We start from the raw sequence: 55,194 nt of genomic DNA, 5'->3' as shown, positions 1-55,194 counted from the left end.
CGGCGCCCCCTGCTCCTCCTGCGCCCCCGGTTGAAAAGGCCGTCGGCGGGATCGGCACCGCGGTGACCGCTCTCGGGACAAGCGCCGCAGCCGACGGCAAGAATGCACAGTCTGGCGCTAAAAAAAAGACCCGGACGATCTATTTGCCGCCTGGTTTCATGAAAGCGCGGCTGCTGACCGGGATCGACGCGCTCGCGAGCCGCGATGCTACCTCGAACCCCGAACCGCTGATTGCGCGCGTCCAGGCGCCCGCCGTGCTGCCGAATGACGTCAAGGCCAATCTCTCGGGCTGCTTCGTCATCGGCAATGCAACGGGCAGCCTCGCCAAGGAGCGGGTCGAGGTCCAGCTCGTGTCGCTGTCCTGCGTCGATTTCGACGAACGCTCGGTGGTCGACCAGCCGATCAAGGGTTTCTTCGTCGACACCGACGGCAAGAAGGGGCTGTCGGGCAAGGTGGTAACGCGCGCCGGCGCGAGTCTCGCGCGCGCCTTCATCGCCGGCACGATCAGCGGGATCAGCCAGACGGTCGAGAACACGGTCGGTGACGTGTCGACATCGGCCTTGGGTTCGGTGCGGACGCTCGATGTCGGCGACGCCGCCAAGGTGGGGATCGCCGGCGGCCTCTCGAAGTCGTCCGACAAGCTCACCGACTTCTATCTCGATCTCGCGCGGCAGGCGGGACCTATCGTCGAAGTGGGCGCCGCCAAGGACGTCGTCGTCGTCATCCAGGAAGGCGTCACGCTCGAGATCAAGCCGACCGCCGGGAGCAAGTTCTGATGCCCCCGCCCATCCTCGGAGGAATATCGATGACCGATATGTCAAACCGGCGCCGCGCGCGCCTCTGCTCAGCCGCACTCTTGCTTGCCGGCGTCTTGCCACTCTCAGGGTGCGCAACGCTCGGCTCAGCGATGTCGCCGTACAGCGAAAAGTTCAGCTGCAAGAACGACGATCACGGCCAGTGCATCCATCCCGAGAAAGCCTATGAGGATGCGGCGGAGGGCCGGGCTTCGCGTTCGGACCCGGCGGTGACACGCGACAAGATATTGCTCAAGGCGAACCAGCGCGGCACCGCGCGCCGAGGACGCAGCGATGCTGATGCCTATGGTGATTACCGCGACAGCGTCTACCGGGAGCTTCAGGGGCTGATCGAGGCGCCCGAGACGCCGATGCTGCGGCCGGCGCAGGCGGTGCGAACACTGATCCTGCCCTATGCCGATCGGAACCGGCCCGACCGGCTCTACATGTCGCGCTTCGTCTATTCGGTGCTCGAGACCCCCTCCTGGGTCGTCGGCGGCTATCTCGTGCCGCTGGTCTCAGCCGCGGCGCGCGTGCCGGTGCTCGAGCAGATCCGCGAGGTGCCCGGAAGCGAACTGACGCCGCCGGTTGTGCCCGCGCGCGCGGAGCCGCGGCCATGAAGGCGCCCGGAACCGGCGGTGGTCTTACCTTCTCCGACCTGCACCGCGCCGTTGCGCGCGACCGCTATTCGGATTTCCTCCCGCTCGTCGCCTGGGTCGAGGAAGAGGAAGCCTTTCTCTGCATCGATGATGGCTGGGGCTATGCTTGGGAGTTGACCCCTGCCGCCTATATGTTCGCGCATGTTCACCAGGCGCTGCTCGGCCTGTTCAACGTCCAGTTTCCCGAGAACAGCGTCGTCCAGCTTATCAGCTTCGCCGACCCGCTGATTGCGCCAGCGCTCGACGCCTATCTCGACCTCAAGACCCGGCCAGATCCGCTGATCCAGGCATCGGCGCGCCGGACGCACGCTTATCTGAACGAAGGCCGGGACGGGCTTGGCGCGCTCCACGGCATTCCGGTGCGTGATTTCCGGACCTTCCTCGCTGTCAAAACGCGCGCCCCCATGCACAGCGACCTGCGCCGCCAGATCGAAGAGCAGCTTGCCAAGCTCGGCATTCGCCGCGTCGAGCCGCACGAAATGATCTCCTTCTATCGCCGTATCTTCAACGGCGTCTTCGAGGACGCTCCTGGCGTATTCGCCAGCGGTGCAGCCGGGCACCCCGCCCCGCCGATCCGCAAGCAGATCGTCGATGCCGGACCCGATCTCGCTTTCGACGGACCCGAAGTGTTCCTCGGGGGCCAGGTCGCACGCTGCCTGACGCCGAAAGCGCCGGCGAGGCGGGTTACCGCGGAACGCATGAACCGGCTGATGGGCGGGATGCGCGGGAGCGCCGAGGACAGCGACCAGATTGGCGGCCCCTTCCTCTATTGCCTCAACATCCTCTTCGACCATTCGCAGTTCGAAATTCACAAGCGCGCCCAGATATTGTCGGCGCAGAAAGCGGCGGGCAGCTTTGCGGTCGAGGTCGGCAAACAGATCGAGGAAATCGGCTGGGTGCTCGACGAGGCCGGCAACAGCCGTTTCGTCTCGGTCATGCCGACCGTCTGGGTGTTCGGCCGCGATTCCCATCACGCCCGCGAGATGGCCGCGCGCGCCAAGCGCCTCTGGGAAAGTGAACCGCTGCCCTGGATGGTGCAGGAAGAATCCTACCTCAATCCGATCTTGCTGACCGCGAGCCTGCCGTTCGGCCTTTATCCCGAGCGCCGAACGATCAAGATGCTCGAGCGCGATTTCCGGATGCCGGTGAAGGCGGCAGCGCTGATGGTGCCGATCCAGACCGACTTTCGCGGAGGCGGCCGCCCTGCCCTGCTCTATGTGGGCCGCAAGGGTCAGCTCGTCACACTCGACCTCTTCGATCCGCGCATCAACAATTATAATTTTGTGGTCGCGGCCGAAAGCGGCGCGGGCAAGAGTTTCCTCCTCAACGATCTCTGCCGGCAATATTATGCCCAGAACGCCCTCATCCGCATCATCGACATTGGCGGTTCCTACCGCAAGCTCTGCACCCTCTGCTCGGGTCGTTATATCGACGTCGGCGAGGAACGGCTGGTTCTGAACCCGTTCGACCTCGGGCTCGCGCTCGACGGCGAGGACAAGCATTCGGCGATCGCGATGGCGGTCGCGATCGTTGCCGAGATGGCGAACGCGGCGACGCGCAAAGGCGTTTCGACCTCAGAATGGAATCTCATCAAGTCGGCCGTCCAGTGGACGATCGATGGGGGCTATGCCGATGAAGGCATCGACTGGGTCCGCGCCTGGCTCGGTGCCTATCCGCAATTTGCCGCAGCCGATCTCGACCGTGTCGAGCATCTGAAGCCGGTCGCGCGCGAGCTCGCGTTCAATCTCAGGGATTTCGGCTCGGATGGCGCTTACGGGCACTTCTTCAACGGGCCGTCGACCTTCGACATCTCCGCCGACGAGTTCGTCGTCCTCGAGCTCGAGCGGCTGAAAGCCATGCCTGACCTGTTCAACGTCATCGTCATGGTGGTGGTAAATGCGGTGACGCAGGAGCTCTACCTCTCGGCGCGCGACCGGCCCCGCTTCGTGCTTTGTGACGAAGCAGCGCAGTTCATGACGAAAAGCGATGGTCAGGATCTGTCGCGGCTGGCTGAAGCCTTCGCACAAGGCTACCGCCGTGCCCGCAAATATCAGGGCAGCTTCGGCATCGTCCTCCAGTCTATGAACGACCTCACGCTGTTCGGCGGCACAGGCCAAGTCATCCTCGAGAATGCGGCGACGCGGTTCCTCCTGCAAGGCTCCACCTATGATCGTGCTGTCGAGAGCAAAATTCTTGACTATTCCGGGTTCGTCCTCGACCTCCTGAAATCGGTCCGCAACAACAAGCCGAACTATAGCGAGGTCTTCATCGACTCTCCGCTCGGGCTCGGGGTCGCGCGGCTTGTCGTCGATCCCTTCAGCTACTGGATCAACACCAGCGCGCCCGGCGAAGTCGCGGCGTTCGAAGCACTGATCCGGGCCGGGCGATCGCCGCTCGAGGCTGTGTGCGAGCTCGCCGACGTCGATCCCCGCGAGATATTGGGCGATCGCCGCGACTTGCCGCGAGCATCGGAGCCAGCGGCATGAAGCGGCCTTCGCTCCATCCCGACGAGCTAGCGATGCAGCTCGACGCCATGTTGCCCGCCGATCGGGCGCTGTTCGACGCGGCCGTTGCGGCAGTGGCCGAGCGGCAGGCACTGGGTTGGCGGTTCCGGCTCGTCATGATCGAATCCGTCATGATGGCTGGCCTCGTTCTCATCGCCGGACTGCTGGTTGACCAGCCGACGTCGCTGTTTACGCAGGCGTCGGTGACGGTCGGAATCGCTTGCTTCGCAAGCGGGCTGCTCCTGATCTGGCTCTCGTCCGTGACGAGCGGTCTGATGCTCCGGTGGCGCGGTCATCGGCGGACACGATGAACGGCCTCCTCTCCCACGCTCCTTCGCCCATCGCGGTCAGGTTGGCCGTCGGTGGCCTGATGCTCGGCCAGGCGCAAGCCCTCATCCTCTTCGCCGCGCCCGGCCCAATCGCGAACTCGCCGCGATCGCTCATCGTCGTGCTGAGCCTTCTCTCGTTGGTTTCACTTGTCGGTGCGATCATCGGTGTTGGCAGCTCCGATCCGCGAGAAAGATGGAGGAGATATCGTCGTGGAACATGATCGCGGTAGCATTCGAGTGGCCGCCTGGCAGTTTGGCACCTCGTTGATGCTCGTGTTTGGGGCATTCGTCATCGCCGCCACGGCGCGTGGACAGACCGCGGCGGTCGGGCGCACCTGGGCGATCGCTGAACCCGATGCCCTTTCTGAAATCGAGGCGCGCGTTGCGCAGCAGCCGAAAAGCATCGCGGGTCGTTTCGGTCCGCGTGAGAAGTGGAGCGCAATGCAGTCAGCCGCACTCGGCGTTGCGCGCGCGAACAGGAAACGAAGCGTCGTGCCGTTCCACACGCTCGATTTTGAGGTCCGGTTGGACGACGGCAAACTGCTCTATCCCAAAGGCTACACCTTCAACCCCCTCACCTATGTGTCGATGCCGCAGCGCCTGATCGTGGTTCATTCGCGCGACCTGAACTGGGCGCTTGGCCACGCGCGGGCGAGCGACTGGATATTGCTCGCCGGGGGCGGCCCGGAGGTGACCGACCCGATCGCACTCGGAGAGAAGGTTGCGCGCCCGCTGTTCATTCTCGAAGAGCGCGTGAAGGAGCGGCTCGATCTTCGCGTTGCGCCGGTCATAGTCGCGCAGGTCGGACAAAAGCTCGAGGTCAGCGAGTTCGCGCTTGAACGAAAAGGCCCGGCTCCCGCGAGCCAAATCCTACGCTCGGCGAGCACGCCGTAATTTCGCCAGCTCTTTTTTGGCGCCTTCATCCAATCGCAAATCCGGTCATCCGCCTATTCGGACGCCGCGACCCAGGGGAGCTCTACTCGGAAACGAAGACAGAGTTCTTCATCTTGACGCCCGCCTGGCTTCGGCTGGACGGGCGTCTTTTTTTACTTCGATGAAGTTCGCAAGATTCCGCAGGGTCCCATTTGGCCCGATCGTCGACTTCGTTGATGCCTGGAGGAACTCGCTTCGCAAGAAGCGAGCTTTGGTGCCTTCCCTTCGCCATGGTCTGGTCCGCAAGGACGCGACGGGACCGCGAGCAGACATCTGATCGGCAAATCCAACCTCAGCGTCACGGAAGCCGGCCCCGCACCGCTGATAGCGGCAACGATGTGCCCATCCGCGGCATATCCTTTCCCATCTGGTTGCGACGAGCATGTCGGCGGGTCCATCTCCGCTTCGGGCAGGCCAATCGCCCATACAGAGCGCCGAAGCCTCATCCAACCTTTTCAGCGCCCTACCTGGCGGAACGGAGAAGTCATGCCAGCTTGCCGACACTTGCGCGCGACTTCCGCATCGGGGAGCAGCGGCGCCAGGCGCCAAGTCGAGCCGAAGAAGACGCGCCGGTCCTTTCGCTGGGCGGTACCCGTCGGGCTCGGCGCAGTTCTCGCTTTCATCCCCGCTCCAGCGCAAGCATCCAAATGTCCGAGCGACACGATCTTCAACCCGATCACCAAGGTGCGTTGGAACTGCATCTTCCCCATCACCATCGGCGGCGTGCGCGCCGGCAGCTACGACAAGCTCGACAAGGCGCTCGACGCACAATCGGCGTCGAAACCGCTGTGTGCGTGCCGCAAAGGTGCAACCTTCTGGTTCGGTGTCAAGGTCAGTTTCTGGACTCCGAACCGGATGATCGACGTGGTGACCGAACCCGGCTGCATGATGGCGCTCGGCACGGACATCATGGCGACCGGCGGCAAGCTCCAGGGCAGCCAGTCGTCGATTTCGGACGGCACGAACACGACGAAGTTGTTCGCGCAGATGCACTATTATGTCGCGCCGGTCTGGAAGATGCTCGACATGTTCAGCGATCTTCCGTGCCTCGAGGATGACGGTTTCGACGTCGCGCTGATGACCGAGGTGATGCCGACCTGGCAGTCGGGGACGCTGGGAGCGATCATCCAGCCCGAAGGCATCCTGTTCGGCAATCCCGCGGCCGGCCTTGCCTGCATGTCCGACAGCGCCGCGGCGGCAGCGGGCAAGGTCATCGACCCGCTCTTCTGGTGCATGGGCAGTTGGGGAAGCACCTATCCTGTCGCCGGCGACATTCACATGGGCGACCGCGTCGAAGCCTGGGCGGGGCTGGCAGCGCGCGGCACGTTCATGATGGGCCGGCTCGGCGCGCTGACCATCCATTCGGCGGACGGCTGCTCGTTCAAGCCGCAGCCGATCTGGACCAAGAGCCGATACAAACTCCAGCTCATGGAGCCGGTGAAGGGCGGCAAGTGCGTCAACATCGGCCGTCCCGGCGCGCTCTGGACCTCCGGCAAACACGCGCCGGGCAAGGACAACGCCCAGTTCATGCTCTTCGAGAAAGCGATCTGCTGTGCCGGCATTTCGACGCCCTGACCCGGCACTCCCCGATCGTCTCGTGCGCAGCCCGGAATCGGCCCGGTCTGCCCGCCACAGCCCCGGTGGCTGCCGGCAGGCGCGCGAGGCGGGAGCGGCGCCCTGCCCCCTCTCGGGCGCCGCTCCACCTGCAGACGATACGGGTAAATTGCCATCGCCACAAGCGAGACCGGCCCTGATCCCGCCGTGTCCTCGGGTAAAAGCGGTGCTCACGGTGTTCGACGGCCAGGCCGTCTATCGGCACCTCTCGCCCGGATCCGATGACTTCCGGGCGGGAGACCTGTTTCGGCTCGCGCATGGATCGCGCACTGTGGACGGTGATCGTTCGTGAAGCGCTCGGTTTCTCTCCTGTTGCTGCCGATGGCGGCAATGGCTTCCGCCAGCACACTGGCGCAGTCAGTCGAGGACCGCGCGCGCGCAGCCGCGGAAGCTTCTCGCGCGAAGTCCTCGACCAGCAAGGCGATCCAGGAGAATTACCTCACCCCCGGCCTCAGCGGACAGCCGATCGCGACGGTCGATCGCAGCCAGAGCTTTACGCCGAGTCTCGCCTGCCAGAAAACATCGAGCCTCCTCGAAATCCTGATCCAGCCTGACGGCACGGGCGACATCAACACCGTCCGCATCGCCCGCGACACCGATCTCGACGGCAGCTTCGACCGCGTGTCCACCTTGCCCGTGCCCGTCTCGGGCATCTGCGCCAACGGCGTCATCGCTTGCCAGCCCGGAAGCTGGAACGCGTGCAACTATCATCGTTGGAACGTCGATGTCTCGGGCGACCTGGGGCTCGCCGCCGCCGAAATGGCCGAACTCGCGGGCTGCTATTGCATCAACAATAGCTGCGGCGCGAATCTCGTGATGGACAATCTGCCGTCGGTGCTCAAGGATCTCGGCGGCGGCGCGATCGGCGCACTCACGAGCCACGATCCCCGCGTCGGCGTGGCCGAGGCGCGCATCAACGGCCCGCTGATCCAGTATGTCGGAGCGCAATCAACCGCCTGCACGGCTTTGCCGGACCTTCCGCAAACAGCCTATCGCGGCCGTCCGACTTCGATCCTCGGCGACGCCGCGGCGACCGCAGCCGGAAGCTCGCTGTTCCAGAGCCTCAAGGGATCGCCCGCCGGCATCGGCAAGGCCGAACAGGTCCGCGCCTGCACGATCGAACGCGACGTCACACTGCGGCCGCTCGCGTATGAGGATATCGTCTCCGCGACGGGCGTCATCTATTCGGTTCAGGGCTGCGGCGAAGGCTGCCGACGCTTTCGCATCATCGGAGATGGCAATTGCAGTAGCGCGCCGCCGATCTTCACCGCGCGCTTCGAAGTCAGCGACCCCGCGAAGCTCCTGTCGGCGCGGATCGTCGAGATGGGCGCCGACGACTGGGTCCAGGGCCGCATCAACGGCCGCGTCGTCGGCTCCGCGGGGCCGCGTCCGTGGCTGACGACAGGATTGCCTTCAGGCGACTGCCGCACCGATGGCGGCGCGGCGCGCAATTACACCTCCTATGATTTTACCACCGACCTGCGGGCGGGGCCGACGACGGTGTCGGCACGCGTGCGCGGCGGCGGCGGCGGTGCGCCTCTCACGACCGAATGGGGACTGGTCGACGTCGAGATTCGCGTTTCGGACGCATGCGAACCGAGCGACCGGCTCGTCGACCAGTGCGCAGATATTGGCGCCAATCAAAAGTGCCGCCTCGACAGCGAGAGCGTCGATGGCGTCCAGACGTTTCTGAACGGCGTCGGCACCGGCCTTCGCCCCCTCCCGCGGTCGCGCCAGTTCGGCACGGGCAGTTGCACCGCTACCCTTACCCGCGACTTTTTCCTGCGCCAGCGGACCTATAAATGCGCGATCGACACCGGCGCGATGCCCGAACCCGACCTGTCGCGCGGCGCCTATATCATCGATCGTTCGACCGAGACGCTGCTCGCCGACCGCGTTCGGACGGCCGACGGCGGCAGCGCCGCGTCTACGCGCGCCTTCGCGCTTCCCGATCGCGGCTCGGTTCCAGCTTGCGAGGCGGTCTGCAAGACGCGCTCTGCGAAAGCCAATACCGACGCGGCGCCTGCGGGCGTCGTCGGCGCGCAGCAGACCAGCCCGACCGGCTTCGACACCTTCTATCACGCCTGCTCACCGGGCAATGTCTGTCCCGCCGGTCCCGGCGAGACCATCGTCACGCCCTGCGGCTGCCTTGATACCTTTCCCGAGGCGGTGGTCATGATGCAAACGGTTAGGCTCGCTGGCGCCGATCTCGCCTGCACGGCGACAGCGCGATGATGGGCCGCTTTCTCTTCTGGCCGTCGCGCCTCGCGCTGATCCTGTTCGGCATCGTCGCCTTCGCGCTCGCCGTTTACGCGTCGGCAGCGCAGGCGCAGCAGATTTGCGCGGTCGACCTCAATGGCAATGGTGACGCCGACGACGCGGGCGAGACCGCTAGCTGCGTCGGGATGCAAGGTGGTAGCTGGCAGTGCCCGATCGAACGGGCATCGTGCGCGCCCGAGCCCGGCGGCGCGTCGTCCTGCCCGCTTGGTTCGCAATATGCGTGCGAGACGCTGGCGAGCGGCGGCGTGCCGAGTTGCTCGCCGAACGCCTGCATCGATACCGCGGCAAACCCGATCGAGGATGAACCCGTCGTCGACGATCCGGGCGCGCCCGCCGACGGCGAAGTCGACACCGACGGCAATTGTCTCGGGAACATCGAGATATTCGGCGGCCGCGCGCTGCGCTGCCGCCCAGCGGGCCTCAAGACAACCTTTTCCAACTGCTGCAAGGACAAGGGTAAGATCGTCAAGGACGGAATGGGCTCGTCGATCGCGTCGACGCAGACGAAGATCGCGATCGCCAAGGGCGTGTTCACCGGAGCCCAAGCCGCCTATGCCGCCTTCCAGGCGGGCGCGACGGCAAGCCAGGCGGCGAGCGCGGGCGCCAATGCGATCATTGTCGGCATCGATCCGACCTCGATCGCGATCAGCCTCGCGGTCAACGTCATGATCGAGTTCCTCCTCTCCTCCTGCGACCAGCAGGACATGGAGACGGGCATGCTACGCGGCTCGGGCATGTGCGTCGAGGTCGGCTCCTATTGCTCGTCGAAGATCCTCGGCATCTGCGTCCAGAAGTCGCGCAGCCATTGCTGCTTCAATACCAAGCTCGGCCGCATCATCCAGGAACAGGGCCGCCCGCAGCTGAAGTCGTTCGCGGATGGCTGGGGACCGGTGAAGACGCCGAACTGCCGCGGGTTCACGCCCGAAGAGTTCCAAGCGCTCGACTTCAGCCGAATGGACCTCTCCGAATATTATTCGGAAGTTCAGGCCCGCGCGCAGGCCGACATCCAGTCAGACATGAAGGATCGTATCGATGCCTATATGCAGGCCATCGGCCGCTAGGCGCCGCGCCGTACTCGCGGTGGCGCTCGCCGACGTAGCCGGCATCGCCGGCCTTGCCGCAGCGCAAATATCGCCGGGCATCGACGACAACCCGTCGGCGCGCGAGAAGGTAGAACGCGAGGGCGAAGCGGCGATGGACCGGCTGAAGGGCGCGGTGTCGCGCCGCAAAGCCCAACAGCAAAACGGCCCATCTGACCTGCCGAAGCCGAGCGAGGTCGAACGCCGGCGCGCCTTCGAGGCGATGCGCGACCGTGCCAAGTCGCCAGCGATGGAAGCCCGCGCCCGCGATGCGCTTGAGACCGGCAAAGACCGCTTCGCCGCAGAGCGCGAGGCGATGGCGAAGCGGCTCGGCCAGGCACTCGGGCTCGAAGCGCCCGAGATCAAGGCCGTCGCCGATGCCGGTCCGGCGCCGGCGGCGAAAGGCTGGGTGCCTGTGCTGTTCGTCTCCTCGTCGATGCCGACGTCAACGCTGCGCACCTATGCAGCGCAGCTCGAGAAGGCACGCGGTGTCCTCGCGTTCCGCGGCATGCCGGGCGGGATGGCCAAGGTCGCGCCGATGGCGAAGCTCACCGCCGAGATTCTCCGCCTCGATCCCGGCTGCGAGGGACCGGCATGCGTGATGCGCGACGTGCAGGTGATCGTCGACCCGCTGGTCTTTCGCCAGCACGGCGTCACCCGCGTGCCCGCGCTCGCCATGATCCCGGGCGATCCGGTGCTCCCCTATTGCGAGCGCGAAGACGAAAGCCCGCGCGCTGCGCACGTCGCCTATGGCGATGCCGCGCTTTCTGGCTTGCTCGAGGAAATTGCCCGCCTCGGCGGAAAAGAGGAGGTGCGCGATGCTCAGTCTCGCCTGGAAGGCCGGTAAGCATCTGGCGATCGGTTTGAAGGGACTGCCGCGGCGCGCAGCCGTTGCGCTCGGCAGTCCGGGGCTCGGCGAACCCGCACGCCCCGACCGGCTCTGGAAGGCGACGGCGCTCCTCGTGCCCCTCGCGCTGCTGACCTGGTGGGCGATCCCGCAAGCCATTCTCGTCATGTCACCGTCGATCGACGCCTTGGCGGTGCGCGCGGCGCCGGGGCCGATCGCCAAGGGCGACCTCGTCCTGTTCATGCTCTCACATCCGCTGGCCGGCTCCGAGCCCGTCAAGGTGACCAAGCGCGCGCTCTGCATGCCGGGCGAACGGATATCGCTGATCGAAAAGCCATCTTCGATGGAGCCCGATGCCATGGATGGCTGGTATTATTGCGACGGCGTGCTGCTCGGCGTGACCAAGCCTTATGGCCGGGGTGGCCAGCGGCTCGACTATTGGCGGCCCGATCACGGGCTGATCCCGCCGGGATTGATCTATGTCGGCTCGCTGCACCCGAGCGGGTTCGACAGCCGCTATTACGGACCGGTGCCGATCGCGCGCCTCACCCGCATGGAGAAGCTGCTGTGATCCGCCCTGCCCTCCTCGCGGCGCTCATCACGGCCTTCCCCGCCGCCGCGCAGCCGACCTCACCCACCCGCGAACCGAAGCAGGGCTATTGGTGGTATCAGGCACCGCCGCCGGTCGAAGATGCGGATGCCGAGCCCGACGCGCTGATGAAGCCGGCGATACCGCCGATGGCGGAACTGGCGACATGGACGCCGCCCAAAATCCGCAAGCTGATCGAGCAGCAACGCGACTATGCCGCGACCGTGCTCACCGTCGACGCGGTCGCGGACTTCTGGCGGCTGCAGGACTTCGCGCGGCGCAAGGCACGTGCGTTCGCAGGCGTGACTCAGATCGCCTTGCTCCAGAACCCCGAACTCAATGCCAAGTCCGCCAACCCGATCGTCGGCGACGCGCGCGCGGCGATGGGTGCCGAGAAGGAAGCGGTTCGCCGCCGGTATCTCCGCGCCCACGCAGGCCAGTTCGCGCTCGTCATGTTCTCGCGGAATTCCTGTGGCTATTGCCGGGTGCAATGGCCGATCCTCGAACGGTTCCGCGAGGAGACGGGCTGGCAGGTCACACAGATGGATCTCGAGCGCCGTCCCGAACTCGGCCAGCGCTTCGGCGTCGAGATCACGCCGACGACGATGGTGATCCGCCGCGACAGCTCGGCAAGGATGGTGATCGCGTCGGGTGTCGAATCCTATCCCAATCTCGCGCAGACCACATACCAGGCCGTGCGGCTGATGCTCGGCGACATCCGCCCCGAGCAGTTCCTGACCGGCGCGGGCGAGGAAGATGGTTTCTTCGATGCGCTCGGCAACGGGCCGGTATCGGCGACCGATCCGCGCGCACTCGGCGGCGATTTGGTGGGCGCAAGCATGGAGCCGCGTCGATGACAGCGTCTATTGCCGCGCAGCGCCGCGCAGTCGGATCAAGCTTTCGATTGATCGGGGTTCATCGCAGCTTGCCCATGCTTTGCCAGAAGGCCAACAGCGCCTCGATCGAAGCTCACGAAGGTCTCGCCTCCCAGCCATTGGCCATCGTGGGCGATGACCCCATCAGCGAAGTCTCCACCTTGCTCCAGTATTGCAAGCCCCGCTTCAACAGCCTGTCGGTCCGCTGCGACATTGCCGGCGTCGATAAGCAATCTGACCGATGCAGCGACCCTTGCCGCCTCATAGCGATACACTTTCCTGAGCACCCAGCAGAACTCGCACAAGGCCGGAAGCGTCACAGCAATAAGTTCTGCTTCCTTCAGGAGCTTTTTTGCCAAGGGGCTTTGAACGGGATCGTCCAGCGTTGCGGATCGGACGAGGATATTGGTGTCGGCAGTAATTTTCACAGCTGTCCGGCCCAGCCCTTTTCAATGGCCTCATTCATCTCCTCGATCGAGATGGGCCGCTGGCCTTCCCGCTTGAGTGACCCGAAGAAATCCTCAATCTTTCCGGAAGGCCTGATGGCCCGAATCTTGATTTCACCGCCGGGGAGTTTGTCAAAGCTGATCTTGTCGCCTGGATGGACGCCGAGATGCCTGAGCAATTCCTTCCGCAGCGTGACCTGCCCTTTCGCGGTAATGGTAACAGCGTTCATGTGGCGAGTCCTTTCAATAGCACAAGGTAAGAGCAAATCCCCTTACCTGCAAGGCGAGTTCAGTATGTTGGCGCGATGTGCAAGCGCGCTGAGCATGAGCATCCTAGTCATTTCGCCCGGCATGGCGCAGACTGTCAGCCGCGAGGATGCAGCGCGCGCCGCGATCCATCCGGTCGGAACAACTGCGGCGATGAACCACTGGCTCTCGCGCGTTCCGGTGACGCGCGCTTTCCCGCCGGACTTTACCGAGGAACTGCGCGGACGCAGTTCGGCCTTCGTCGTCGAGATGAGCACCGCGCCCGGCTGCGTTCCCTGCGCCGATCTCTGGACCAAGCTCGGAAGTCTGGGAAGGCGATATGGCTGGCAGGTCCGCGCCATTTCCGCGCAGGAAGCGATGCTGCGATCGGGCCGGCTCGGCTTGCCCTGGATCGGGCATCCGGTCGCATGGGTGCGTCCGATGAACGATACGAACCGGATCATTCCAATCGCCGTCGGGACCGATCATGCGCCCAATTTAGCGCGCAACCTCTATCTCGCCGCGAAGATGCTGACGGGCGTTCGCCCAGCGGTAGGCGTCCGCGCACTCTCGAAATTCACTGGAATCGTTGGGGGCCCGTCGCGATAAGCCGGACGGAACTTTCTTAGCTCTGGCGCGGAATCTGCTTGAAACATCAAAGCCATGATGCATGCTTCATAAGCTGAATCTGGTCTTGTCATTATTGCCTCGCGTCGGGCGTAGGACGCGACCTGAGCGAGATTCTTGTTTTGATAACCGCTCGCGACTATATGAAAACAACGATCCAAACAGGATCGTGTTATGAGTGGAATGATGGCAAACGCTGTAACTCAAGTGCTGACGACGGTGAACGCCCCTTATGGGGCGGCCGTTTCCGCACATCAGCTTGCTGCCATGATCGTCGACTTGAAGAGCGCGATTGACTGCAACGCGCCGGTTTTCGCTTTCTTCTCCGAAGTGCCGCTGAACGTCCAGGAACAGTTCATGGCAGCGATGGGCGTAGACGCAAGTCAAGCGAGCCAAGTCGCCGATAAAATCTCCGAACTTTCGGGCTACACGCTACCGCTGGCGGCCTGACGCCGTGTCTGCAAAGCGGCCGAGCGAATGGCCGGTCCTTTTCAATCTCGCCGTAGATATTCTTGACCATTTCAGGAAGGCGAACGGCTTCGCGCCTCAGTGGAGCTTCGGCGGCGGAACCGCACTGATGCTGCAGATCGATCATCGTGAAAGTCACGACATCGACCTGTTTCTGGACGATCCACAAATCCTCCCATTTCTCAATCCGGAAACGCAAGGCATCAAACTCGATCACGCTCCTGACAGCTATCAGGCAGGCACCGATATGCTGAAGCTTGCTTATCACGATCTGGGCGAAATTGATTTCATCTGCTGCGACAGCATCATTCCAGATCCAACACGAGCGCACGACGTTCAAGGTCACGCCATCGCGCTTGAAACGCCAGCGGAAATCATCGCTAAAAAGGTCTTCTATCGCGGTTGGAGTTTCCAGCCGCGCGATATGTTCGACCTTGCAGCGGTCGCCGAGCATTTTGGACCCGACTATGTAGTCGGGGCTATTGAGCATTGCGGCCGCGCGAGGTGCGAAACGGCTCTGGCAGTCATCAACAAAACGAATCCCGCCTATGTTGAAGGGATTATTGGCCAGCTCATGCTTCGCGAAAAGACGCGCAATCTCGTTGCCCACTCCCGAGAAATCAGTCGAGACCTGATCGGACGAGCTTCAGCGAAACAGCCTATCCTGAATCCGGATACCCGGCCGCATGAGTCCGACCGGTGAACGATACGAACCGGATCATTCCGATTGCCGTTGGCACCGAATCATGCGCCCAATATCGCGCGCAATTTATATCTCGCCGTAAAGATACTGACCGGCATGCGCCCTGCAAGCCGGGGTCCGGGCGTTTTCGAAATTCACGGGAATTGTTGCTCAGGGGCCGGGCATCTCATTGCAGCGCCGAACGAAGCCATAATTTCGATCGAATGCCGGTTCGAGACTCCCTTCAAGGCGACGAGGCCAAGTTGGCCGATCACTTATCCTTGCAAATCTGGAGCCACGGTCCAGATTTGCAAGGATAAGTGATCACACATCAACGTGCGCTCGACATGGCCGACGCCAGTCCGAGATGCTCCACAAAGGGTTCAAAATCGCGATCACTATAGAGCAGTGACAATCCATCCTCGATGCATCGCGTGGCGATCAGCGTATCGATTGTCTTGCGAACGGTAATCCTCTTTCCGCGCAGGGTCTGAAAGTTTCGGGCCGCCTGGATTGCGACGTCACGACCTCCGATATCGATCTGGTCGAGAGACCCCATCAATCTTAGCGCGACGTTGAAGGCGCGATCGCTGGTAAAACCTTGCAGAACCTCGGCCAGAATGATGTCGCCGGTCAGCAGCGGTTCCGCGCCAAGCAACGCGTCCAACCTCTCCGTCTGCGGTGTGGCATCGCCCCGGAAGTAATTGATCCAGACGCTGGAATCGACGAGGATCACCCGTCGGTTCTCATGGCGTCAAGATCGCCCGCCCAGGTGAGCTTGCCCCGGAACCTTCGAATCTCGTCCTGTTTGCGAAGCCGAAGCAACGTCCGCAAGCCGAGTTCAACGGCCTCGCGCTTCGTCTTGAGACCCGTCGCGCGAAGAGCTTCGTTCATAAGATTATCATCGATGACGATGTTGGTCCGCATGATGTGTATCCTTTTCTTAGATCATACACATACGATCCTTTGAAAGCGTTTGCAATCCATCACGGCATCTTGCCGACCCTGAAACATGGGACGAGGCGATGATCGACATGGCAGTGGCCCATTTCGCGTGGGACATATTAGCGGAAGGACCTTGCCTCTGAGAGGCGCGTACGTGCCTCTGTCCTTGTCGCGAGAGGTCAACACAAGCGACCATGAGTGGGTTCAGCCTGCCACATCCCGCCCCTGAGAAAGAACGCTGATGTCCTCGCTTGGCGGCCGCCGCGCCATTATGATCGCCCTCATCATGTCAACCTGCGGAGCCGGCGCGCCGGGAGCCTATGCCCAAAGCTGGGCCGAACACTGGTTCGACAATGTGACCTACACGTCGCCCGGTAGTTTCGAGGACCAGGCGCGCGGTTATGTGACCGCGGGCGGCTTCTCGGGCCGCGTCGACGTCCACCACGACTATCTGACGAGCGTGACGCTGCCCAAGGTGCGCGCGGGCTGCGGTGGCATCGACATGTTCCTCGGCGGCATGTCGTTTCTCGATCCCGACTATCTCGTCCAGAAGCTCGAGAGCATCCTGCAGGCCGCGCCCGCCGTCGCCTTCCAGTATCTCCTCGAAACCCTTGACGAGAAGATGGGCAACATCATCTCGAAAATGGAAGCCGCGACCAACTTCCTGAACTCGATCCAGGTCAACGACTGCCGTCTCGCGAACCGCATGGTGCAGATTGCGAAGGGCGACGACAATATGTCGGGGATCATCGAGGAGATGACCGGCTACCGCTCGATCAAGCAGGGCTATGCCAAAAGCTATCAGCAGAGCCGCGAGAAGATCGAGGCGAACAACAACAACCCGACCGAGGATCTGAAGGAGGCGCTCGCCAACTGCCCGCGCGAGGTCACCGACATCTTCCGCACCGGCTCACTGCTCGCGCATGCCGCGGCGCGCGTCGGTGCAGGCGAATGGACCAACGTCATGCGCGCGCGGGTCGGCGATGTTTACATGCGCTGGGATCAGGCCGACAAGGTGCCGCTCTTCTCGGCCATCCCTGCCTGCCCGCGCCAGGATACCGAGGCCGTCGAGGATTTCCTGACCGGGCGGGTACCGGCCCGATCGCTCAACCTGCCGCCGACGGGCGCGGACTGCAGGGTCGACGGGCCGGGCCGCGGCGCGCTCGTCCTCGCGCGCGAACGGATGCAGGCGATCGCCACCAAGATCCGCACCCGCACCGCACTGACGGCCGAAGAACGGCAGTTCGTTGCCAATGTGAAGACCCTCCCCATCTACCGCATGCTCGAATGGGGCGTGCGCGAAGGCGTCGAGGACGCGGTGATTGGCGATACCGACGAGCTGGTCGCGCTGACCCTCGCCTACCAGATGCTCAACGACCTCACCCGCAGCATCGACTTCGCGCTGTCCAATGCCGAACGCGGAACGTCGGTCGCCGGTGCCGCCGACGCCGGCAACGCAAATATCTGTCAGACGCGCATCCTTACCAAAGGCATCGAGCAGCTCCGCGATCTCCGCGAAGAAGTGCTGCGGCAGCGCGCGCAGATGCGCCAGTCCTATATGGCGTCGCTGAACCAGGCGAACCTATCGGCAAATTACGCCGGGCTCGTTCGCCAGCGCGACCGCGACGCGCGCGACGCCGCCGGCGCCGCCGCCAACCGCAATCGCTGACGGCCATGCGTGTCAGTTCGCTTTCCGCGCTCGCCGCCGCCTTGGTCGCGCTGCTGCCCGCTCCCGCGCTCGCACTCGAGACCAGCTTCCACACCTATGACGGGTTCAACGAGACCGTCGATGCGTTCCGGCTCGTCTCGATGATCTTTGCCGATCCGCGCTACGAAACGCTGGTGCTCATCGTCGCGGTCGCCGGGATCGCGCTCGGCGCGCTACTCGCGAGCGTGCGCGGCAACGGCATGGGGATCGTCGCTTTCGGCTTTCAGACGCTCGTCGGCATCGGGCTCTTCGTCGGCATGGTCGCGACCACGGGCACCGTCCATGTCTACGACCGGGTCCGCAACGCCTATCAGCCCGTTGGCGACGTCCCGAACCTGATCGTGCTGGTCGCGGGCGTCACCAACATGATGGAGCGCGCGATCGCTGAGACGATTGACGACAATACCATCGATCCCAATGCCAAGCTCGAGTTCGGCGCCGGCGGCCACAGCTTCGACCTGTTCCTGAACGCTGTTAGCCCGCGAGGGCCGATGACTGACAGCTTCCTCGATGCAACGATCAAGGATTATGTCCGGCAATGCTATCCCGTCGCGCGCGTCTCTCCCGCCTATGGCATCGACGACGATCAGCTCTTCCGCACCAGCAACGATCTTCCAGCGGCTTTCGCCGCGATGGCGGGCCCTGCAACCTTCAGCACCGTCTTTACCGCGACCGACAAGGGCGGAACGACGGTGAGCTGTACCGAGGCCTGGACGCATATCTCGGGCCGGCTTTCGGATCCGGCGCTGTTCGACGATTACAGCCGTCAGGTCTGCGAGCGTACCGGCTATGATGTCTCGAACGCCGCCCAGCTTCAACGCTGCAGGTCCAATCTTGGCGCGCTCGGCGACAAGATGCTGGCGACGCCGCTGACGCTCCAGCAGCTGATGACCAACATCAACCTCGGCAATGCTGTCGGCGACGTGCTGTTCGAAGACAGCCCCGCGACCGCCGCGCGCGTCATGGCCAACCGCGCCGTCGTCTCGAGCGGTCTCGCGACCATGTCGACCGCGAACGAATGGATGCCGACGATCCGAGCCACCGTCTTCGGGATCATGCTGTTCATGATGCCGATCGCGCTGCTCTTCATCCTGACCCCGATCAACCTGCGCGTCGCGAGCTTCGCGCTCGGCCTCTTCGTCTTCGTCGCCATGTGGGGCGTGATCGATGCCGGCATCTACCAGCTCACGCTCGGCCGCGCGATGGATGTGCTTGCCGAGATGCGCTCGAACCATGTCGCCGCCAATGCCTGGATGCTCGCACCGGGGTCGGCGATGAAGGCGCTGGCCATCTTCGGGAGTTTTCGCACCGCCGCCGCCGGGCTCGCCGGCGCCTTCGTATTCACCGTGTTCCGCTTCTCGGGCAACGTGTTCACCTCCTTCACCAGCGGCGCGCTCGGCGTGCAGGGCCAGGGCACCGCGGCCGCGACGCCGATCATGACGCACGAAGGCCGCGCTCAGGCGCTCGAGGCGCAGGCCTCGGCGACCGGCACGACGGCGCGCCGCAGCGCGGCATCGAGCTTCGGGGATTTTGGGGTGCGGTCCGCCATGGGCGCCAATCGTGCTTTCGGCGCGGCCGGCGGATATCTCGCCGACCGGACGCCGGGCATCGCGGGAACGACGGGTTTTGCGCTCGGAGCGACCGATGCCGCGCGCGAACTTGGCGGCCTCGCTCCTGCTCTTGTCGGCCGCGACTTAACCCATCCCGCGACGGCCGCGGCCGTGCGCGCCAATGCGACGACGTCAGCGATCCACAATTTCGCCGAGAAGGACGCGCTGCGGAACTTGGGGACGAACTATTTCGGGCCGGGTCAGGCGGGCGAGCGGGCTTTCGCCGGTTTCGCGCAGAACATGGTGCAGTGGAAAGCGTTCGGTGACACGCGGGCCTACGACATGATGATGCAGGGCGCGCAGCGGCATTTCGAGCGCAATGGCTATGACCAGAAGGATGCCGCGCTCAAGGCCTCGACCGTGATCGCACAGGCTTCGGCCGACCCGACCTTCGCCAAGCTGATCGCCAACACCTACGACCAGGAGGCGATGCTGCGGAACGATCTCACCACCGCGCAGGTCAATGTCGGCGCGATGGAAGGCCGGCGCGACTATGCGGGCGACAATGTCGCCGGGATCGAACGGCGCAACGTCGCAACCGAGCAGGCGTGGCGCACCGGGAATAACGAGGGCCAGCGCAACGCCGCGTCGATGCTCGGCCTGTCCGTCGACGAAACCTCGCGCCGCATGGGCTTCATCAACACCCTCTCGGGCGAGGCCCGCTCGTCGGCGATCACCTCGCTCTCCCGCGCGACGGGCCGCAACGAGGCGCAGGTCATGCGCGCGCTGGAAACCTATAACGCCTCGGTCCAGCTCGGCACCGCCGACGGCGCGACAGCCGAGGCCGGGCGTGAGGGAAAGAGCGTCTATGGCCGCACCCGCGAGGTGGCTGGCTATGACTTTGCCGAACGCTCGGGCAAGCTCGATGCCCAGCGCGAGGTCGGGCATGACGGCGTGCGTGGCGCCGCGCGCATCGGCGAGCAGCGGCGGCAGAGCGACAATTTCGGGTTCGCGGAAGGCGCAGCCGCCGCCGGCGTCTCCACGCGCGAGGCGGCGCGGCTCGACAGCTTCATCCAGGCACTCAGCCGCACGGCGGGCAACCAGGTCGACATGGCCGAGGGCGGCGCGGCCGGGATTGCCGATCGCGCGCGCAATGAGCGGCTGACGCGCATCGTCGACAACGAGCGGCTCACACGCATGCAGGGTCTGCTGCGCAGCGAGGGCATCAACATGACCAAGCGCGAGCTCGCCATGGCGCAGAATGGCGATCTCAATCTCAATGTCTCGCCCGATGTCGCGCGACAGCTCCGCGCCGCCGGCCTCATCAACGACAGCCAATATGGCGCGATCGCCGAGGGGGGCCGCGCGCGCTTCAGTTTCGCGGACAATGATCTGCTCGTATCGAGCAGCACCGGGTTCACGCAGTCCGCGCGCAGCGATACCAGCACCAAATATGAAGCCGGCAAGCAGGCCGGCCCCGACACTGTCGAGCATATGCTGAGCAGCGGCCCCGAGGGTCAGGCGATGATGGCCAACTGGCTCCGTGGAGGGTTCGAAATGGACCGCAACGGCGAGTGGCGGCTCAATCCGCAGGTCGCCGATACGCTTCAGCGCGACGTGTCCGCGATCATGGCCCAGACCGGGTGGCAGCGGGCTATATCTCGCTCGGCGCAAGACCAAATCTCAATGGGAACGACGGTTGGCGGCAATGTCGGCGCAAGTGCCCAAAGCGGTGATTATGCGTCGCGTGGTGGTTCGGTCAAGGGTAAGGAACGATCACAGACAGCAACGTCAGGGAGCGTCGGCGGCAGCTTGGGATATAGCAGCAGCGACATGGGCACGAGTAACGAGACCGCTCGGGCTTCGCTCGATATCGTAAACTATGATGTACGCGAGGCGATATCCGCCGCAGAGCGGGCGGCTGCGCGCTCTGTAAACCCTGAAACGACATTTACGAGCGAGTTGAACCGTCAGGTGCTTGGCCCCGAGGGGCTGCGAAATCGCTACCTTGGGCAAGCCGATTCCGCACGTGGAACCGCCGATATTACTGGGCCGATGACGTCGCTTGAACAATCCTCGATCTTGAGCAGTGGCCGATTTTCTACCGACCTAGCAAATGGTCCATTCGACGGAGATAGCAGCTACAAGAAGCGCTAATCTCGACGTCCAGGGTGCTGAGGGCTGAGTGGGTTGCCTATATAGAGTCCGCCGGAGCGCGGATCATAGATGTCGACCGACCAATGAGGTCGCCCAAGACGCTCCCAGTGCTCGTCCTCCATCCTCATCTGTTCGAGTTCGTCGATTTCCTCGTCCGAGAGAGGTTCGCCAGACAGCGGCCTGTTCAACCAAGCTCGGATGAATCCAAAACCAAGCACCAGCAGCGTCGTCAGCGGGAAGAAGAGCATGTTGAGATAGCCCGCCAGAGCGCTGGTATAAAACTCCGCCAGAGCCGGGAGTTTCAGCGAGGCCGCCGCGCCTGCCCAGTAGACCGGAATCGCTGCCCACCAAAGCTTCGCGTACCACGGCTTCCAGAGCCAATCGCGCGCGACGGGCTCCCGAACGGTATCGGCTGTTGATGCGTCGGAAAGGTGGCTCGCCTGCATGTGTTTTCTCGGTCGGCAGCCTATCAGAAGATGCCGATTGAAGGAATCAAAAGAGCTTCCGGAAATGGACATTTTGCTTTCCCTGATCCGATGATTTTCCAATTTCCTTTTGTAGTTACATCAACTTCGGCTTCCCTCTTTCTCCCTTGAACCTTGAAGCCAGATTCTTCGTCTCTCGTTTAGGCATGACAGATTTCGTTCTGGACGATCGAGGAAGCGGCAGCCATCAGGCATTCGCCCGGGACTTCGCATAGTCGTCTAGAATGCACCTGAGGATGGCTCGACCGCGAGCGGTCAGGGCGATGTTCGTTCGACGCCCGTCGTGAGGATCGCGCTCGCGAACCACAAATTTGCAGGATTCCATTTCAATGGTCTGCCGCGTCGCAGTCGGAATCGAAACGCCACTCGCATATCCCAGGCTCGAAACCGGCAGCCTTTTATCGACCGTATCCGCGACATAGAGTTCCAGTAGCATGATCCAGCCCGCATGGCTCCAGTCTTGCTTCTTGAGGTACCGCGCAATGATCTGCCGTTCGACAAGCAGCTCACGGCATAGGCGAAGCCGTCGAGCTTCGACATCGAACGGTGGATCATCTTGTTCGATCCGCGTCGCCATGCGTCCGTTTGCGCCTCGCGTCAGTTTGACGTGGAGAGCCGGAACATCCGGCGCCGAGGTGGATGCTGCGATCTATTGTGTTCCGTGCAGAGGCTCGAAAATCGGGGTAAGCTAAATCGAGCCCCCCTGTGGCAAGTCGATCCAGCGCATATGTCGCAATTGAAGATTGGCGTAAAAGATGATAAGCGCTTATCCGCTTAAACGTCCATGAGGAGTCTAGATTATGGGAGATGCGACGCGTTGGACCGTCAATGTCGCGACCGAAACCGACATTGATGTCCGCACATATCTAGCTCAGCGCGGAATGAAAAAGGGCGATCTATCGCGCTTCATTGAAGAGTCCGTGAAATGGCGCCTGCTCGATCTTACGCTCGCCGAGGCCCGTGCCGGTTTCGATGACGTCTCGCCGGAAGAAATGAGCGAGTTGATCGACGAAGCGATTGCGGATGCGCGTCGGAACTGATCAATGCGCGTTGTCATCGACACCAATGTGCTTGTCAGCGCACTCCTGCACGGGCGGTCGCTTCCCTTTCAGCTGATTGCCTTGTGGCGCCAAGGCAAGGTCACCTTAATCACCTCTGCGGAGCAGCTAGAGGAAATTCGGCGCGTTACACGCTATCCCAAACTGCGAGCCCGCTTGAATCCAGCCGTTGCCGGCAGACTCGTCAATGAACTCAAGGGCAGCGCCATTGTCATAGAGAATCTGCCCGACGTGTCCGTCAGCCCGGATCCCTGGGACAACTATCTTCTGGCGACGATCGAGGCCGGGATGGCCGAACTTTTGATCACCGGCGATAAGGCCGACTTGTTAAGTCTCGGGCGCCATGGCGGGGCGCGCATTATCACCGTTCGAGAATGCCTGAGGCTGATTATGGGAACCGAGCCTGATATTTAGCGCCTCATCGGCACCAGAACCGGCGCCCCTTCAGCCGAGACGGCTCGATATCATTGGCCAACCTCTCAGAGCGCGGCGAAGCGCCGCCTTGAATCCATTGCAGCCCGTGACCAGGCCGAGTTCGCTAGCGCTCGCGTCGTCGACTCGGCGTCCCAGGAAACCCCGCGCGAGCAGCAGCGCGGGGCGATTGCGAACCGCCGGGCCGAACGCGACCGCAGCTGGCGCATGCTTGAAGCCGATCAGGCTCATGAAAAAGAGCGGCCGAAAGGCAAGGTCAGTGCGGCGCGCTAAATACGATCGCGCCATGCGCGGGTGGTGCGCGGACTGAGCTGGCGTTCGGCTCGTCACACGAGTCCGACGTCTCAGCGAATATTGCCGGATGCTCGATTGAAGCAGGGAAAGATTGCGGGATGCAAAGCGTAGCGTGAGGAGAGAGGGGAGACGCAGAAAGGAAACATGTCATGGCTGACACGGACATCGCCACGGACGAAACCAGCCGCCTGATCGCCTCGAACAAGGTGGAAGGCACCGCCGTCTACAACCGCGACCGCGAGAAGCTCGGATCGATCTACAATTTCATGGTCACGAAGCGCGAAGGTCGCGTCGAATATGCGGCCCTCCAGTTCGGCGGTCTATTCGGTCTTGGCAGCGATTATTATCCGCTGCCCTGGGACGTCCTGACTTACGACACCGAACAGGGCGGCTATGTCGTTGATCTCGACAAGAAGGTTCTCGAACAGGCGCCGCGTTATGGCGCCGATAGCGAGCCGACCTTTGATCGCGACTATGGCCGCGAGGTCTACGGCTACTATGGGATCAATTATCCGTTCTAGTTTCCGGCGCCGGATTCGGACGCGAGGCAGCCGCATCGGGGTGCTGTCTCGTCGGCCCGGACTGTCCCTGCGCGGCGGCACGGGCGGCAATCCGCCGACCGTCTGCCGCCGGCGATGCTATGCTGCCGACGTAGCGGATTTCATGGAGATCCGTCAGGCAAACGGCTACCTTCGTCCAGAACGCGGCGCCCGAGTGATCACCCGAGCGGCGCAAATCGTCGATCATTGTCGTGATAACCTCGGGTCCGCGATCGCCATATTGAGATTCGATGGCGAGCGCTTGGCCCCAAAGGTCGTTGTCGGCCTTGGCACCCATGATTGCGACTCCGATTTTCTTTTGGTCGATCCTAACCATGAATGAGCAAGCCGGCAAAACAGATCGCCGCGCGCAAAAGCCGCTTCAGCGCAACTGGCTGTCCTTGCTGCCGCGGCGATTGGAGCCCGCTGGCCGGATCGACGCATCGCGTTTGTCCTGACAGGAAACGCAGGTCCGGCTCGATGGCATCGCCTTGCGGCGCGCGGCGGGAATTTCCATGCCGCAGTCCTCGCAGAAGCGCGTCCCTTCGCCCGACGCGATGCGTGAACGCGCGATCTTGACCGCATCGGCAACTGTATCCTCGATCTGTTCCTGCACAGCACCGTCATGTGCCCAGCCGTCCGCCATCATCGACCCTTTCAAGGTATAACGCCGGGATCCTCGTGATCCGGCATGGGCGCCGCGCGGGCGCACATTGCCCTCACCGCCGTTCGGGACAACCGCCGAACAAGATGAAATCCTGCGCATACGCAGCCATGATTTTCACTGATCACCTACCTCGCGGCGCTCAATTTCGAGAAACTCCGCAAAGCACCCGGCGCCACTGACTGCAAAAAACTGTAATATCGACTCGACCTCCGGGCCTTCCGCGTGAAATATCTCTAACTCCGAAGGAAAATCTGGCCACCAGGGGTCACAGTGGCAGCGGCGCTATGGACGAATTGGGATCGCGAGAATCGGATGATGCCGAACGCTGGTCTCGGCTGACCGAGAAGCAGCGTGCTTGCCTCGATCTGCTCGTCGAGCGCAAAACGTCAAAACAAATCGCCCGCGAACTCGGCATTGCGAAGGTGACCGTCGATCAGCGCATCAGGGCGGCCCGCAATATTCTCAGCGCTTCCGACCGCGATGAAACGGCGATCATCTATTCCCGGCTAAAGCCGATATATGATCGGGTGATATATGATCCGGTAGACCTTCCCCAACCCCAGAACAGCGTGCCAAGCATCGACACGAACGGAAGTGCATTCAAGGCCATCGCACTGAGCGAGCACATGACGTCAGTGGTTGAGCCGCCGAGGCGCCCATCACCGTTCAAGGATCTATGGAGGCATGATCATGCCACGAAGAGCAGGTTACTGATCACCGTGACCATAGCGGTCTCTGCGGCGATCATAGCACTCGTCGGGCTTGCGATTGCATTGGTGCTTACGCAGCTGATTTCCGTCTGATCCCACATTGTCGCAACCACAAAGTCGGAGCCGCCGCGGCTTCCGGCAAGGAGAAGCCATGCATACCGAAGTCGAACCCATCGTAACCCGCCTGCAGCAGGACGTGCCGGCGGCAGAGGCTCGCATCGATGACGCGATGATCGCCCTTCTGTCGCTCACCACCAGTGTCGTGGCGGCCCGCCGGGACACTGCCGGAGTACCGGCTGCGAAAGGCCATGCGATGATCCAGCGTCTCGCCAAGGCGCAAATGTCGCTGGTCGATATCAGCGGCGAGGTATTCCGCGTTCACGGTGATCTGGTGACCATCGGTCGAGAAACCGCGGGCTACGACATCCACGAAGACTGCCCGCTCCAGGAATCGGCGGTCGTGCCGCTCCACGCCGTTGCCTGACACGGTTTGACTGGGGGCCATTACTATGAATATGGATCGCAATGCGCGTCGCGGCATTCTTCCTGCTTCTTTTGGTGGCTCTCGGTTACGCCGCACGGCGCGGTGGAGGTCCCGAACGGGTGATGGCGGGGGTTGCGATCGTGATGGTCGCATCCGATCCGATACTCCATCGATTCGTTCCGCTTGGCTATGCTTCACTCGATTTCGGTCATCTTGTTATCGATGGATTCGGCGCTACCTCGACATTGGTCCTAGCGCTGATCGCACACCGATTCTGGCCGATGATAGCCGCTGCGCTTCACCTGCTCCCATTGATGGCACACCTCAGCCGGGCGTCCGATTTGTCGATGCACCCGGCTGCCTACATGATCATGCAGGTCGCCTGGTCATGGCTGGTGCCTCCCCTTCTGATCTTTGCAACATGGCGTCATCAGCAACGCTTACAGCAGAACGGCAGCGATCCGTCCTGGCGAAATTCATCGCGATCGTCGCCCCTGAGCAAAGCCAGCAATTAGCAAGCGCGCTCCTCGCAGAGTTTCACACCCTCAATCGAATCTGTTCGCAGTCGAAGGAAAGTCTGGCCCGGATTTGCGGGAAAAGCAGCGCGGTGCCTGGACTCCTGTTAGGCGCGCGCGCCTTAATGCTCGAAGGGTCGCGCGGGGAACTGGGAAAGCGAATAATCGATCCAGGCGACCAGAAGCTGTTGCGGCATCTGATTGCCACGATGGGCTCGCTCCAGGATGAAACCCTCCGTATCCTCTTTCTGGATGGCATTGGCCGGCTGATTGCCGATGAGCAAGTGCAACGCGGAACGGTGCACCAGCTCGTAATTTATCCTCGGCCAATCTTTCGCCGGGCGATGGAACATAACGCCGCGAGCCTCATCCTCGTTCACAATCACCCCAGTGGGGATGCGACGCCCAGCGAGGAGGACCTGATTGCAACACGCGCGCTGGTACAGATTTCCCGATCGCTCGACATAGAAATCGTCGAACACATCGTTGTCACGAACTCCGAGTGCCGGCGAATAATGAAGTCGCGCCCGCGACCGAATACAACCGCCAAATCGGCAGGCCAGCACTTGAGAGACAGCGCTTCCGATCGATCGAGCTCGGAGCAAGCGCGAACGGATCAAGCGCTTGCTAACGCCCGACGCGCTGTCCGACGGCGCCTGTTAAGGCAGCAGTTATTCGGCTCGCCAGAAATTCTCGGCGAACCAGCATGGGATATGCTGGTTGAGCTCTTCATCCATGAGTGCGAGGACAAACCGATATCGACCGGATCGCTATGCGGGGCGGTCGAGCGTCCTCTGAGCAGCGCGATGCGGGTCCTGCAAAAGCTGTGCGACGCCGAACTCATTTATCGCGCCGAAGATCCCAGCGACGGCAGGCGACAATTTGTACGGCTCGCGCCCTCGGTCGCGCACCGACTGCATGCCTATTTCTCCGAAGGCGGCGAGACATGACGAGGCTCGCCCCGACCAAGGCACACCACATTCGCATCAATGTCTATGCCGAGACTTATCACCGCTGGCGGAACGACCCACGCCTTCGTCGGGGCGCAGCAAAGGAGAGAAGCCACCGAGCTATTCAGCATCTATTTCAACCGCTCGGTATCGAGCATTCATGTTCAGCGATCGTCGATGAAGGAAAGGAACCGAATTCGATGACATTAGGAGCGACCTGCGGGATGGCGGGTTGGGAACGCGCCCTCGGTCGATCAATGATCATGCGATTGCATTTGATGGAAGATCTGGTTTCAGAAATTTGTTCCGTAGATGACGAAGATGAACTTCATGCAGCGCTGATGACCGCAGCGCGTCGAATGTGTTTCGATCATTTTGCCTTGGTCTATGATCGGCGAGCCGGCGACGAAGCCGAAGCCAATTTGCTGATCCATGACTATCCGGACGCTTGGGCGAATGTCTATGTCGACTTCGACCTCGGGGGCGCCGATCCGGTGCGCCGGGCAGGAGAACGATCGCTAGTCGGCTTCGAGTGGCAGCATCTGCCTGATCTCGTCCCCATGACCGAAGGCGATCGGCATATGCTGGCGGTGGGACGCGAAAACGGCGTCGGCGACGGCTTCACGGTCCCCCGGCATTTGCCGGGCGAGGCCAGTGGATCGTGCTCTTTCGCCGTTCGTCCGAACCGGGAGATCCCTCGCGAAATGCTTCATGTCGCCGAAATTGTCGGCGCCTTTGCATTGGCCAGCGCGCGGCGGATCGTCGGGGTCGCGCCCGTGCGCGAGCGTCCAGTCCTGAGCAAGCGCCAGCGAGAATGCGTCCTCTGGTCTGCTCGCGGCAAGTCCCAGGCCGAAATTGCCGCCATCCTTGGAATAAGCGAGGAGACAGTCAATCAGCATCTTAGAACGGCGCGCGATCGATATGCGGTGCATTGTCGGCAGGCGCTCATCCTTTGCGCGCTGTTCGACGGATTGATCGGCTTCGGCGACATCATCCGGTGGGCGCGGCCCGCCGTTCACTGACTGACACTGGATCAGGATGGCTCGGTGGGAAGCCATCCCCCTTTCATGCTATAGGCAGATCGGCAAAATCATGATGAGACTCCGGGAACAGACAGCCCAGGAGCCAATATGCCTACCCCTACCACGCGGACGCCAGAGGTGTCCGAGAACGATGTGCTGCGCGCCATGTTCGCGGCCCGCAAAGAGGTGTTCGTCGACCTGCTAAAATGGGACTTACCCGTTCTGGACGGCCGGTTCGAGATCGACCAGTTCGATACTCCGGCGGCCCATTATCTGATTCTGGCCGACGAATGGGGTCGCCACCGCGCATCCGCGCGGCTGCTGCCAACCGACAGCTCGCATCTGCTCGGCGACCTGTATCCCTTTCTCTGCGACGGGCCCGTCCCCGCAGGGCCGAATGTCAGGGAGATCACTCGCTTTTGCCTCGACCGGAATCAGACAGCCGGCGAGAGGCGCATGGCGCGAAACCAACTCGTAACCGCGCTTGCCGAGCATGCCTTGGCGACCGGCATCACGGATTACACTGGGGTCGCCGAAATCGGCTGGCTCCAACAAATTCTTCAATTCGGATGGCTGTGCCGGCCGCTCGGAAGGCCCTTACGCCAGGACGGGAGAACGCTCGCTGCCCTCCATATTCAGATCGACGAGCGCACGATCGATGGCCTGAAGCGCGGCGGCGTCTTCGAACCGCTGACATTCGCACTGTTCGGCCAGCAGGAGTTGGTGGAATGACATATATGTCTTCCGAAGAACTGACCGCCCGGCTGGTCGAATGCGGCTATTGCATCGTCCCGGACGTTTTGCCGACCGCGACGATCGATGCATTCAATGCCGACCTCGATCCCGTCTTCGCGGCGACGCCTTTCGGCCAGGGGCGCTTCTACGGCTACCGCACCAAGCGGTTCGGCGGGCTCTTGAAGCGATCTGCCCATGCTGAAACGCTCGCCCTGGAGCCGACGACCCTCGGCGCCGTTCAAGCCATACTCGGCAGCGCGTGCGACCGGATTCAGCTCAATGTGGCGCAAGCGATCGAAATCCATCCCGGTGAGACGCGGCAGTTTCCCCATCGCGATCATGACATGTGGAATGGCGCCAAGGGCGAGCATGAATATCTGATCAACGTCATCTGGCCGCTTACTCCATTCACGGCTGATAACGGCGCGACCCAAATCTATCCCTATAGCCACGGCCGCGACGGGATGGAGAAGGAGGATGTCGGCGACCCGATTGCCGCGATCTGCGATCCGGGTTCAGCAATTTGCTTCCTTGGCTCGACCGCGCACGGCGCCGGGCCCAATTTGACCCAATCGGTACGCCGCGGGGTGGTCATCGGCTACAGTCTCGGATGGCTCAAGCCCTATGAGAATCTGTGGCTTTCCTATCCGCCGAATATCGCCCGCAAATTCTCACCCGAACTCGCCGCGCTCGCGGGATATGCGCAGCACCGCCCCAACCTCGGCAATTATGAAGGGCAATGCCCATCGATATTGCTGGACGACAATGTTCCCGACCATATCGGTGCGATCGATGCGTTGCGCCCCGATCAGGAGGCGATGCTTGCCGATTATTTCCGGGCGTCGGCGGGCTGAGCAATGAGTCCCGCCCATGTGCATGAGCCGACCTATTCCGCGACCAAGCATCGGCTGATGACCGGCGCCTGGTCTGCTGGCGTTCGGATCGAAGCAGCGCGGCTCGCGGACGAGATCGGCGTCAGCATCACACCAGTACGCGATGCCCTCAATCGGCTTGCCGGGGAACGCATGGTGGATTTCATCGCGGGGGAAGGATTTCGCGTTCCGCTGTATAGCGAGGCCGAGCTACGCGATCTCTTTGGACTCAATCGCCTGCTGCTGCTCGCGGCCGTCGGCAAGGCTGGGCTTCCACGCGACGGCAACCAGAATATGGGTGATATCGCGGACCGCTCGAGCCGCCTCTTCCTTCGGCTGGCGAGTTACTCGGCAAATGGAGAAATCGTCGCCGCGGTGGGCGCACTCAACGACCGATTGCATCGGACGCGTATGCTCGAACTCGAGGTATTCGCCGACGCGGCGGACGAACTTTCCGAGCTTGAGACGATGGCCAGCGAGAGACACGACCGCCGCATCTTTCGGGACCTCCTGGGACGCTATCACGAACGACGCAGACATGAAGCGGGCACCTTTGCGCGTTTGCTCAGCAGCACCGTTTCGCGATAGGAATCGGGCAGCAGAGAGATGATTATGACTGCGGATGAAAGCTTCAATGGGCAGCACCTTGGTCGTCCGCGGCGACCAGGGCTCGCTGCGAGGGTCGTCGGCAAGAAAACCAATGGGCGCGCGCCGACCCGCCGCTTTAGTCAAAGATGGACCCGAAGAATGGGTGCATCGTGGGCACAGTGTTGCTAGGCTGTTCTCATGCGGACGAACATTGACCACATCCCTCCCCAGAAGCGTCGAGACCTTGAGCGGGTCGTCCAGATTATCTTCGAAGAATTCGAGGATGCGCTGGCACTGGCAACGCAGCAATGGAAGAAACGCGGTCGTATCGAGAAAATTATTCTCTATGGCAGCTATGCCCGCGGCGACTGGGTGGACGAGCCGCACACGGCCAAGGGCTATCGGTCGGACTTCGACCTGCTGATCATCGTCAACGATAAAAGGCTGACGGATCGCGTCGATTATTGGTTGAAGGCCGACGATCGCTTGACGCGAGAACTGGCAATCACCCAGACGATCAAGACACCGGTGAACTTCATCGTGCACACAATCCAGGAGGTGAATGACGGCTTGGCGCATGGCCGCTATTTCTTCATGGACGTCCGGCGCGACGGCATCGCGCTCTATCAGACAGTCGACGATGAACTCCACGAACCGAAGCCAAAGACGCCGGAATCGGCGCTGGCGATGGCGGAGGAGTATTTCGAAGACTGGTTTCCTGGCGCGATGCAAAAATACGAAGGTGCAAAGTTTCATATCGAAAAGCGGCACTTAAAGCCGGCTGCATTTGACCTGCATCAGACCGCTGAGATGCTTTACCATTGCATACTTCTGGTCGAGACTTTCTACACGCCGCATGTCCATAATCTGATTTTCCTCCGCAAGCAGGCCGAGCGGATTGATCGTCGCCTTGTCGATGCTTGGCCGCGCGAGACGCGTGCTGACCGGGCGCGGTTCGAGAAGCTGAAGGACGCCTATGTGAAGGCGCGCTATTCGAAGCACTATCGTATCACGGTGGAGGAGCTCGAGTGGCTCGCCGCGCGGATCGAAGTGCTCGGGCAGTTGGTCCATGAGATTTGCACCGAAAGGCTGACCAAGTTGCGTGAAGATCTGGGCAAGCCGGCGAATTGATCTTCGTTGTCGTCGAGGTCGATTTCCGAGAGCCAGCTCTGACTTGCCAATTCATCGGAGATTCGCCATGAATATTGGGCGCGCATCGCAACTGGCAGCGGGCGCGTGGATCTTCCGCCAGGCATTATGAACACCGGTCCGCAAGGGACAGGTGGCCGAACCGGGCAAGTCTGTCAGACTGGCAGTCAACGGCGGCGTAGCACTGGATACCATTTGCCCGGCCTCGTCGGAGCATCTGGCTTGCCATATTCAGGCTGACGCGTGCCCTTCCATTCCTTCAAGCGCTTCACTGGCGAGCAGCACCCACGTTCCCGTTCGCCTGCGTGTCACATCACCGCAGCGACCGTGCCCGATACGTCGTGCTCGACCGGAGTAGCGCCGGAAGGCACGATGAGCCTCGATGAGATGTTCCGCGTCCACGGCCCCAACCTGCTTGGTTATCTACGCCGTCATGCCGGCGACGACGCCGCGGCCGATCTGATGCAGGATGTGTTCGTGCGGGCGGCCGGAAGCCGCCAGCGGAACAGCCTCGTGAACCCCGGAGGATTCCTGCGCCGCGTCGCGAAAAATCTGCTTATCGATCGCGCACGCAAGCGCAAGCGCGACAATGTCGTGCTGCTCCCCCTTCAAGAAGAATGGGATGCCATGAGCGCTCCCGAACAGGAACATGGGTTGCACGTGACTGACGCGCTGAAAGAATATGAGCAGGCCATTAGAACCATGCCCGAGAAGACCCGCCGCGTTTTTCTGATGCGCCGCGTCGATGGACTGAGCTATCGCGAGATTCATGAACAGTTGGGAATCAGCATCTCGACTGTAGAATATCATATGGTGCGGGCGCTTGGTCATCTCTCGGACGCTATGGAAATCTATCGATGAACGACAATAAACGGGGCGAAGACGAACATGTGTCCATCAATCAGCAAGCCCGCGAATGGGTTGTACGATTGGATCGGGACAAGAGCCCCGAAACCCGTGCCGAGTTTGACGAATGGTTCGACGCATCGCCGGAGCACCGCCGTGAGTTCGAATGGATCGAAAAGATTTATGCCGTCGGTGAGCACCTGAAGGATTCCGATGAGTTCGGGCTGAAACGCGAAGCTGACGCACCGCGTCCCGCTCGCTCTAGACATTGGCTGATGTGGGGAACAGCCGCCGCCGCTGCGGTGGCAGTCCTGATGATAGCGTTCGGCGCGGGCGGCGCTCCCCTCCCCGGGCAGTCCATGTCGGCGCTAGCCGCCGAGCCGCTCGTGACCCAGCGCGGCGAGATCCGCAGTTTCCGACTCTCCGACGGCACAAATGCCACTCTCGATACCGACAGCCGGGTCGAGGTGTCGATGACCGCGACCGAGCGCAGTTTGCATCTCTCGCAAGGGCGAGCGCGCTTTGAAGTCGCGTCAGACGCTCGACCATTCCGGGTGCGGGCCGGCGCCGGCGAAGTCACAGCCTCTCAAGGCGTGCTCGATGTTGCCTATGGCGACGATCAGAACATTACCGTCCGCGTCATCAGCGGCGAGGCCAAGGTCGGTCCCATAGCCCCGGGACCGCAAGCGGCGCCAGCGCGGCCAGCGGATCAGAGTGAAGTGCTTGGCTACAGCGTAACCGACGGTCGTGCTGTGTCGGTGCCACCAGTTGTCGGCGCAAACGCGCGCCAAGATTGGCCGAGCGGCTGGGTCCAGCATCGATCGATCCGCCTCGACCAGTTGGTGGCCCAAGCCAATCGCTATTCCGGGAAGCCCATCATCCTTGACGATAACGCCACGGCCGCGTTGATCGCCTCGGGGCGCTTCCAGATCAACAAGACCGATGTCTTCGTAGAGCGGATCGCTGAGTCTCTTAAGCTCCGTATCTCGTACCGCGACGACGGCATTCATCTTCGAAAGCGATAATTTTTTCGGCGACCCACTGCGGGTTGCGAAATCCCTTCGTCAGGCATCCCAGCGACCCGCGCTCAACACGCGCGGGCGGATCACGGATGGGGACAATGGCTATGAGGAATTCACGGCCCGCTTTGGCATTGCTGACTGGAATCGCGGCCTGCGCTGTGCCGACAAGCGCCTATGCACAGGAAGCTGAGAGCTATAACTTTGACCTTCCGGCGCAGGATCTCGGTGATGCACTCTTATCGGTCGCAGCCAAAGCCGGGTGGGAGCTCTATGCTCCGGCGGAAGACCTGGCGGGCGTCTCGTCCCCACAACTTCGCGGCAATTATACGGTCAAGCAAGCTATCGAGCGGCTTCTGCGAGGGACTAATCTCGTCGCTCGATTTGACGACAGAGCCGTTATCATCCGCGGGCGATCAATCGCAGCAACGGCCTCTGAGCAGCAGTCGAGTGACGCTATCGTCGTGACGGGCACTCGGATCGAAGGCGCGCCACCCGCTGCGCCGGTGATCAGAATTTCGAGTGAGGACATTCGGAACGCGGGTCAATCCGATCTCGGCGAGGTCGCGCGCAGCCTGCCGCAGAGCTTCGGAGGCGGACAAAATCCGGGCATCGGAAACAGTCAGGGCGCTCCCAATGAGAACGCTAACGTCAATGGCGCCTCGACCTTCAATTTGCGCGGCATCGGTTCGAACGCCACCCTGACGCTGCTCAACGGCAACCGCTTCGCTTATACCGGTGCCTCGTCGGTTATGGACGTGAGTTCGATCCCCGTCGCTGCGGTCGAACGGATCGAGATTATTCCGGATGGAGCATCGGCAATTTATGGCGCCGACGCGGTTGCGGGTGTCGTCAATATTTTGCTCAAGCGAGACTTTGAGGGTGTCGCAGCGATGGCGCGCCTCGGGGCATCGACCGAAGGTGGAAATGTCCAGCAGCAATATGGGATCCTCGGCGGCAAAACCTGGTCCTCGGGCAACTTGTTGGCGGCTTATGATTACAGCCGGTCATCGGCGATCCTCGCAGGGGACCGCAGTTATGCGATCGCCAATAACCCCGAGACAACGCTAGTGCCTAAAACCTGGCGACACTCGATACTGATAAGCGGACATCAAACCATCGGCCCCGACATTTCGCTTGCGGTCGACCTGCTCTACAAGAAGAGCCGTATTCATTCGGTCACCGGCTATGATCTGGTGCTTGCGCCCGAGGCTATTGGCCTAGAGAACGTCAGTAGCTCCGAAATATTCGGCATCGCGTCGAGCCTTACGGCCGAACTCGGGGATGATTGGCGGCTCAAGGCGAGTGGATTCTTCGGGACTGACCGTACCGGTGGATATTCCGATCTCTATCTGGGCGGCGCGCTAGCGATCCATAACGACAAGGATGTCTTCAATCGAAACCTCGCGCTCGAAGCGGGCGTGGAAGGCCCATTGGCCGAACTTCCGGCCGGTGCGCTCAGCGTGGCATTCGGAGCAGGTGTTCGGCGCCACGATTTCTTTGCAACCTTGCCCTTCAATGACATAGACCGGCGCCGGGATAACCTCTTTGCCTATGGCGAGCTTTTGGTGCCGCTGGCCTCTCCTGCGCAAGCGATAGGCGGCCTGCACCGTTTGTCGCTGACCGGAGCACTGCGCTTCGAGGATTATTCAGATTCCGCAAGCATCGTGACCCCGAAGCTTGGCATTATCTGGGAGCCGGTCGCCATCTTGCGCCTGGGTGCCTCGTGGGGCCGTTCGTTCAAAATGCCGACGCTCTATCAGCAATATGGTGGCTATTACTCGGCGCTCGCGCGAGCCGCGCGTTATGGCACCGGCTACCCAGCTAGCGCGACCGTTCTTATTGCATCCGGGCCCGACAGTCGTCTTGGCCCCGAGCGTTCCGAAAATCTAACCTTGAGCGCCCAGTTGACGCCGGCACGGGGCCTCGAATTCACAGCCGCTTGGTTCGGGATCGACTATAGCGACCGTGTCGCGGCTCCCGCCGCCTCGCTTGTCGGGGTGCTCGATAATCCGCTCTATGCCGATCTAGTGACGCTCGATCCGGACCCCGCCGGCCTCACGGCGACGATCAATGGATCAGTGCTGGGACTCGAAAACAGCACGGGGCTTCCATACGATCCGGCAAACGTCGTGGCCTTCATCGACTCGCGCACCCGCAATGTCGCGCGTCAGCGCTTTTCGGGCCTCGACCTGTCGATCCGCTACCGGATTACCATCGGCGGCGACCGGGAGCTGTCGCTCTCGGCGACCGGCACTTTTCTCAAGAGCCGTCAGCAGCTTATTTCGGGAGCGCCCTGGACTCGCCTCGCGGCGACGCTCTTCCACCCGCCGCATTTTCGTGGGCGTGCTGGGCTGACCTACGGCGGCGATCGCTACAGCTTTTCCGCCTTCGTGAACCACATGAGCGCCCTCGATGACGATCGCCAGACCGTGACCTCGCGTATCTCAGCCTACACGACCGTCGATCTCACCGCGCGCGTCCAGATCGGCCAAGGATTTGACGTATCGATCGCAGCGCTCAATCTCTTCGATAGAAAGCCGACAGCTATCCTCACTGCGTCGCCATTCGACACCCCTTTCGATACGACCAACTATTCGGCGGTCGGGCGCTTCGTCGGTCTTACACTTCGACAAAAGTGGTGATGATAGTTAAGCCGATTAGTGCCGCCGTGACGGCCGCGCTGACAGTCGCGACCCCCGCCGCAACGCAGCAAGCCCGCCATTGGACATTGGAGGATCAGCTTAGCATTCCCGAAGTCGGTGGACTTTCCATTTCCGCCGACGGCCATAGCGCATTCTATGTTGTGCGCGTTGCCGACGTGGCGAGCCGTCGCATGGTGGCCGTGCTACGCCGCGTCGAACTCGAAAGCGGAGCGACGCGCGACATCCTGCGCGCACAATGGATCGACCAGCTCCACCGTATCCCGGGCGAGGATGCCTGGAGCGCCCGCATCGACAAGGGTGATGGCGTGCAGCTCTATCGCATTGAAATGGACGACTCGATTACACCCCTGATTGTTCATCCCGCAACGGCGATTTTCGGGGACACGGAAGGCGCGGTCTATCCGGGATACGGGCATGCGCCGCTCGCTACCGGCGTGAGAGCGCATGACTGGTCGCCCGATGGAAAGCGGCTATTCTATGTCGTGCTCGATGCGGCACCGCAAGCGACCGGGGTACGTCATGGTGAGGATGTCGTCATCGAGCGTGCGCGGCGGCGCGCGCCGGGGACTGCCACCGCTTCAATCTATTTGCGATCCGAGGGGCGAGACACGCTTATCGCCACGCGGCCTAACAATGATATCACTACATTTTTCGAGCGCAATTTCGTCCGGTGGACGTCTGATGCCGTCCTCTTTAATGTGACCGATGTCGATCCCGAAGGTCGATCACGTGTGGTCACGATGGCATGGTCCTTCGCGGCCAAGACGGCCCGGGTCCTCGATACTCTGGCGGAAAGCGCGCAAGCAATTGGCCCGCTAGGTGGGCAACTCTCATCGGAGGGCTATGGAGACCGCCGCGAGCTTGTCGAAGCCATGACGGGAGGCGCGCGGCACAGCTATGGTCATTTACCCTTTGCTCTCGATGGCCGGGCTGCGAGCGGGGTCCGTTCGGCGGACGGCAAGCGATCGATCGTGGGTGTCCGTATGCTCGACAACCCTCGCTTCGGTCTTATTGTGCTGGAACCGGGCCGACTTCGAACGATCGGCGGCGCGTTCAGTCTCAACGACTGCGACTTCACAATATCGCTGAGCAAAGGCGCTTGCATCGCGCAGAGCCAGACGCAGCCTCCGGCGATCGCTGAGATCGACGTCGTGTCTGGGCGGATCAGACCAGTTGCATCAGTATCGCCGCGGCATGAGCGGCTCAGCTCGCTACGGGTCGAACCGCGTACCTGGACTAACCGCCATGGTAATAAGGCGACGGGCTACATCATCTGGCCGCGCCGCTATGTGGCGGGCCAGCGCTATCCCGCTATAGTTATCACGCACGGAACCGATGCAGACGAGCGGTTCGCCAATCGCGAGAACCAGTGGGAATATCCTGCCCAATTATTCGCGGAGCGGGGCTATGTCGTTTTGCTCATCAACGAGCCGAGCGCGCGTGAAAATGCCGAGGTGTGGGCCGCCCGCCTCGCCTGGCGGAACGAAACGAAGGCGGTCGCCCCGGAGACCATGCGCCAGTTGATTTGGCTCAACGGAGTGGCGAGCTATGAAGACGCGGTCATGGAGCTTGTCGGTACTGGCGTCATCGATCAAGCGCGGGTCGGGATCGCGGGGTACAGTCGAGGCTCGCAGATGGTCAATGTCACCATCACCAACTCGTCTCTGTTTCGCGCAGCGTCGAGCGGTGACGGCGGCTATCTCGAACCGGCCTTCTACCCCGATGTCTCTGGTTCTTATGACGCCGTTTTCGGAGGTCCCCCGACTGATCCGGTGGCTCTTATGCATTATCGCCGGCTGTCGCCGTCGCTTCGAGCCGACAAGGTTTGCGGAGCGGTGCTGCAACAAGTTGCCGCCCCGCTTGTTCCATCGATCGATTTTCACACGGCGCTTCGGAAGGCCGGCGTCCCCGCGGAGCTAAGCCTCTATCCTGGCGACGACGCCGCGTCGGATGAAACACATATCTTCCATATACCTTCGAACCGTCTCGGGGCGATGCAGGAGAATATCGCCTGGTTCGACTATTGGCTCCTCGGCGAGCGGGACCCGAACTCGCCCTATGCCGATCGCTATACGGTGTGGGACAAGATGCGCGATGAGGCGCCGCGGCACTGTGGCACGCCACTGCCACTCAAGAACTAGGCCGGCAGCGTACTGCCTTCTTCCCACCAGCGCACCCAAGCTTCGGCCGCGGCGAAAGCTAGGAGACGTATGTCCCGGCCATCGTCTCTCCAGCTTTCGGATCGGACGCGCCGTAGCCACTCTGGGTCCAATACGCCTGCGGCGATCAGTCTGCCGTCGACCAACATCCGGATGGCGTCGTCCGCCCGCGCATTGAAGACTCGCCGAAGGAAGCCCGTCGGCCCTCCCTTTGTCCTCCGTTGGGCAATGAGGGCCGGGAGAAGATCGGCGACCGCAGCGCGCGCGACGGCACGATCACGGCCACCGCGTACCCATTGCCAAGTTGGAATCGACAGGCAGAGTTCGACGATTGGTTGCGACAGCAACGGAGTAATTTGGGGGGCCGCTGTGGATCGAGGATAAAGCTCGATGCTCTTTTGGGCGCGGGCGAGCAGCGCAATATGCGCTGCTTTTCCAGGCAGTGTGCGTCGAGGCGCGCAAAGCCATGGATGTTGATCACCGCCGGATAGCGCCGCGGCTCGGCCGACAGGGCCGAGGCCAGTGAGGTCATATTGAATCCGGTGGCCAGCCTTTCGCCGGTTTATTCGATCCCAGCCTTTTCGGATGACTTCGGCCAAGCCGGCCCCGGTAAGATCGGCGAGGTCCAGCGCAGTGCGAAAAGCGCTGGGCCCAACGCCTCGCGTGAGAACCACGTCTGCGAGCGGCGCCGCGCTGCGCAGGCTGCAGAATACATTGTCTCCCCCGTTGCCAGAGAAATACGCATCGACGGGCCACGCGGCATTGATCCGTGAATGCTCGGCGGAGACCGCGTGAAAATAGTGTGCTGCAAAGGGCAAAGGAAGATGAGGGAGGACCGGTCGGCAGACGTCAACAGCACTCAGGTCGTATAGCGGGGCATCGAGGCGTGTGCCGAGCTTCGTGACCAGCGCCTCGGCGTATCGCCTCTCATCTCCCGTCGTGCCGGGCTCAACCATCGTGAGGCAGCGCATGGCTGGCGAGCGCGGGCCGAGTGCGGCCGCGACGATTGAACTGTCGAGGCCTCCCGAGGCGCCAACTAGAATATGGTCGAAGCAAGTCGACCAAGCTCCGATGCTGTCCTTTAGCGTTTCGCGAAGAGCTTGTGCTGCATTGTCGAAGCTGAACCCCTTCCCCGATTGGACATAATCCCACGGCGACCAGCCTTGCTCGACATGGGGCCCGGCGGCGCTCACGACAAGACGCTCTCCCGGAAGCAGTTCCTCGACGCCTACGATGCCGGTACAGCGTCCGAGCAGGTCGATCCCGGCGAACATGCGAGCGAGCGGCCCATAATCGATTGCGGTGCGACCCGGAACTGCGAGGGTGGTCAGCTCGCTCGCCAAGGTCACGTGGTCGGCATTGCGCCTCATGTAGCATGTCATCATGCCCGATGGATCGCGCAGAACAGTGACTGAGCCGTCCGGCCGGCTGAGGACTGCAATATAGGCACCCCAATAGTCAGACAGCAACGCGCGCCCATCTGTTTCGATGATGCGCTTTCGCTCCGCATTCTCAAGGTTGGTGATGCGAACTGCCGGTATTTGGCGCCGGAAAAGAAGACCGACGAGACAGCCACCTTCGCCGAGTTCGATAGTGGGAGCGAGGCTCGTAAGGCGCGCGGCCGCAGAGATGTACGCGCAATCCGCCTCGTCAGCCGCGACTTCCTGGCCGGCCCATCCTGATGTTGCGATTTCAAGGCGGAAGGCGAGCCTCATCGCACCGTCAGCAAAGGTTGGTAATTCACCACCAGATCGAGCGGGTCGCTCAGCACCGCCGCACCCACCTGAATCCAGCAATGTGCCGAAAATGGCAGCATGACACCTATGACTAGGTCAGATCCCAGACCGCGGCGCGCCAACATCGCGCGCATTGCAATGCTGCGCACGAGGCATTGGTCCGTCGCATTGCGATAGCGCCAAGCCCGCACAAATGCTGCCGCCGTTGATTGGCACCTATCGAGATCACCGCGGGACAGCGAGCTCGGTTTCAGGATCGCTCCGAGCGATTGCCGCGCAAGACTCCTGCGCGCGCGCCACTGTTCCGCCAGCGCCTCTACTAATGTCCATGGAGACGCCGACCCGAGACAATTATCAAAAGCGCTCGTCTCGGGCCGTGGAGCGAGCCGCGGTGCAGGAACAGGTGGGCCAGCTTCAACGAGATTGTTTTCGACGAGCCAGCGCAATTGCCCGCAGGTCGCCGTGCCCAAAGTCGCCGCTTTGAAGGCTTCGGCAGCTGCGCCTTGAAGGAGAAAATAGCGACTGGTCGTGAGATCAAGGCAGACGACGTCCGCGCCAATAATGCTGTACCGAAGGTCCGTGCGAGGGCGGCTCATCATCGTGGGAGAACTGCGCTGGCGTGCGGCACTCGGGGCGCCGCACGCCCTTTGCATCAGTCGTCGGTCTCGATGCCGCCCGCGACGTAGCGCTGGAACGTCTGGAGGTCGATGTCGCCGTTGCCTCCCGACCCGCGGGTTTCGATGCGCGCATCGCCCAGGTCGACGATGCCGTTTTCATGCTTGTCCATGGTTCGTCCTTTCCATCGATTGCGACCGAAATTGAGTCGCATTCAAAAGCTAAGCTCGATGAAGGGGACGATCCATTTTATAATCCAATTATAATCGGATTATAATCGGAACAGGATCGACAAGAAAAAATGTGACCGAGCTATTGGAAACGCGCGTTGGGATCGCGCACCGGAGCCTTTAGCCAAAGCCTGAACATTCGCACCGGAACCCGGTCACGCGCTTTTGAAAAAAGCGCGACAATATAGTGATAAATCTATCTGGTCTTTCAAGGAGAACTGTAACCGGAATCGGTTATTTTTCGACTCAGCGTCCTCCTGAACGCCGCTCCATGATGTCGATGATTGGCTGACGAAATGCGCGCCACATGGGCCGCCGCGCGCGTTTCGGGCTGGAAGAGGCGAGACCCGCCGGCGATACCGCCGGCCATAAAGTTCGCGCGGATCGCGGGATCAATCTCGATCCCGAGCGCCGTAAATACCTGCCCACCCTGATACTGTGCCGGGCCCAGTCGCTTGCACTTCCAGCCGACACTGGCAAACCATGATGAGTGTTCGGGGTCCGCGATGATCGTGTAAGTTCGAACGCCGGCTTCGACGGCGAACTTCGCCAGTCCGTTAAGCAGCATATCATGAACTTCCCAAACTCGGTCGCTACCCTCAGGGAACAACGAACATATTCGGGTAATCTCCCAAACATCGCGCCCCTTCGGAACAATCCCTTCGACAAAGGGCGGACAAGCGGACTCGATCGGGGACGGCCTGATCGTGTGGAGCAGGCGCGCTGAGGCTAGATGCCGATCGTCTTGATCGACAACGATGAGGTAGGTTGCGTGCCCATCATCGAACTGATCGACTTCGTAGAGACCGGCCAAGACAGGCAAATCCCACCCCAACTCATCGACAAAGAAGCGTTTGCGCGCCTCAAACATGGAACGGAGCGCAACGTGCTCACGCGTTCGATTGAACCGGTCGACCACCTTAAGCATGGGCTGCCTCCCTGGCGAAGAAAGGCCTTCCAATTGAACCGAAAAATCGAAGCGCGCCATAGCAGGAAAGGGGGTGTCGGACGCCGCGCCGCGCATAGATAGTTCGCCGTGCGCGCGCTTCGCTGCCTTGCACCGTTTGTTTCAGAACGCATTCGGCTGACAACGCGGACGGGCGTGCCTATCCATTTTGCATGGGGTCGCTAAAGCAAGATCACGAACTGTCAGAGTGAACGGGCTGGGCGGCGATCCCGGACCGGCACCTCAAGTGCCGGATTGGCTGCTGGCCAGCGAATATGCCGTGTTGCTGTTTGCCGATCGGCGCAGTTTCGCATGGGAATGGCTCCGGCGCAGCGCGCCCTATCGCGCGGCATGGCGGGATCGGGAAGTTGGTGAGATTGTCCCCTCTGACTTTGGACTGATGAAACTAGAGGACCCGGATCTTGCGACGCCATATGCTCGACCAATATGGACGCCGGCGCTTGATCCGAGGGTTCTCCGCAGCACCGCGGCGGACGATCAATCGGCATCGAGCGCCAACCTGCTCGATATCCGGAACTTTGCCGAATTCGTGTCAGTCGCCGTCGACGAAACCAACGCCGAACACTGGCTGCTATCCGACGGACATTGGGTGATCAGGCTCGATCTCCATGACGGGACGCTGCTCGGCGGCCCACTGTTTCTGGATTATCAGATCGGAGGTCTAGCGGACACGGGGCCGAAAATCTCCGCGCTGCAGCAGCTCGTCGCACTGGCTACCGACGGCGAACTGCCTACGTCCCTTAAGCCGCGCGAGACCCGGGCGCCGCGATGGATATTGGAACTGAGAACAGCGGACGCGATCGCCACGGGAGCGACCCAGCACGAGATCGCTCAGGCCTTCTTCGGTTCCGCTGTCGCGTCGGAGCGGTGGCGCAAAGAAAGCTCACCTTACCGGTCGCGGGTGCAGCGCCTGGTCAAGGCCGCCCAGCGCCGCCTTGCCGACCCCTTATGCGGGCCATGGTTTTCATGATGTCCGGCGCGGCCCCGTGCGGAGCTTCGGCTGTGATCAGAATATCGCCTTCCCATATCTCTTTTGGAGATGCGCTGCGACGCTCGTCGCATAGCGCGCCTGCCGCCAAGCGGTAGGACTATGATAAACGCCGATCGCTTTCCAATAGTCACCCGTGACCGCCAGACCCGAGAGAAAAATCCAGCGCGCCGCCTCGGCATTGAAACAGGCATCGTTCTGGAGCCAATGCCGGACATGGGTTTCGGATCGCCGGACAAGCGCCGCAATTTTGGGTACCCACCAACTGTTGATTTGCAGCGGCCCGAGATCATGAGTGCCATTGCTGTTGACGACAGCGGCGCCGATCCAGCCGCCTTCCTGATCGCGCAAACCCCAAAGCGTACGTTCGAGCCACGGCTTGCCATGGGCTGCGCTGCGAATGCAGCGCGCGATCTCAGCATTGGCCGTCGCGACTGGCGCGCGAGCCATCGCCGGCAGCGAGAGGCCGAACGCCAAGGTGAAGATGGCCGCCGCCGCGCCGAACCGCAAACTTTGCGGAACGCGGCCCCTGATATGCGACCTGACGGCTTCGGCTGTCCGTGGAAATCGGAATATGTTCATCGATCATGTCCTTGCTGTCGGGAATGCGGTTGTTCGGCGGGCTCGGGAGCGGTCGGTGCATGCGCGCGCTGGTCCTTCGTCGAGCCGGCGAGAATGCCGTTCAGATAGGCATCGAGCTTCGACATGCCGTCTCTCGCGCGGCCCGCGAGCATTTCTGCAAGCGATGGCGGGCGCAGAATCTCGTTCCATTCCCGCTCCCGCTCGGCCCTTCGCTCGGCGCGATCCGCACGCGTGCTCAGCATCTGCTTTCGCGCCCAGTCGAGACTTTCAGCGAGCCGGGCGCCGCGGATGCGATGGCTGTCTCGCCAGAGCCGCCCGAGGCCTTCGAGCGAGGACGTCTTTTCGCCGGAATACCGCTCGAGCTTTTGCACAAGGCGCTCGAGATCTTCGGTCCAGAGTTTCACGCCATAGCGAGCGCGCGTGATGGCGGTGTAGTAATTCTGGCCATTGACGAGGCCCGATCCGACCGGGGCAAGGACATAGACTCGGTCATAGGTCTTCGACTGCGCCGAATAGACCGTCTCGGCATAGCCATGGTCCCAAGTCCGATGAACGGCGAGATCGATCTTCTGCGGCTCGGCGCTCCGGTCCCAGCGAATGGTCGCGACGGTCCCGTCGAGACACTCGATCGTCCCGCGCTCGGCATTTTTTAGGTCGAGTTCCTTCGTCGCCAGCCGCCACTGAATGCGATCGCCCGCGGCAATATCTCGCTTGTCCCCGATGAACACATTGACCTGCGACGCGCGGCCAAGACGGGGATTCCAGAGGATGGTCCGGCCCTTTTCGTCCACAAGACGCACGATCTGGCGGCCGCGCGCATCCCGCGCGAGGCCACTGACGCGATACTCTGCCCCGGCGGCGATCCCGAGTCCCGCGTTGTCGCGCGCGAACATCACTACCTGGCCGCCCGAGTAAAAGCGGGCAAAATGCTTCTCCTGGTCGGTCATGCCCGACGGAGCGAGAATATCGATCCGCGCATCTTCGGCGGCGATAGCGCCTTCCCGTTTCAGCACCTCTCGGATCTGGGTATTCACGATCAGCCTGGTCGCGTTGTCGAGAACGAGGATATTGGTCTTGTCACGGTTCTCGGGCTTGAGCCGCGTCCATTCCGCGACGAGGTTGGCCGCGAGCTTGTCGGCTCCCTCCCCGCTGATGATCTTGTCGAGCGATTGCAGCGACGCGGCATAATCCCCGCTGCGCGCGGTCGCGACCGCGGTCTTCATCGCGCGGGTTTGCTGCCGGACCGCCTCGGTGAGCTCAGCCGTCGGAAGGCCGAGCTTCTGCATCAGCCAGAAGGGTTTGCCCTGCTCGATCGCCCCCGTCTGCTTGTTGTCGCCAAGAAGAAGCACGCGCGCGCCGGTGTCGTGGCTGATCTGCAAGATCCGCTGCGCTTGCCGGCTCCCGAGCTGGCCCGCCTCGTCGACGACCAGGACATGACGATCGGTGATATCATGCCCGCCGCCGCCCAGCAGCGCGGCGACAGTACGAGAGTCGATGGCAGCGTCCTGGCCCAGCTTCGCGGTCGCAGATGAGGTCGGTGCCAGACCGATGAAGGTCCAACCGGCATCGGCCGCGGCCTTCAATTCCTTGATGAGCGTGGATTTGCCCGAGCCGGCGACGCCATGAACACCCATGACGCGGTCACTGGACAGCGCGATCTCGGCGAGCACCTTTCGCTGGTCATCGTTGAGAATGCTACCGCGCAGCGACGTGTCGACCTGTTCCGGCAATGCCAGCGGAACCCCATCGCCAAGGCTCAGCGAAATATGCGTCGATAGCGCGATCTCTAGCCGCGCGGCGCGGCGCGAGGTCCTGCCGCGCGTCAGAATCTGGTCGCCGGTCAGCTCCCTCGTCTTCAGCAGCTTGAGCCGCGCTTCATGTTCCTCAAACAGAGGCCGGACGTCGCGGAGGCGGACGTCGCCGACATGCGAAGCGAGCCCAGTTCGAATGAGCCGGCCGAGATTGTTGACCGCTTCGCGCGTCTCCGATTGGCGAAGTCCGAACAGCGCTGCGCGGCGCGCGGTCGCGGGATCGGCGTCCAGATGCTTCTCCCCACGCGCATCGGCGGCGGCGCGGACAGCTTCGAGCGCGGGAATGTGTGCCTTCGATCTCTCTGCCCACTGGGCATGGAGCGTATCGAGATCAACTTTCTGCTTGGGGGGCCGGGTCGCGAAGAAGGAAATCGATCGTTCGGCCTGCCCCTGGAGACCATGCTCCTTCGCATGCGCATCGATCTGCTCAGCGCGGCGCGACATCGCGTATATAAGATCATTTGGAACATCGCGGATTTCGAACAGTCCCCTTCGCGGGTCGAACTCGATCTCGTAGCCAAGTTCGCGCAGGTCGTGGGCGAGTTCGTTGCGATAGATTTGTCCCGCAGTCATCTGCTCGGCGAACATGGCGCGGGTTTCGAGGCTCGCCATCTGCTCGTCGCCGGCATGCCGAGTCATGTTGAGGATCACGACGTGGGTATGGAGATGCGGGTCGAGTTCGCGCGAGGCATGTTCAGTGAAGCGCGCATAGAGCAGCTGGCCTGTCGTTTCATGCCGAATATTGCCGTCCATACGTCGGCGAAGCTCGGCATGCTCTTCGATCCAGCCGATGGCGGTGCCGACTGCCCGCTCATGCGCGGCGACGATCCGTTCATCGCCCGTCACCAGCGCCATGATCGATACCGATTTCGGGGCGTTGACCGCAAAATCCCACCCCGGATGATGCTGAACCTCGCCGTGGCGGATGCGCCCGAGTTGCTGCTCCTCGACCTTGCCGGCGAGCAACGCCTCGAACGCCCTGCGGTCGATCGGGCCCGAAAGCCCGAGCCCGGCCGCAATTTTCCCGCCCCACTCCGAGGGTTCGTTCCCGCCCTTGGTGTAATAATCGCCGATCGTATAATAGCGGGCGATATTGCCGGGCTTGCCTCCGAGGCGCCGCGGATGGATCATGCCGGTCTCGCCGGACGGCGACGACCACCCGGACGCCCATGCTGTCGCAGGGTGCGGTCCCAGTGCGGAGCGATAATTTCGAGAGGCGTCGCGGGACGGTCGGGCGAACCATCGGTAGGCGTGACAGGTGCGGCTGAGACCTCCCCGTTCTTGTTGTCACGCGATTTTCCGGATGCGCCCGCCGGGTGATCGAGCTTCAACGCGGGCGCATTGACGTCCGGTCCGCGTCTGCCAGTCCGCTTGCGCGCTGGCGCGTCATTCTTCTCCGGTTTCGCCGATCTTGATGCCTCTTCGGACGTACCGGATGACGACGGCAACGACGGTGGTGGTGCTATATGTCGAGGCGGACGGCTGCGCTCGGCGAAGGCCTCAACGATGGATGGCACGTCATTATATTTATCCGCGAACCGAACGACGGGCAGGTCGCGACCGAAGCGCAGATAGCCCGACAGGTTCGGCAGGTTGGTGACCTCCGTGTGCATCACAAGAGGTCTTGTCACCTGGATGCGCGAGAGGTTGACCCCGTCACGCATGTCGTTGACGCCATAGCTCATCCCCTCGTTCGCCTCGACCTGCTCGACTTGCCCGAGATTCTCGCTGACATGCTTGGCGGTGGGGGTATCGTTGGCGCGGAGCGCGACCCAGGTGGAGCAATAGCCGGTGATCGCCGCGGCATCCTGGATGCCATAGGTCGCCTCGAGCTGCGGGTAGGACTGGAAGCCGAGGATGCCGCAGCCGCCATATTTGCGGGCGCGAGCGAGAAAGTCAGAGAGCGACGGCAGTTTCTGGAGCGAGGGAAGCTCGTCGATCACGCAATAGAGACGGCGCTGCTGATCGGGTTTCAGGCTCATGATCGCGCTGATCGCGATATCGAGCCACACGGTGATCAGGGGACGGAGCGAAGGAAGCTGGTCGGCCTTCACGGTAACGAAGAGCCAGCTGTCGTCCCCCTCGGTCGCGACCCAGTCGCGGATCGAAAGCCCGTCGTCGGTATCGTCAAGATAGGCGAAGCTGCGCATGACCGACGCGAGCTCAGCCTGGACGCCCGCCGACGTCCGTTCGCCTTCCATCGAGATGAATGCCGCCGCATCGGTGCCCGCGGCGAAGGCGGACAGATCCTTCAGCGGAGAGCGGACGATGGTGTGGAGGAGGATCGATACATAGGTCCGTCCCTGCGCTGCGAGCTTGCGCAGAACGGCGACCAGAGTACCGCGCGCGGCCTTCGGCCAGAAGGGATCGCCATGCTTGTCGGGGATCGTCGATTCCGCGATCTGGTCGTAATGATAATCGTGCGGGACATCGACCCAGGGCGACCAGACGGCCGAACGCTCGTCGAGGGGGTTGAGCAGGATGTCCTTCCCCTCGCGGTAGAATTTTTCGACGAAGGTGCCGGCGGTATCATAGACGATCGCGCGCTTGCCCTTGGCGCGGATGCCTTCGAGCATCTTGACGATCATGTTGGTCTTCCCCGTTCCGGGTGCACCGCAGATCAGGACATGCTCGGTCTCGAAGGCATGGGGGACGTTGATGCCGCCGATCGAGAAGCTTCCTTTCGTCTCCCTGCGCAGCGCCCGGCGGACCTGCCGAACGGTACCGAAATGCGCCCCGCGCAGGTACTCGTTGGAGCCGAGCCCCTTCCCCGTCCGGGTGAAATAGAACCAGGCGAAGACGAGCGCGGCGAGCGCAAACACCCCGGACAGGATCGCCCCGCTGATGAGGTCGCTCTCGAGTTTTTCGAGCGCCTGTTTCGCGATCGCGGAGTCGACCAGCCAGTCGGCCGAGGTCCAATATTCGCGGCCCTCCGGCGTACGGAACAGGACCGGGTCGTTGGTTCCCGGCGCCGCATCGGCCTTGAAGGTTGCCTCAACGAGCTTGGTGAGGACGAAGCGCTGGTAGGCATCGGACTTTTCGAAGGCGTACCAGATCGCGCCGATGACCCAGATGCTAAGCCCGGCGAGGGTCGTCTGGAAGAAGACCTGGGTGGTCATCCGCACATTGTGGACGATGGCTTGGCCGCCCCGCGTCCAGCTGCCGAGTGTGTCGTTGCGGAAGATGCTCATGACGACGCCCCTTCCCCCAGAGCTGGCAGGTCGCCCGCGCCGATCAGCCCCCGGTCGAGGAGAAGACGGCGGGTATCCTCCATCCCCTTGGCGAGAGATTTGGGCGCGCGCGCGCCGACGTCGGACGCAAGGATCGCAAGCACCTGGATGACGGTCGAGTGGAGTTCGTCGAATCGGGCATGGAAGCCGAAGGGGTCGGCGCCGTTCAGCTGTTCGAGGGCATCGCGAACGAAGGCCGCGGTGGGGACGCCCGCCGCATCGGCATCGGCCGCGAGGCGGTCGTATAGTTCGTCGGGAAGACGAATAGTCAGTCTTGCCATGGCAAGCTCCTGGTCTGGAGCTTCGGCAAGTGAGGACACGTAGCCCCACTGTTATAGCCGAGACCTGCCGTTTTTCCAATAGCTTAGCGCGGCAGCCACGGCTGCCCAAAGATGCCAAGGATTATCAGGGCATTGGCGCGGATGGCAGCCAAGTGCCGCCGCATCTGGCTGCCACGGCGGCCAAATGACGCCGCCTGCGCCAGCGTTCGACTTTAGGGTTAGGCTATTGATTTGCAGGGAGGTTTGGCCCCGCAGAACCCGTGCGTAGGGTGCATTACAAACGCCAACGGCGTGCGTCCGCCCAACGCAGCGACGTGTCGCTGCGACACCTCGTGCCGGAAGGCGCGGGGGTTCCCCCCGTCCGGGGGGATTTCTTCACCTGCCGGCGGCACGCCGGCCATGATAATTGCCGTTTGATCATGGCGCACTCCCTCGGGTAGAATTGGAAGCCGGCGGGCAGACCATTTGAAGGATGATGGTTATGCCCAAGAAGAGTGAACGCGAACGCCTCGCCGACCTCGAAGCGCGTCAGCGCAAGGTTGCGGAGGAGGTCGAGATTGCCCGCCGCGCCGTGCGCGGCCGCTATGCGTCGATCATCGGCGAGCTGGCCGTCGAGGAATTGACCGAGCGGGAATTTCGGGAGCTTGTCGACCTCGCTATCTGGTGTGGCGGCGCAGCGGCGGTGGGAGCACTCAAGTCCCTGCCGATACGGCCCCACAAATAAAGCCATCCCGAAGGGATGCCCCTGCGACGAGCACGGCGAAGCCGCGCGCAGGAGGCCGATGGCATCGCCATCGCATCGGTCGCGCGACGGGCCCCGCCAGGGGTCCCTGAGTGCGGACGACCTTTCCCCTGACGAAAAGAAAAAGGGACGGCCCGGCAATCCGGACCGTCCCATTGCACCACCCGATCAGGCGGCGATACGCTGGTCGATGAAGCGGAAGAAATGCGCGGGCACACCCTTCGCGCGCACCAGCCGAGCGAGATGGGACTGAAGCCCCGAGCCTTCGCAGACCAGCGCTTCTACCGGGTTCAGTCCGAGCAGTTGCTCGTTACGCAGAAATCCTGCGCGTTGTCCGAACTTGCTGTTGAGGGTGAAGGCGACGAGTGGTGTTCCGGTCCGTGCCGCCCATGCGGCGGCGATCGCGTCGCACCCCTTGGACTGCGCCGTCGTCGCCAGCACCATCGCCGGGATACGCGCCTTGATCTGATCGAGCCGCTCGGTGAGGAGCGCGTGATCTTCCCATTGCTGCCCGCCGGAGAATATGACCACCGGCCCTTGCGGGGCGTGGGCATCGATCCCGCGCTGGCGCCGCGCGGCGAGGAAGTCGGTCGCGGCCACCACCGCAGCGGTGCGCTTGCTCGATACCAGCGAGCCCCGCGGCGCCGACCATGGACGCCCGGTTTCGGCGGCGAAGGTCTGGGCGGCATAGTCGCGCATGCAGGCCACCGCGTCGCGCGCTTCGTCGAGGGAGTGGCAGAAGGTCTGCGCCTCCTCCAACTCAGCGGTCAGGATCTCGCTGCCGTCGGCGTCGCGGATCAGATCCTTGACCTTCAGCGCGGCCTTGTCGGCTTCAGCATCGAGCTGGTCCGCGACCTTGTGGAAGCTATGGACGATGCCCCACGCGATGCGGTCCGCGATCCCTTCAAGGCGGGTGTCTCGGAACAGGTCGAAGAAGGTGCGGACCGCCATTTCGGTGGCAAGTTCCGCCGCGCGCGGAAGCGGCATGTCGGCGTCGGTGGGCTCGTCGGCATAGCCCATCCGGAACCCGCCTATGGTTTCGGTGAAGGCGTTTTCGAAGGCGGGCGACACAGTTTCCTCGGCGATAAGGTCGGCGATTTCGTCTGCGGTGCGGAAGGATTGTGTAAGCTTCGTCATGAGAACCTCCTTGAAAAAGAGGTCTCTTTCCCTGCACGGGCTCTGAGCGACGGGGTCAAGGATCGGGCGCAGCCCGACCGCGAAGCGGCGATGGGGGTCACGATTTTCTTTGGCGGCCACCCGTCGCCCGACTGGATGTGCGGCGCTCGCCCCGCCAAGGAAAATGGTGGGGCCCCGTCGTTCTTGAGGCCGACGCTGCCCCCGTGCCACACTAAAAAGAGTTGAGAGAGAAGAAGAGGCTTGCGAAGCGGGGGCTCGATGCCCCCGATTCGCAAATGGTTGCCGCAAAGCACGGTCCCATGTGCTCTATTCCTTGAAACGGATCAGGCCGCAGCGAGGATAAAGCGGGGACGTCCGGCCGTAGCGGTTGGCGCAGATTCTGGAGGTTGAACGATCTTGAACGGGTGCGAAAAGAATGAGCGCGTGGACAGCGCGTCGCGGGTCATTCTCGCGACGCCGCGGCAACTGTTCCGCACCTATTTCGACGCCGAGACGCTGAAGGGCTGGCGCGTGCCGGATGGCGCGACAGGCACCTATTCGGTGCTCGAGCCGCAGCCGGGCGGCCGCTTCTGTCTTAACCTTCTCTATTCGGACCGAACGGAGACCGATGGCCCCGCGGCCGCTATCGAGATCATCACCGGCGAGTTCGCCGAGTTCGTGCCCGATGAGCGCATCGTCGAGGAAATCCATTATACCAACACCGACCCCGCCTATGCTGGCATGATGAGGCTGACCTTCACGATCGAGCCGGCGAAAGCCGGCTCCAAAGTCTCGCTCCACGCGACCGGCATGCCCCAGGCGCTGGAGGTCACCGCACATCGCGCGGCACTCGCCGCAGCGCTGCGGCGGCTGGCGCTGCTGACCGAATGAACAAGAAGAGCGGCCGCCTCGCAAAGGAGGCGGCCGCTCATTTCCTTAATCCGGATCAAAGGTTTCTCCGGTCGGCGGCACATAGGCCTCGAACGGGTTTCCGTCATGCAAATGTCCGAACGGGGTCATGACATGGCTGGAACCCTCGCGCCCCACCGCGCAGATGACATAGCGGGGCTCTCCCGACGCGGCGTCGGTGCATTCCATGAGGGCGAGGTCGCCATTTTCCGCCGCGCGGCGGAGCGTCGCGAAGTTCCGCCGATAAGCGTCGGGAATCGCCATCGCCGTCACGCCGTCAGGCGGAGGCCGGGGCCCCGCTGTGCCGCCGGGCGCGCAACACCGTCCGGCTTCTTGAAAGCATGAATCGGCACCCCGGCCTTGCGAAGGAGCTGATAAAGATTTGCCTGAAGCCCCGACCCCTCGCAGAGCAAAGCCTCGACGGGCTTCAACTCGGCGAGCTTGCGGTTGCGGTTGAAGGCGGTTTTCCGTCCCGAACCATAAAGGCCATAGGCGACGAGCGGCACGCTGTTCTCCGGACGCGCCGCCCATGCCGCCGCGATCGCGTCGGCGCCCTTGCGCTGGCCGGTCGTCACCAGCGTCATATGCGGCACGCGGGCCTTGATCTGGTCGAGCCGCGCCCAGAGCGGTTCCCAGTCGGACCAGATGGCCGGACCCGAGAAGACAACGATCGGGCCCTGCGGTAGATGCCGTTCGCGCGCGGCGAGCGCCCGCTCGCGCAGAAAATCCTGCGCCGCGATCTGGCTCGCCATCGAGACGGACGACGCCCGGCTTCCCTTCGCCGGCGACCATGGCCAGCCGGTGAGCGCGCGATACATTTCGGCGGCATAGTCGCGCATGCATTCGATGGCGTCGCGCTGCTCGGCGAGCGAGCGGCAGAGGAGCTGCTTTTCCTCGAGGCTCGTTGCATAGACTTCGCTGAGATCGGGCATGCGCGCGAGATCACCGAGTTCCTGCGCGATTGAATCTTCGCGGCGCGCAAGCTTTCCAGCCGTGAAATGGAACGAATTCACGAAGCCCCATGCGATATCCGGGGCGAACGCTTCGAGGCGGGTGTCGGTGAAGAGGTCGAAGATGGCGGCGATCACGCCGCCGCATTCGGCCTGCGCGGCGAAAGGCTCGGGCATGTCGAGGTCGGTCGGCTCGTCGCCAGCGGAGACGATCGAGAGCGGGATCGGGTCGCCGAAGGCGGCCTGAAATTCAGGGGTGGCGATGGCCTCGGCGTAAAGCTGTTTCAGGTCGGCGAAGCGGTCGACGGACGCGGGGTTGGCGTTGGTCATGATGGACCTCCGGTCAGCAAAAATGAAAAGCGGCCGGAGCGGCTGCGCCGCCCGGCCGCACGGGGATCAGTGGAGCGTTGCGCCCGCAGGCTTCCGCTGCGCCGGACTGGCGGCGATGCCCTCCAGCGGGCGCAGCCCGTTGACGACCTCCCATGCGAGGACGGGCGCGAGCGGTTCGAGCGTGGTTCCGGCAACGATGTCGAAGACAGCGGCGATGACGGCGCCGCATTCGATGAGACGAATCTGGGCCATGACGGCCTCCCAAGCTGGATGAAAAAAATGGGCCGGGAGCCGAAGCCCCCGGCCTGTCAGGCGTGCCCGTCAGAACGGGATCTGATCGTCGACGTCGGCACCGGTATCCGGGCCATTGTCCATCAGTGCGCCGTCAGTGCCCGCGGTGCTGTCACCGAAGCCGCCGCCCTGCTCACCGTCGCCATAGTCGCGGCGCGACGAGCGGATCGCGGGACCAAAGTCATCGCGGCGCTGCGGGCGCCGCCACGCGACGCGGTAGCCATCCCGCTCCGACCCGAAGAGCGCGATCGGGAGCGGCTCGGGGAGGCTCGGGTCGTCGATCGAGCCCTGAAGGAAGACTTCGCCGGTGGTATTTTTGGCGACGGCTTCCCAGAGAGCACCGAGCTGGACCCAGCGATTGCCGACGTTGAGCGCGACGATCTCATAGGCCGGGGCCCGCTCGTGATCGCTCTCGACCGGACGAAGACCGAGACGCGGCAGATCGATGGTGCGGGTCGCGATCGACCCCATCAGACGGCCGTTGTTATTGCTGAACTCACCGATATTCATGGGACTTTCCTTTGACGTTCATCGCTCCGGCCAATCCCGAAGCGACACCCGCCAAGGTCCCCCTCTCCTCTCTGTCCCGGCGCCGCGGTCCCGCGCCGCAGCCCGCGGTCGCTCCCGCCCTCGCGCCCTCACGCACCCGCTCGCTTCAGGCACGCAAATGCGCTATGCAGGGCGCATGGATGCCGAGACGATGAGGACGGTTGCGCGACTTGCGCGTTCTCGCGCGGATCGCGGAAGTTCCGCAACACATGGCGACGGGCTCGAGCGGCTTGGAGCCGCGCGGGCGCTCCGTCAGCTCGCGGTCGATCTCGAAGTCTCGGCCGATGCGTGCGAGGCCAATCCCCGGCCATCCCGCGGGCGCGGCCGACCGACCTTGCCCCGCCCGGCTCCCGCGCATGTTCCTTACGGCAGCCGATCGTTACCCGGCAGGGCCGAGATCCGGCGAAGCCGGAGCTCGGTCGGAGCGGCGCGTAGCGCCGCGGAGATAGAGCGGCGGTGCCCGCGATAGAGGGCAGCCGCCCTACAGCAACGCCCGCCAGCAAACCCGACCATCAGCGGATCAACTGCCGAGACTTGGGGCTTGGGTTCTGGGGGTTTGAGTCTTGGGCATGGCTCGAGTTCGCCGCAGGCGGGCCCCTAATGAGGCGCGCCTACGGTCGGTCGGCAGTATGAAGAATGGAGAGGCGCCCGCCTTGCAAGGCGTCAGAGCGAGCGGCAGCCCGCGGTCCCGGAGCGGCGCGGTCGCGATGCCGCTCGAATAGGCCCGCCGTCCACCGACCAACGGGCGGTCATCCAAGTGGCTAATGGCATCAAAGACTTTGCCCGGAGCCCGAGTGATCGGCGCGGCCGATCTATATGGGAAGAGGCGCCGAGTTATTTTGCCTTGGCACGGCCGCGCGGGGCCGGCTTGCGGCCGCCGCCCCGACCTTTGGTTCCGAGGCCGATAGCCTTGGCCAGGGTGCGACGCGTTTCGGCATAGTTGGGCGCGACCATCGGATAGTCCTTGGGGAGGTTCCACTTCGCGCGATACTCGTCGGGGGTCATGTTATAGGCCGTCATCAGATGGCGGCGGAGCATCTTGAGTTTCTTGCCGTCTTCCAGACACACGATGTAATCGGGTTTCACCGACGCTCGAATCGAGACGGCGGGCTCCTGTTTGACTTCCGGAGCCTCGGACGCGCCAAGACCGGCAAGGGCTTCATGCACCGACCGAATAACGAGCGGAATGTCCGATATCGCCACGCTGTTGTTGCTGACATGCGCAGCGACGATATCGGCGGTCAGCGTTACTAGGGTTAAAACCCAATCAGCCTCTTGAAATTGCTTGTATGTATTGATTCAAAGGGCCTTCACCGCAGCGGGAGGCCCTTCACGATGTCGCGTT

The 55,194-nt window shown here is 62.6% G+C and carries 58 protein-coding genes (1 of these 58 only partly in view); 36 read left to right on the top strand and 22 right to left on the bottom strand.

Annotated features, from left to right (window positions below):
* The 12 genes from J2X38_RS21945 to J2X38_RS21890 all read left to right on the top strand — a co-directional run.
* Positions 1 to 776, top strand: the 3' portion of a protein-coding gene (locus tag J2X38_RS21945; RefSeq protein WP_039575483.1) for a TraB/VirB10 family protein. Its footprint begins 517 nt before the window's first position; the window shows 776 of its 1,293 coding nt (coding positions 518–1,293); the start codon falls outside the window, past its left edge; the stop codon is at positions 774 to 776.
* 29 nt (positions 777 to 805) lie between these two features.
* Entirely contained in the window at positions 806 to 1,414 is a 609-nt protein-coding gene (locus J2X38_RS21940; protein WP_039575484.1) for a TraV family lipoprotein, read from the top strand.
* Positions 1,411 to 3,939, top strand: a complete 2,529-nt coding sequence (locus J2X38_RS21935; RefSeq protein WP_039575485.1) for a TraC family protein — start codon at positions 1,411 to 1,413, stop codon at positions 3,937 to 3,939. Before J2X38_RS21940 ends, J2X38_RS21935 begins: the two co-directional genes overlap by 4 nt.
* 32 nt (positions 3,940 to 3,971) lie before the next feature.
* The gene (locus J2X38_RS21930) at positions 3,972 to 4,268 is read left to right on the top strand and encodes a hypothetical protein (protein ID WP_310257451.1); all 297 of its coding nucleotides are present in this window, start codon (positions 3,972 to 3,974) and stop codon (positions 4,266 to 4,268) included.
* Complete coding sequence (locus tag J2X38_RS21925; protein WP_054724994.1) at positions 4,265 to 4,507, top strand: hypothetical protein; 243 nt, start codon at positions 4,265 to 4,267, stop codon at positions 4,505 to 4,507. Before J2X38_RS21930 ends, J2X38_RS21925 begins: the two co-directional genes overlap by 4 nt.
* Before the next feature lie 46 nt (positions 4,508 to 4,553).
* Positions 4,554 to 5,180, top strand: coding sequence for a conjugal transfer protein TraW (locus J2X38_RS21920; protein WP_039581035.1), 627 nt, complete (start codon positions 4,554 to 4,556; stop codon positions 5,178 to 5,180).
* 525 nt (positions 5,181 to 5,705) lie between these two features.
* The gene (locus tag J2X38_RS21915) at positions 5,706 to 6,794 is read left to right on the top strand and encodes a TraU family protein (protein ID WP_232014684.1); all 1,089 of its coding nucleotides are present in this window, start codon (positions 5,706 to 5,708) and stop codon (positions 6,792 to 6,794) included.
* A 369-nt stretch (positions 6,795 to 7,163) separates the two neighbouring features.
* Entirely contained in the window at positions 7,164 to 9,068 is a 1,905-nt protein-coding gene (locus J2X38_RS21910; protein ID WP_294048538.1) for a hypothetical protein, read from the top strand.
* Positions 9,065 to 10,174 carry a conjugal transfer protein TraN gene (gene traN, locus J2X38_RS21905; protein WP_039575491.1) on the top strand — a complete coding sequence of 370 codons (1,110 nt, stop codon included), beginning with the start codon at positions 9,065 to 9,067 and terminating at the stop codon, positions 10,172 to 10,174. Before J2X38_RS21910 ends, traN begins: the two co-directional genes overlap by 4 nt.
* The gene (locus tag J2X38_RS21900) at positions 10,146 to 11,039 is read left to right on the top strand and encodes a type-F conjugative transfer system pilin assembly protein TrbC (protein WP_039575495.1); all 894 of its coding nucleotides are present in this window, start codon (positions 10,146 to 10,148) and stop codon (positions 11,037 to 11,039) included. Before traN ends, J2X38_RS21900 begins: the two co-directional genes overlap by 29 nt.
* Entirely contained in the window at positions 11,011 to 11,610 is a 600-nt protein-coding gene (locus tag J2X38_RS21895; RefSeq protein ID WP_039575497.1) for a S26 family signal peptidase, read from the top strand. The genes J2X38_RS21900 and J2X38_RS21895 overlap by 29 nt, the downstream gene beginning before the upstream one ends.
* Complete coding sequence (locus J2X38_RS21890; protein ID WP_039575499.1) at positions 11,607 to 12,485, top strand: conjugal transfer protein TraF; 879 nt, start codon at positions 11,607 to 11,609, stop codon at positions 12,483 to 12,485. The genes J2X38_RS21895 and J2X38_RS21890 overlap by 4 nt, the downstream gene beginning before the upstream one ends.
* A gap of 35 nt (positions 12,486 to 12,520) precedes the next feature.
* Here J2X38_RS21890 and J2X38_RS21885 read toward each other — a convergent pair whose 3' ends face one another.
* Positions 12,521 to 12,931, bottom strand: a complete 411-nt coding sequence (locus J2X38_RS21885; RefSeq protein ID WP_039575502.1) for a type II toxin-antitoxin system VapC family toxin — start codon at positions 12,929 to 12,931, stop codon at positions 12,521 to 12,523.
* The gene (locus tag J2X38_RS21880) at positions 12,928 to 13,179 is read right to left on the bottom strand and encodes an AbrB/MazE/SpoVT family DNA-binding domain-containing protein (RefSeq protein ID WP_039575504.1); all 252 of its coding nucleotides are present in this window, start codon (positions 13,177 to 13,179) and stop codon (positions 12,928 to 12,930) included. Before J2X38_RS21880 ends, J2X38_RS21885 begins: the two co-directional genes overlap by 4 nt.
* A 94-nt stretch (positions 13,180 to 13,273) precedes the next feature.
* On the opposite strand from J2X38_RS21880, the gene J2X38_RS21875 reads away from it, so the two are divergent.
* From J2X38_RS21875 to J2X38_RS21865, 3 genes are all read left to right on the top strand, one after another.
* Positions 13,274 to 13,804 carry a hypothetical protein gene (locus J2X38_RS21875; protein ID WP_052208289.1) on the top strand — a complete coding sequence of 177 codons (531 nt, stop codon included), beginning with the start codon at positions 13,274 to 13,276 and terminating at the stop codon, positions 13,802 to 13,804.
* 192 nt (positions 13,805 to 13,996) lie between these two features.
* A complete protein-coding gene (locus J2X38_RS21870; protein ID WP_223181289.1) occupies positions 13,997 to 14,272 on the top strand; it encodes a hypothetical protein in 276 nt (91 codons plus the stop codon).
* A 4-nt stretch (positions 14,273 to 14,276) separates the two neighbouring features.
* Positions 14,277 to 14,993, top strand: a complete 717-nt coding sequence (locus J2X38_RS21865) for a nucleotidyl transferase AbiEii/AbiGii toxin family protein (RefSeq protein ID WP_052208291.1) — start codon at positions 14,277 to 14,279, stop codon at positions 14,991 to 14,993.
* 310 nt (positions 14,994 to 15,303) lie between these two features.
* Here J2X38_RS21865 and J2X38_RS21860 read toward each other — a convergent pair whose 3' ends face one another.
* A complete protein-coding gene (locus J2X38_RS21860; RefSeq protein WP_039575509.1) occupies positions 15,304 to 15,708 on the bottom strand; it encodes a PIN domain nuclease in 405 nt (134 codons plus the stop codon).
* Positions 15,705 to 15,899, bottom strand: a complete 195-nt coding sequence (locus tag J2X38_RS21855) for a type II toxin-antitoxin system VapB family antitoxin (protein WP_039575512.1) — start codon at positions 15,897 to 15,899, stop codon at positions 15,705 to 15,707. Before J2X38_RS21855 ends, J2X38_RS21860 begins: the two co-directional genes overlap by 4 nt.
* A gap of 304 nt (positions 15,900 to 16,203) precedes the next feature.
* Here J2X38_RS21855 and J2X38_RS21850 point away from each other — a divergent pair, with 304 nt between their 5' ends.
* Positions 16,204 to 17,586, top strand: a complete 1,383-nt coding sequence (locus J2X38_RS21850; protein WP_228383646.1) for a conjugal transfer protein TraH — start codon at positions 16,204 to 16,206, stop codon at positions 17,584 to 17,586.
* A gap of 5 nt (positions 17,587 to 17,591) precedes the next feature.
* Positions 17,592 to 21,332: a conjugal transfer protein TraG N-terminal domain-containing protein gene (locus J2X38_RS21845; protein ID WP_039575519.1), complete on the top strand. Its 3,741-nt coding sequence runs from the start codon at positions 17,592 to 17,594 to the stop codon at positions 21,330 to 21,332.
* Here J2X38_RS21845 and J2X38_RS21840 read toward each other — a convergent pair.
* Both J2X38_RS21840 and J2X38_RS21835 read right to left on the bottom strand, forming a co-directional pair.
* Positions 21,329 to 21,850, bottom strand: a complete 522-nt coding sequence (locus J2X38_RS21840; protein WP_228383647.1) for a hypothetical protein — start codon at positions 21,848 to 21,850, stop codon at positions 21,329 to 21,331. The genes J2X38_RS21845 and J2X38_RS21840 overlap by 4 nt on opposite strands.
* Positions 21,851 to 22,004: 154 nt before the next feature.
* The gene (locus J2X38_RS21835) at positions 22,005 to 22,394 is read right to left on the bottom strand and encodes a MarR family winged helix-turn-helix transcriptional regulator (RefSeq protein WP_052208293.1); all 390 of its coding nucleotides are present in this window, start codon (positions 22,392 to 22,394) and stop codon (positions 22,005 to 22,007) included.
* A 223-nt stretch (positions 22,395 to 22,617) separates the two neighbouring features.
* Here J2X38_RS21835 and J2X38_RS21830 point away from each other — a divergent pair, with 223 nt between their 5' ends.
* The 3 genes from J2X38_RS21830 (at position 22,618) to J2X38_RS21820 (ending at position 24,122) form a co-directional block, all read left to right on the top strand.
* Positions 22,618 to 22,857, top strand: coding sequence for a ribbon-helix-helix domain-containing protein (locus J2X38_RS21830; RefSeq protein ID WP_039575525.1), 240 nt, complete (start codon positions 22,618 to 22,620; stop codon positions 22,855 to 22,857).
* A gap of 3 nt (positions 22,858 to 22,860) precedes the next feature.
* Complete coding sequence (locus J2X38_RS21825; RefSeq protein ID WP_039575528.1) at positions 22,861 to 23,289, top strand: putative toxin-antitoxin system toxin component, PIN family; 429 nt, start codon at positions 22,861 to 22,863, stop codon at positions 23,287 to 23,289.
* Between the two features lie 461 nt (positions 23,290 to 23,750).
* On the top strand, positions 23,751 to 24,122 hold the full coding sequence (locus J2X38_RS21820; protein ID WP_052208294.1) for a PRC-barrel domain-containing protein: 372 nt from the start codon (positions 23,751 to 23,753) through the stop codon (positions 24,120 to 24,122).
* Here J2X38_RS21820 and J2X38_RS21815 read toward each other — a convergent pair.
* Together J2X38_RS21815 and J2X38_RS21810 are read right to left on the bottom strand one after the other, a co-directional pair.
* Positions 24,106 to 24,438, bottom strand: coding sequence for a DUF6961 family protein (locus J2X38_RS21815; RefSeq protein WP_054724989.1), 333 nt, complete (start codon positions 24,436 to 24,438; stop codon positions 24,106 to 24,108). The two genes, J2X38_RS21820 and J2X38_RS21815, sit on opposite strands and share 17 nt — an antisense overlap.
* Before the next feature lie 84 nt (positions 24,439 to 24,522).
* A complete protein-coding gene (locus tag J2X38_RS21810) occupies positions 24,523 to 24,786 on the bottom strand; it encodes a DksA/TraR family C4-type zinc finger protein (protein ID WP_039581049.1) in 264 nt (87 codons plus the stop codon).
* A 305-nt stretch (positions 24,787 to 25,091) separates the two neighbouring features.
* Here J2X38_RS21810 and J2X38_RS21805 point away from each other — a divergent pair, with 305 nt between their 5' ends.
* The 13 genes from J2X38_RS21805 (at position 25,092) to J2X38_RS21745 (ending at position 38,504) form a co-directional block, all read left to right on the top strand.
* The gene (locus tag J2X38_RS21805; RefSeq protein ID WP_039575534.1) at positions 25,092 to 25,610 is read left to right on the top strand and encodes a sigma factor-like helix-turn-helix DNA-binding protein; all 519 of its coding nucleotides are present in this window, start codon (positions 25,092 to 25,094) and stop codon (positions 25,608 to 25,610) included.
* 58 nt (positions 25,611 to 25,668) lie between these two features.
* Entirely contained in the window at positions 25,669 to 26,001 is a 333-nt protein-coding gene (locus tag J2X38_RS21800) for a hypothetical protein (RefSeq protein WP_039575537.1), read from the top strand.
* A 41-nt stretch (positions 26,002 to 26,042) separates the two neighbouring features.
* The gene (locus tag J2X38_RS21795; protein ID WP_039575541.1) at positions 26,043 to 26,516 is read left to right on the top strand and encodes a hypothetical protein; all 474 of its coding nucleotides are present in this window, start codon (positions 26,043 to 26,045) and stop codon (positions 26,514 to 26,516) included.
* On the top strand, positions 26,423 to 27,466 hold the full coding sequence (locus J2X38_RS21790) for a JAB domain-containing protein (protein WP_158514392.1): 1,044 nt from the start codon (positions 26,423 to 26,425) through the stop codon (positions 27,464 to 27,466). The genes J2X38_RS21795 and J2X38_RS21790 overlap by 94 nt, the downstream gene beginning before the upstream one ends.
* Positions 27,463 to 28,488, top strand: a complete 1,026-nt coding sequence (locus tag J2X38_RS21785; RefSeq protein WP_228383648.1) for a LuxR family transcriptional regulator — start codon at positions 27,463 to 27,465, stop codon at positions 28,486 to 28,488. The genes J2X38_RS21790 and J2X38_RS21785 overlap by 4 nt, the downstream gene beginning before the upstream one ends.
* Positions 28,489 to 28,596: 108 nt before the next feature.
* A complete protein-coding gene (locus J2X38_RS21780) occupies positions 28,597 to 29,220 on the top strand; it encodes an acyl-homoserine-lactone synthase (RefSeq protein ID WP_052208297.1) in 624 nt (207 codons plus the stop codon).
* Positions 29,217 to 30,077, top strand: a complete 861-nt coding sequence (locus J2X38_RS21775) for a phytanoyl-CoA dioxygenase family protein (protein ID WP_039575544.1) — start codon at positions 29,217 to 29,219, stop codon at positions 30,075 to 30,077. Before J2X38_RS21780 ends, J2X38_RS21775 begins: the two co-directional genes overlap by 4 nt.
* Positions 30,078 to 30,080: 3 nt before the next feature.
* Positions 30,081 to 30,683: a GntR family transcriptional regulator gene (locus J2X38_RS21770; protein ID WP_039575548.1), complete on the top strand. Its 603-nt coding sequence runs from the start codon at positions 30,081 to 30,083 to the stop codon at positions 30,681 to 30,683.
* Between the two features lie 198 nt (positions 30,684 to 30,881).
* A complete protein-coding gene (locus J2X38_RS21765; RefSeq protein ID WP_039575551.1) occupies positions 30,882 to 31,814 on the top strand; it encodes a HEPN domain-containing protein in 933 nt (310 codons plus the stop codon).
* A 390-nt stretch (positions 31,815 to 32,204) separates the two neighbouring features.
* A complete protein-coding gene (locus J2X38_RS21760; protein ID WP_228383649.1) occupies positions 32,205 to 32,693 on the top strand; it encodes an RNA polymerase sigma factor in 489 nt (162 codons plus the stop codon).
* Positions 32,690 to 33,703 carry a FecR domain-containing protein gene (locus J2X38_RS21755; RefSeq protein WP_052208299.1) on the top strand — a complete coding sequence of 338 codons (1,014 nt, stop codon included), beginning with the start codon at positions 32,690 to 32,692 and terminating at the stop codon, positions 33,701 to 33,703. Before J2X38_RS21760 ends, J2X38_RS21755 begins: the two co-directional genes overlap by 4 nt.
* A 95-nt stretch (positions 33,704 to 33,798) precedes the next feature.
* Positions 33,799 to 36,342, top strand: coding sequence for a TonB-dependent receptor domain-containing protein (locus tag J2X38_RS21750; protein WP_052208301.1), 2,544 nt, complete (start codon positions 33,799 to 33,801; stop codon positions 36,340 to 36,342).
* A gap of 26 nt (positions 36,343 to 36,368) precedes the next feature.
* Complete coding sequence (locus tag J2X38_RS21745) at positions 36,369 to 38,504, top strand: prolyl oligopeptidase family serine peptidase (RefSeq protein ID WP_294048535.1); 2,136 nt, start codon at positions 36,369 to 36,371, stop codon at positions 38,502 to 38,504.
* Here the strand turns inward: J2X38_RS21745 and J2X38_RS21740 are convergent.
* The 4 genes from J2X38_RS21740 to J2X38_RS21725 all read right to left on the bottom strand — a co-directional run bounded on the left by J2X38_RS21740 (position 38,501) and on the right by J2X38_RS21725 (position 42,031).
* Entirely contained in the window at positions 38,501 to 40,237 is a 1,737-nt protein-coding gene (locus J2X38_RS21740) for an asparagine synthase-related protein (RefSeq protein WP_039575556.1), read from the bottom strand. The genes J2X38_RS21745 and J2X38_RS21740 overlap by 4 nt on opposite strands.
* On the bottom strand, positions 40,234 to 40,857 hold the full coding sequence (locus J2X38_RS21735; protein ID WP_160292415.1) for a lasso peptide biosynthesis B2 protein: 624 nt from the start codon (positions 40,855 to 40,857) through the stop codon (positions 40,234 to 40,236). Before J2X38_RS21735 ends, J2X38_RS21740 begins: the two co-directional genes overlap by 4 nt.
* A gap of 53 nt (positions 40,858 to 40,910) precedes the next feature.
* The gene (locus tag J2X38_RS21730; protein WP_267127959.1) at positions 40,911 to 41,045 is read right to left on the bottom strand and encodes a hypothetical protein; all 135 of its coding nucleotides are present in this window, start codon (positions 41,043 to 41,045) and stop codon (positions 40,911 to 40,913) included.
* A gap of 266 nt (positions 41,046 to 41,311) precedes the next feature.
* A complete protein-coding gene (locus J2X38_RS21725; RefSeq protein WP_160292416.1) occupies positions 41,312 to 42,031 on the bottom strand; it encodes an acyl-homoserine-lactone synthase in 720 nt (239 codons plus the stop codon).
* A 226-nt stretch (positions 42,032 to 42,257) separates the two neighbouring features.
* Here J2X38_RS21725 and J2X38_RS21720 point away from each other — a divergent pair, with 226 nt between their 5' ends.
* A complete protein-coding gene (locus J2X38_RS21720; RefSeq protein WP_148309127.1) occupies positions 42,258 to 43,040 on the top strand; it encodes a DNA -binding domain-containing protein in 783 nt (260 codons plus the stop codon).
* 36 nt (positions 43,041 to 43,076) lie between these two features.
* Here the strand turns inward: J2X38_RS21720 and J2X38_RS21715 are convergent, their stop codons facing one another.
* Genes J2X38_RS21715 through J2X38_RS21700 form a run of 4 tightly spaced genes read right to left on the bottom strand, consistent with a single transcriptional unit; the run spans position 43,077 to position 48,962 of the window.
* Entirely contained in the window at positions 43,077 to 43,640 is a 564-nt protein-coding gene (locus J2X38_RS21715; protein WP_405053483.1) for a lytic transglycosylase domain-containing protein, read from the bottom strand.
* The gene (gene mobF / locus J2X38_RS21710) at positions 43,637 to 46,582 is read right to left on the bottom strand and encodes a MobF family relaxase (RefSeq protein ID WP_039575562.1); all 2,946 of its coding nucleotides are present in this window, start codon (positions 46,580 to 46,582) and stop codon (positions 43,637 to 43,639) included. Before mobF ends, J2X38_RS21715 begins: the two co-directional genes overlap by 4 nt.
* Complete coding sequence (locus tag J2X38_RS21705; RefSeq protein ID WP_081997364.1) at positions 46,579 to 48,642, bottom strand: type IV secretion system DNA-binding domain-containing protein; 2,064 nt, start codon at positions 48,640 to 48,642, stop codon at positions 46,579 to 46,581. Before J2X38_RS21705 ends, mobF begins: the two co-directional genes overlap by 4 nt.
* The gene (locus J2X38_RS21700) at positions 48,639 to 48,962 is read right to left on the bottom strand and encodes a ribbon-helix-helix protein, CopG family (protein ID WP_039575565.1); all 324 of its coding nucleotides are present in this window, start codon (positions 48,960 to 48,962) and stop codon (positions 48,639 to 48,641) included. The genes J2X38_RS21705 and J2X38_RS21700 overlap by 4 nt, the downstream gene beginning before the upstream one ends.
* A 481-nt stretch (positions 48,963 to 49,443) precedes the next feature.
* Between J2X38_RS21700 and J2X38_RS21695 the strand changes: the two genes are divergently transcribed.
* Entirely contained in the window at positions 49,444 to 49,686 is a 243-nt protein-coding gene (locus tag J2X38_RS21695; RefSeq protein ID WP_039575569.1) for a hypothetical protein, read from the top strand.
* 186 nt (positions 49,687 to 49,872) lie between these two features.
* Here J2X38_RS21695 and J2X38_RS21690 read toward each other — a convergent pair whose 3' ends face one another.
* Positions 49,873 to 50,841, bottom strand: coding sequence for a DUF2493 domain-containing protein (locus tag J2X38_RS21690; protein WP_039581070.1), 969 nt, complete (start codon positions 50,839 to 50,841; stop codon positions 49,873 to 49,875).
* A 423-nt stretch (positions 50,842 to 51,264) separates the two neighbouring features.
* On the opposite strand from J2X38_RS21690, the gene J2X38_RS21685 reads away from it, so the two are divergent.
* Positions 51,265 to 51,711, top strand: a complete 447-nt coding sequence (locus J2X38_RS21685; RefSeq protein WP_160292417.1) for an SRPBCC domain-containing protein — start codon at positions 51,265 to 51,267, stop codon at positions 51,709 to 51,711.
* Positions 51,712 to 51,756: 45 nt separating this feature from the next.
* On the opposite strand, the gene J2X38_RS21680 is transcribed toward J2X38_RS21685, so the two are convergent.
* From J2X38_RS21680 to J2X38_RS21660, 5 genes are all read right to left on the bottom strand, one after another.
* On the bottom strand, positions 51,757 to 51,993 hold the full coding sequence (locus J2X38_RS21680; RefSeq protein ID WP_039575574.1) for a DUF6117 family protein: 237 nt from the start codon (positions 51,991 to 51,993) through the stop codon (positions 51,757 to 51,759).
* Between the two features lie 5 nt (positions 51,994 to 51,998).
* Positions 51,999 to 53,009, bottom strand: a complete 1,011-nt coding sequence (locus tag J2X38_RS21675; protein WP_039575576.1) for an SLOG family protein — start codon at positions 53,007 to 53,009, stop codon at positions 51,999 to 52,001.
* Between the two features lie 66 nt (positions 53,010 to 53,075).
* Positions 53,076 to 53,261: a hypothetical protein gene (locus J2X38_RS21670; RefSeq protein ID WP_039575578.1), complete on the bottom strand. Its 186-nt coding sequence runs from the start codon at positions 53,259 to 53,261 to the stop codon at positions 53,076 to 53,078.
* 69 nt (positions 53,262 to 53,330) lie between these two features.
* Positions 53,331 to 53,810, bottom strand: a complete 480-nt coding sequence (locus tag J2X38_RS21665; RefSeq protein ID WP_039575580.1) for a DUF736 domain-containing protein — start codon at positions 53,808 to 53,810, stop codon at positions 53,331 to 53,333.
* A gap of 873 nt (positions 53,811 to 54,683) precedes the next feature.
* Entirely contained in the window at positions 54,684 to 55,148 is a 465-nt protein-coding gene (locus tag J2X38_RS21660) for a MucR family transcriptional regulator (RefSeq protein WP_039575583.1), read from the bottom strand.
* Between the last annotated feature and the right edge of the window lie 46 nt (positions 55,149 to 55,194).

The sequence above is a fragment of the Sphingopyxis sp. BE235 genome, from assembly GCF_031457175.1.
In the GTDB taxonomy this organism is placed as follows: Bacteria; Pseudomonadota; Alphaproteobacteria; order Sphingomonadales; family Sphingomonadaceae; genus Sphingopyxis.
Note: the sequence above shows the minus strand (reverse complement) of the source record. Positions and strands in the feature narration are given on the sequence as shown.

Excerpts from the sequence above, each read along its gene's own strand:
- J2X38_RS21680 (WP_039575574.1), bottom strand. The coding sequence starts at position 51,993 with ATGGCGATTCCCGACGCTTATCGGCGGAACTTCGCGACGCTCCGCCGC.
- J2X38_RS21935 (WP_039575485.1), top strand. The coding sequence starts at position 1,411 with ATGAAGGCGCCCGGAACCGGCGGTGGTCTTACCTTCTCCGACCTGCAC.
- J2X38_RS21765 (WP_039575551.1), top strand. The coding sequence starts at position 30,882 with ATGCGGACGAACATTGACCACATCCCTCCCCAGAAGCGTCGAGACCTT.
- J2X38_RS21870 (WP_223181289.1), top strand. The coding sequence starts at position 13,997 with ATGAGTGGAATGATGGCAAACGCTGTAACTCAAGTGCTGACGACGGTG.
- J2X38_RS21760 (WP_228383649.1), top strand. The coding sequence starts at position 32,205 with ATGAGCCTCGATGAGATGTTCCGCGTCCACGGCCCCAACCTGCTTGGT.
- J2X38_RS21830 (WP_039575525.1), top strand. The coding sequence starts at position 22,618 with ATGGGAGATGCGACGCGTTGGACCGTCAATGTCGCGACCGAAACCGAC.
- J2X38_RS21810 (WP_039581049.1), bottom strand. The coding sequence starts at position 24,786 with ATGGCGGACGGCTGGGCACATGACGGTGCTGTGCAGGAACAGATCGAG.
- J2X38_RS21875 (WP_052208289.1), top strand. The coding sequence starts at position 13,274 with ATGAGCATCCTAGTCATTTCGCCCGGCATGGCGCAGACTGTCAGCCGC.
- J2X38_RS21850 (WP_228383646.1), top strand. The coding sequence starts at position 16,204 with ATGTCAACCTGCGGAGCCGGCGCGCCGGGAGCCTATGCCCAAAGCTGG.
- J2X38_RS21700 (WP_039575565.1), bottom strand. The coding sequence starts at position 48,962 with ATGGCAAGACTGACTATTCGTCTTCCCGACGAACTATACGACCGCCTC.
- J2X38_RS21755 (WP_052208299.1), top strand. The coding sequence starts at position 32,690 with ATGAACGACAATAAACGGGGCGAAGACGAACATGTGTCCATCAATCAG.
- J2X38_RS21825 (WP_039575528.1), top strand. The coding sequence starts at position 22,861 with ATGCGCGTTGTCATCGACACCAATGTGCTTGTCAGCGCACTCCTGCAC.
- J2X38_RS21815 (WP_054724989.1), bottom strand. The coding sequence starts at position 24,438 with ATGGGTGCCAAGGCCGACAACGACCTTTGGGGCCAAGCGCTCGCCATC.
- J2X38_RS21900 (WP_039575495.1), top strand. The coding sequence starts at position 10,146 with ATGCCTATATGCAGGCCATCGGCCGCTAGGCGCCGCGCCGTACTCGCG.
- J2X38_RS21820 (WP_052208294.1), top strand. The coding sequence starts at position 23,751 with ATGGCTGACACGGACATCGCCACGGACGAAACCAGCCGCCTGATCGCC.
- J2X38_RS21775 (WP_039575544.1), top strand. The coding sequence starts at position 29,217 with ATGACATATATGTCTTCCGAAGAACTGACCGCCCGGCTGGTCGAATGC.
- J2X38_RS21670 (WP_039575578.1), bottom strand. The coding sequence starts at position 53,261 with ATGGCCCAGATTCGTCTCATCGAATGCGGCGCCGTCATCGCCGCTGTC.
- J2X38_RS21705 (WP_081997364.1), bottom strand. The coding sequence starts at position 48,642 with ATGAGCATCTTCCGCAACGACACACTCGGCAGCTGGACGCGGGGCGGC.
- J2X38_RS21800 (WP_039575537.1), top strand. The coding sequence starts at position 25,669 with ATGCATACCGAAGTCGAACCCATCGTAACCCGCCTGCAGCAGGACGTG.
- J2X38_RS21840 (WP_228383647.1), bottom strand. The coding sequence starts at position 21,850 with ATGTCCATTTCCGGAAGCTCTTTTGATTCCTTCAATCGGCATCTTCTG.
- J2X38_RS21695 (WP_039575569.1), top strand. The coding sequence starts at position 49,444 with ATGCCCAAGAAGAGTGAACGCGAACGCCTCGCCGACCTCGAAGCGCGT.
- J2X38_RS21855 (WP_039575512.1), bottom strand. The coding sequence starts at position 15,899 with ATGCGGACCAACATCGTCATCGATGATAATCTTATGAACGAAGCTCTT.
- J2X38_RS21925 (WP_054724994.1), top strand. The coding sequence starts at position 4,265 with ATGAACGGCCTCCTCTCCCACGCTCCTTCGCCCATCGCGGTCAGGTTG.
- J2X38_RS21895 (WP_039575497.1), top strand. The coding sequence starts at position 11,011 with ATGCTCAGTCTCGCCTGGAAGGCCGGTAAGCATCTGGCGATCGGTTTG.
- J2X38_RS21915 (WP_232014684.1), top strand. The coding sequence starts at position 5,706 with ATGCCAGCTTGCCGACACTTGCGCGCGACTTCCGCATCGGGGAGCAGC.
- J2X38_RS21785 (WP_228383648.1), top strand. The coding sequence starts at position 27,463 with ATGACGAGGCTCGCCCCGACCAAGGCACACCACATTCGCATCAATGTC.
- J2X38_RS21835 (WP_052208293.1), bottom strand. The coding sequence starts at position 22,394 with ATGGCGACGCGGATCGAACAAGATGATCCACCGTTCGATGTCGAAGCT.
- J2X38_RS21910 (WP_294048538.1), top strand. The coding sequence starts at position 7,164 with ATGGCTTCCGCCAGCACACTGGCGCAGTCAGTCGAGGACCGCGCGCGC.
- J2X38_RS21735 (WP_160292415.1), bottom strand. The coding sequence starts at position 40,857 with ATGATGAGCCGCCCTCGCACGGACCTTCGGTACAGCATTATTGGCGCG.
- J2X38_RS21805 (WP_039575534.1), top strand. The coding sequence starts at position 25,092 with ATGGACGAATTGGGATCGCGAGAATCGGATGATGCCGAACGCTGGTCT.
- J2X38_RS21940 (WP_039575484.1), top strand. The coding sequence starts at position 806 with ATGACCGATATGTCAAACCGGCGCCGCGCGCGCCTCTGCTCAGCCGCA.
- J2X38_RS21795 (WP_039575541.1), top strand. The coding sequence starts at position 26,043 with ATGCGCGTCGCGGCATTCTTCCTGCTTCTTTTGGTGGCTCTCGGTTAC.
- J2X38_RS21930 (WP_310257451.1), top strand. The coding sequence starts at position 3,972 with ATGCAGCTCGACGCCATGTTGCCCGCCGATCGGGCGCTGTTCGACGCG.
- J2X38_RS21715 (WP_405053483.1), bottom strand. The coding sequence starts at position 43,640 with ATGAACATATTCCGATTTCCACGGACAGCCGAAGCCGTCAGGTCGCAT.
- J2X38_RS21780 (WP_052208297.1), top strand. The coding sequence starts at position 28,597 with ATGCCTACCCCTACCACGCGGACGCCAGAGGTGTCCGAGAACGATGTG.
- J2X38_RS21740 (WP_039575556.1), bottom strand. The coding sequence starts at position 40,237 with ATGAGGCTCGCCTTCCGCCTTGAAATCGCAACATCAGGATGGGCCGGC.
- J2X38_RS21845 (WP_039575519.1), top strand. The coding sequence starts at position 17,592 with ATGCGTGTCAGTTCGCTTTCCGCGCTCGCCGCCGCCTTGGTCGCGCTG.
- J2X38_RS21730 (WP_267127959.1), bottom strand. The coding sequence starts at position 41,045 with ATGGACAAGCATGAAAACGGCATCGTCGACCTGGGCGATGCGCGCATC.
- J2X38_RS21790 (WP_158514392.1), top strand. The coding sequence starts at position 26,423 with ATGGCGTCATCAGCAACGCTTACAGCAGAACGGCAGCGATCCGTCCTG.
- J2X38_RS21880 (WP_039575504.1), bottom strand. The coding sequence starts at position 13,179 with ATGAACGCTGTTACCATTACCGCGAAAGGGCAGGTCACGCTGCGGAAG.
- J2X38_RS21665 (WP_039575580.1), bottom strand. The coding sequence starts at position 53,810 with ATGAATATCGGTGAGTTCAGCAATAACAACGGCCGTCTGATGGGGTCG.
- J2X38_RS21725 (WP_160292416.1), bottom strand. The coding sequence starts at position 42,031 with ATGCTTAAGGTGGTCGACCGGTTCAATCGAACGCGTGAGCACGTTGCG.
- J2X38_RS21675 (WP_039575576.1), bottom strand. The coding sequence starts at position 53,009 with ATGACCAACGCCAACCCCGCGTCCGTCGACCGCTTCGCCGACCTGAAA.
- J2X38_RS21690 (WP_039581070.1), bottom strand. The coding sequence starts at position 50,841 with ATGACGAAGCTTACACAATCCTTCCGCACCGCAGACGAAATCGCCGAC.
- J2X38_RS21750 (WP_052208301.1), top strand. The coding sequence starts at position 33,799 with ATGGCTATGAGGAATTCACGGCCCGCTTTGGCATTGCTGACTGGAATC.
- J2X38_RS21770 (WP_039575548.1), top strand. The coding sequence starts at position 30,081 with ATGAGTCCCGCCCATGTGCATGAGCCGACCTATTCCGCGACCAAGCAT.
- traN (WP_039575491.1), top strand. The coding sequence starts at position 9,065 with ATGATGGGCCGCTTTCTCTTCTGGCCGTCGCGCCTCGCGCTGATCCTG.
- mobF (WP_039575562.1), bottom strand. The coding sequence starts at position 46,582 with ATGATCCATCCGCGGCGCCTCGGAGGCAAGCCCGGCAATATCGCCCGC.
- J2X38_RS21920 (WP_039581035.1), top strand. The coding sequence starts at position 4,554 with ATGCTCGTGTTTGGGGCATTCGTCATCGCCGCCACGGCGCGTGGACAG.